The organism is Variovorax sp. J22G73, from assembly GCF_030317035.1.
Taxonomy (GTDB): domain Bacteria; phylum Pseudomonadota; class Gammaproteobacteria; order Burkholderiales; family Burkholderiaceae_C; genus Variovorax.
The window spans coordinates 166,943-222,727 of the sequence record NZ_JASZYK010000004.1 but is presented as its reverse complement, the minus strand read 5'-3'; the positions used below and the strand labels follow the sequence as shown (position 1 = coordinate 222,727).

55 protein-coding genes and 1 pseudogene (2 of these 56 only partly in view) are annotated in these 55,785 nt (G+C 65.8%); 40 read left to right on the top strand and 16 right to left on the bottom strand.

Features of this window, described 5'->3' with window-relative positions; all coding sequences use genetic code 11:
• From QTI51_RS17465 to QTI51_RS17430, 8 genes are all read right to left on the bottom strand, one after another.
• Positions 1-319, bottom strand: the 5' portion of a protein-coding gene (locus tag QTI51_RS17465; protein ID WP_286516072.1) for a hypothetical protein. It extends 26 nt beyond the left edge of the window; only the first 319 of its 345 coding nucleotides appear in the window; it begins with the start codon at positions 317-319; its stop codon lies off the left edge, out of view.
• Positions 316-486, bottom strand: coding sequence for a hypothetical protein (locus QTI51_RS17460; protein WP_286516073.1), 171 nt, complete (start codon positions 484-486; stop codon positions 316-318). The genes QTI51_RS17465 and QTI51_RS17460 overlap by 4 nt, the downstream gene beginning before the upstream one ends.
• Complete coding sequence (locus tag QTI51_RS17455; RefSeq protein WP_286516074.1) at positions 483-644, bottom strand: hypothetical protein; 162 nt, start codon at positions 642-644, stop codon at positions 483-485. The genes QTI51_RS17460 and QTI51_RS17455 overlap by 4 nt, the downstream gene beginning before the upstream one ends.
• 281 nt (positions 645-925) lie before the next feature.
• Positions 926-1,180 (bottom strand): hypothetical protein, encoded by a 255-nt coding sequence (locus tag QTI51_RS17450; RefSeq protein WP_286516075.1) that lies wholly within the window; start codon positions 1,178-1,180, stop codon positions 926-928.
• Positions 1,177-1,629 carry a zinc-binding metallopeptidase family protein gene (locus tag QTI51_RS17445; protein WP_286516076.1) on the bottom strand — a complete coding sequence of 151 codons (453 nt, stop codon included), beginning with the start codon at positions 1,627-1,629 and terminating at the stop codon, positions 1,177-1,179. Before QTI51_RS17445 ends, QTI51_RS17450 begins: the two co-directional genes overlap by 4 nt.
• Positions 1,626-1,976: a hypothetical protein gene (locus QTI51_RS17440; RefSeq protein ID WP_286516077.1), complete on the bottom strand. Its 351-nt coding sequence runs from the start codon at positions 1,974-1,976 to the stop codon at positions 1,626-1,628. The genes QTI51_RS17445 and QTI51_RS17440 overlap by 4 nt, the downstream gene beginning before the upstream one ends.
• A gap of 4 nt (positions 1,977-1,980) precedes the next feature.
• Positions 1,981-2,235 carry a hypothetical protein gene (locus QTI51_RS17435; RefSeq protein WP_286516078.1) on the bottom strand — a complete coding sequence of 85 codons (255 nt, stop codon included), beginning with the start codon at positions 2,233-2,235 and terminating at the stop codon, positions 1,981-1,983.
• Positions 2,236-2,350: 115 nt separating this feature from the next.
• Positions 2,351-3,070, bottom strand: a complete 720-nt coding sequence (locus tag QTI51_RS17430; RefSeq protein WP_286516079.1) for a LexA family protein — start codon at positions 3,068-3,070, stop codon at positions 2,351-2,353.
• Between QTI51_RS17430 and QTI51_RS17425 the strand changes: the two genes are divergently transcribed.
• Positions 3,069-3,308, top strand: a complete 240-nt coding sequence (locus QTI51_RS17425) for a YdaS family helix-turn-helix protein (RefSeq protein ID WP_286516080.1) — start codon at positions 3,069-3,071, stop codon at positions 3,306-3,308. The two genes, QTI51_RS17430 and QTI51_RS17425, sit on opposite strands and share 2 nt — an antisense overlap.
• A 23-nt stretch (positions 3,309-3,331) precedes the next feature.
• Here the strand turns inward: QTI51_RS17425 and QTI51_RS17420 are convergent, their stop codons facing one another.
• Positions 3,332-3,625 carry a hypothetical protein gene (locus QTI51_RS17420; RefSeq protein ID WP_286516081.1) on the bottom strand — a complete coding sequence of 98 codons (294 nt, stop codon included), beginning with the start codon at positions 3,623-3,625 and terminating at the stop codon, positions 3,332-3,334.
• A 52-nt stretch (positions 3,626-3,677) separates the two neighbouring features.
• Between QTI51_RS17420 and QTI51_RS17415 the strand changes: the two genes are divergently transcribed.
• The 30 genes and pseudogenes from QTI51_RS17415 (at position 3,678) to QTI51_RS17265 (ending at position 34,724) form a co-directional block, all read left to right on the top strand.
• Positions 3,678-4,154: a phage regulatory CII family protein gene (locus QTI51_RS17415; protein ID WP_286516082.1), complete on the top strand. Its 477-nt coding sequence runs from the start codon at positions 3,678-3,680 to the stop codon at positions 4,152-4,154.
• The gene (locus QTI51_RS17410; protein ID WP_286516083.1) at positions 4,151-4,444 is read left to right on the top strand and encodes a MarR family transcriptional regulator; all 294 of its coding nucleotides are present in this window, start codon (positions 4,151-4,153) and stop codon (positions 4,442-4,444) included. Before QTI51_RS17415 ends, QTI51_RS17410 begins: the two co-directional genes overlap by 4 nt.
• Complete coding sequence (locus QTI51_RS17405) at positions 4,441-5,391, top strand: helix-turn-helix domain-containing protein (RefSeq protein ID WP_286516084.1); 951 nt, start codon at positions 4,441-4,443, stop codon at positions 5,389-5,391. The genes QTI51_RS17410 and QTI51_RS17405 overlap by 4 nt, the downstream gene beginning before the upstream one ends.
• Positions 5,382-6,167 (top strand): hypothetical protein, encoded by a 786-nt coding sequence (locus QTI51_RS17400; protein ID WP_286516085.1) that lies wholly within the window; start codon positions 5,382-5,384, stop codon positions 6,165-6,167. Before QTI51_RS17405 ends, QTI51_RS17400 begins: the two co-directional genes overlap by 10 nt.
• 178 nt (positions 6,168-6,345) lie before the next feature.
• Complete coding sequence (locus tag QTI51_RS17395; protein ID WP_286516086.1) at positions 6,346-6,858, top strand: hypothetical protein; 513 nt, start codon at positions 6,346-6,348, stop codon at positions 6,856-6,858.
• Positions 6,855-8,993 carry a phage terminase large subunit family protein gene (locus QTI51_RS17390; RefSeq protein WP_286516087.1) on the top strand — a complete coding sequence of 713 codons (2,139 nt, stop codon included), beginning with the start codon at positions 6,855-6,857 and terminating at the stop codon, positions 8,991-8,993. Before QTI51_RS17395 ends, QTI51_RS17390 begins: the two co-directional genes overlap by 4 nt.
• Positions 8,993-9,289 (top strand): annotated as a pseudogene (locus QTI51_RS17385) (Mor transcription activator family protein); the annotation flags it as partial. The gene QTI51_RS17390 and the pseudogene QTI51_RS17385, both read left to right, overlap by 1 nt.
• A gap of 168 nt (positions 9,290-9,457) precedes the next feature.
• Positions 9,458-10,684, top strand: a complete 1,227-nt coding sequence (locus QTI51_RS17380; protein WP_286516089.1) for a DUF262 domain-containing protein — start codon at positions 9,458-9,460, stop codon at positions 10,682-10,684.
• The gene (locus tag QTI51_RS17375; protein ID WP_286516090.1) at positions 10,671-11,717 is read left to right on the top strand and encodes a HEPN domain-containing protein; all 1,047 of its coding nucleotides are present in this window, start codon (positions 10,671-10,673) and stop codon (positions 11,715-11,717) included. Before QTI51_RS17380 ends, QTI51_RS17375 begins: the two co-directional genes overlap by 14 nt.
• Positions 11,718-11,827: 110 nt before the next feature.
• On the top strand, positions 11,828-12,373 hold the full coding sequence (locus QTI51_RS17370) for a hypothetical protein (protein WP_286516091.1): 546 nt from the start codon (positions 11,828-11,830) through the stop codon (positions 12,371-12,373).
• Complete coding sequence (locus QTI51_RS17365) at positions 12,370-13,914, top strand: phage portal protein (RefSeq protein WP_286516092.1); 1,545 nt, start codon at positions 12,370-12,372, stop codon at positions 13,912-13,914. Before QTI51_RS17370 ends, QTI51_RS17365 begins: the two co-directional genes overlap by 4 nt.
• A gap of 50 nt (positions 13,915-13,964) precedes the next feature.
• The gene (locus QTI51_RS17360; protein ID WP_286516093.1) at positions 13,965-15,830 is read left to right on the top strand and encodes a phage major capsid protein; all 1,866 of its coding nucleotides are present in this window, start codon (positions 13,965-13,967) and stop codon (positions 15,828-15,830) included.
• 4 nt (positions 15,831-15,834) lie between these two features.
• Positions 15,835-16,119, top strand: a complete 285-nt coding sequence (locus QTI51_RS17355; protein WP_286516095.1) for a head-tail joining protein — start codon at positions 15,835-15,837, stop codon at positions 16,117-16,119.
• A gap of 1 nt (position 16,120) precedes the next feature.
• On the top strand, positions 16,121-16,528 hold the full coding sequence (locus QTI51_RS17350; RefSeq protein ID WP_286516097.1) for a hypothetical protein: 408 nt from the start codon (positions 16,121-16,123) through the stop codon (positions 16,526-16,528).
• Between the two features lie 20 nt (positions 16,529-16,548).
• Complete coding sequence (locus tag QTI51_RS17345; protein ID WP_286516099.1) at positions 16,549-17,337, top strand: phage tail tube protein; 789 nt, start codon at positions 16,549-16,551, stop codon at positions 17,335-17,337.
• A 114-nt stretch (positions 17,338-17,451) separates the two neighbouring features.
• The gene (locus QTI51_RS17340; RefSeq protein ID WP_286516101.1) at positions 17,452-20,169 is read left to right on the top strand and encodes a phage tail tape measure protein; all 2,718 of its coding nucleotides are present in this window, start codon (positions 17,452-17,454) and stop codon (positions 20,167-20,169) included.
• A 2-nt stretch (positions 20,170-20,171) separates the two neighbouring features.
• Positions 20,172-20,567 (top strand): hypothetical protein, encoded by a 396-nt coding sequence (locus tag QTI51_RS17335; RefSeq protein ID WP_286516102.1) that lies wholly within the window; start codon positions 20,172-20,174, stop codon positions 20,565-20,567.
• Between the two features lie 3 nt (positions 20,568-20,570).
• Positions 20,571-24,152, top strand: coding sequence for a hypothetical protein (locus QTI51_RS17330; RefSeq protein ID WP_286516103.1), 3,582 nt, complete (start codon positions 20,571-20,573; stop codon positions 24,150-24,152).
• Positions 24,153-24,172: 20 nt separating this feature from the next.
• A complete protein-coding gene (locus QTI51_RS17325) occupies positions 24,173-25,381 on the top strand; it encodes a hypothetical protein (RefSeq protein WP_286516104.1) in 1,209 nt (402 codons plus the stop codon).
• Positions 25,382-25,384: 3 nt separating this feature from the next.
• Positions 25,385-27,595 (top strand): laminin G domain-containing protein, encoded by a 2,211-nt coding sequence (locus QTI51_RS17320; RefSeq protein ID WP_286516105.1) that lies wholly within the window; start codon positions 25,385-25,387, stop codon positions 27,593-27,595.
• Positions 27,592-27,996 carry a hypothetical protein gene (locus QTI51_RS17315; protein WP_286516106.1) on the top strand — a complete coding sequence of 135 codons (405 nt, stop codon included), beginning with the start codon at positions 27,592-27,594 and terminating at the stop codon, positions 27,994-27,996. Before QTI51_RS17320 ends, QTI51_RS17315 begins: the two co-directional genes overlap by 4 nt.
• On the top strand, positions 27,986-29,881 hold the full coding sequence (locus tag QTI51_RS17310) for a hypothetical protein (protein WP_286516107.1): 1,896 nt from the start codon (positions 27,986-27,988) through the stop codon (positions 29,879-29,881). The genes QTI51_RS17315 and QTI51_RS17310 overlap by 11 nt, the downstream gene beginning before the upstream one ends.
• Positions 29,882-29,883: 2 nt before the next feature.
• Positions 29,884-30,111 (top strand): hypothetical protein, encoded by a 228-nt coding sequence (locus tag QTI51_RS17305; RefSeq protein WP_286516108.1) that lies wholly within the window; start codon positions 29,884-29,886, stop codon positions 30,109-30,111.
• A 20-nt stretch (positions 30,112-30,131) separates the two neighbouring features.
• On the top strand, positions 30,132-30,500 hold the full coding sequence (locus QTI51_RS17300; protein ID WP_286516109.1) for a hypothetical protein: 369 nt from the start codon (positions 30,132-30,134) through the stop codon (positions 30,498-30,500).
• On the top strand, positions 30,490-30,879 hold the full coding sequence (locus QTI51_RS17295) for a hypothetical protein (RefSeq protein ID WP_286516110.1): 390 nt from the start codon (positions 30,490-30,492) through the stop codon (positions 30,877-30,879). The genes QTI51_RS17300 and QTI51_RS17295 overlap by 11 nt, the downstream gene beginning before the upstream one ends.
• Positions 30,876-31,460 carry a glycoside hydrolase family 19 protein gene (locus QTI51_RS17290; protein ID WP_286516111.1) on the top strand — a complete coding sequence of 195 codons (585 nt, stop codon included), beginning with the start codon at positions 30,876-30,878 and terminating at the stop codon, positions 31,458-31,460. The genes QTI51_RS17295 and QTI51_RS17290 overlap by 4 nt, the downstream gene beginning before the upstream one ends.
• Positions 31,457-31,810, top strand: coding sequence for a hypothetical protein (locus tag QTI51_RS17285; RefSeq protein ID WP_286516112.1), 354 nt, complete (start codon positions 31,457-31,459; stop codon positions 31,808-31,810). The genes QTI51_RS17290 and QTI51_RS17285 overlap by 4 nt, the downstream gene beginning before the upstream one ends.
• 332 nt (positions 31,811-32,142) lie before the next feature.
• Positions 32,143-33,378, top strand: coding sequence for an isoprenylcysteine carboxylmethyltransferase family protein (locus QTI51_RS17275; protein WP_286547626.1), 1,236 nt, complete (start codon positions 32,143-32,145; stop codon positions 33,376-33,378).
• A gap of 45 nt (positions 33,379-33,423) precedes the next feature.
• Complete coding sequence (locus tag QTI51_RS17270; protein WP_286516115.1) at positions 33,424-34,005, top strand: helix-turn-helix transcriptional regulator; 582 nt, start codon at positions 33,424-33,426, stop codon at positions 34,003-34,005.
• A 209-nt stretch (positions 34,006-34,214) separates the two neighbouring features.
• On the top strand, positions 34,215-34,724 hold the full coding sequence (locus tag QTI51_RS17265; protein WP_286516117.1) for a pilin: 510 nt from the start codon (positions 34,215-34,217) through the stop codon (positions 34,722-34,724).
• Between the two features lie 385 nt (positions 34,725-35,109).
• On the opposite strand, the gene QTI51_RS17260 is transcribed toward QTI51_RS17265, so the two are convergent.
• The 3 genes from QTI51_RS17260 to QTI51_RS17250 form a co-directional block, all read right to left on the bottom strand.
• Positions 35,110-41,268: an ESPR-type extended signal peptide-containing protein gene (locus tag QTI51_RS17260; protein ID WP_116909273.1), complete on the bottom strand. Its 6,159-nt coding sequence runs from the start codon at positions 41,266-41,268 to the stop codon at positions 35,110-35,112.
• A 213-nt stretch (positions 41,269-41,481) separates the two neighbouring features.
• Complete coding sequence (locus QTI51_RS17255; RefSeq protein WP_116909629.1) at positions 41,482-42,132, bottom strand: response regulator; 651 nt, start codon at positions 42,130-42,132, stop codon at positions 41,482-41,484.
• Between the two features lie 41 nt (positions 42,133-42,173).
• The gene (locus QTI51_RS17250; protein WP_207786679.1) at positions 42,174-43,445 is read right to left on the bottom strand and encodes an EAL domain-containing protein; all 1,272 of its coding nucleotides are present in this window, start codon (positions 43,443-43,445) and stop codon (positions 42,174-42,176) included.
• A 477-nt stretch (positions 43,446-43,922) separates the two neighbouring features.
• Between QTI51_RS17250 and QTI51_RS17245 the strand changes: the two genes are divergently transcribed.
• Together QTI51_RS17245 and QTI51_RS17240 are read left to right on the top strand one after the other, a co-directional pair.
• Positions 43,923-44,753: a winged helix-turn-helix domain-containing protein gene (locus tag QTI51_RS17245; RefSeq protein WP_207786678.1), complete on the top strand. Its 831-nt coding sequence runs from the start codon at positions 43,923-43,925 to the stop codon at positions 44,751-44,753.
• A gap of 108 nt (positions 44,754-44,861) precedes the next feature.
• Positions 44,862-45,236 carry a FlxA-like family protein gene (locus tag QTI51_RS17240; RefSeq protein ID WP_116909270.1) on the top strand — a complete coding sequence of 125 codons (375 nt, stop codon included), beginning with the start codon at positions 44,862-44,864 and terminating at the stop codon, positions 45,234-45,236.
• Between the two features lie 30 nt (positions 45,237-45,266).
• Here QTI51_RS17240 and QTI51_RS17235 read toward each other — a convergent pair whose 3' ends face one another.
• Positions 45,267-45,809, bottom strand: coding sequence for a MarR family winged helix-turn-helix transcriptional regulator (locus QTI51_RS17235; RefSeq protein WP_116909269.1), 543 nt, complete (start codon positions 45,807-45,809; stop codon positions 45,267-45,269).
• A gap of 199 nt (positions 45,810-46,008) precedes the next feature.
• Here QTI51_RS17235 and QTI51_RS17230 point away from each other — a divergent pair, with 199 nt between their 5' ends.
• Positions 46,009-47,010 carry a tripartite tricarboxylate transporter substrate-binding protein gene (locus QTI51_RS17230; RefSeq protein WP_116909268.1) on the top strand — a complete coding sequence of 334 codons (1,002 nt, stop codon included), beginning with the start codon at positions 46,009-46,011 and terminating at the stop codon, positions 47,008-47,010.
• Positions 47,011-47,050: 40 nt separating this feature from the next.
• Here QTI51_RS17230 and QTI51_RS17225 read toward each other — a convergent pair whose 3' ends face one another.
• Entirely contained in the window at positions 47,051-48,217 is a 1,167-nt protein-coding gene (locus tag QTI51_RS17225) for a mandelate racemase/muconate lactonizing enzyme family protein (RefSeq protein WP_116909267.1), read from the bottom strand.
• A 129-nt stretch (positions 48,218-48,346) separates the two neighbouring features.
• Here QTI51_RS17225 and QTI51_RS17220 point away from each other — a divergent pair, with 129 nt between their 5' ends.
• Positions 48,347-49,339, top strand: coding sequence for a LysR family transcriptional regulator (locus QTI51_RS17220; RefSeq protein WP_286516119.1), 993 nt, complete (start codon positions 48,347-48,349; stop codon positions 49,337-49,339).
• Positions 49,340-49,361: 22 nt separating this feature from the next.
• Here the strand turns inward: QTI51_RS17220 and QTI51_RS17215 are convergent, their stop codons facing one another.
• Both QTI51_RS17215 and QTI51_RS17210 read right to left on the bottom strand, forming a co-directional pair.
• Positions 49,362-50,033: an RraA family protein gene (locus QTI51_RS17215; protein ID WP_116909265.1), complete on the bottom strand. Its 672-nt coding sequence runs from the start codon at positions 50,031-50,033 to the stop codon at positions 49,362-49,364.
• 54 nt (positions 50,034-50,087) lie between these two features.
• Entirely contained in the window at positions 50,088-51,296 is a 1,209-nt protein-coding gene (locus QTI51_RS17210) for an aspartate transaminase (protein ID WP_116909264.1), read from the bottom strand.
• A 169-nt stretch (positions 51,297-51,465) separates the two neighbouring features.
• Between QTI51_RS17210 and nac the strand changes: the two genes are divergently transcribed.
• The 5 genes from nac to QTI51_RS17185 all read left to right on the top strand — a co-directional run.
• Positions 51,466-52,404 carry a nitrogen assimilation transcriptional regulator NAC gene (gene nac / locus QTI51_RS17205; RefSeq protein ID WP_165840315.1) on the top strand — a complete coding sequence of 313 codons (939 nt, stop codon included), beginning with the start codon at positions 51,466-51,468 and terminating at the stop codon, positions 52,402-52,404.
• A 134-nt stretch (positions 52,405-52,538) separates the two neighbouring features.
• Positions 52,539-52,982: an acetyl-CoA carboxylase biotin carboxyl carrier protein gene (locus QTI51_RS17200; RefSeq protein WP_116909628.1), complete on the top strand. Its 444-nt coding sequence runs from the start codon at positions 52,539-52,541 to the stop codon at positions 52,980-52,982.
• A gap of 13 nt (positions 52,983-52,995) precedes the next feature.
• On the top strand, positions 52,996-54,348 hold the full coding sequence (gene accC, locus QTI51_RS17195; RefSeq protein WP_116909262.1) for an acetyl-CoA carboxylase biotin carboxylase subunit: 1,353 nt from the start codon (positions 52,996-52,998) through the stop codon (positions 54,346-54,348).
• Positions 54,345-55,016: a 5-oxoprolinase subunit PxpB gene (gene pxpB, locus QTI51_RS17190; protein WP_116909261.1), complete on the top strand. Its 672-nt coding sequence runs from the start codon at positions 54,345-54,347 to the stop codon at positions 55,014-55,016. Before accC ends, pxpB begins: the two co-directional genes overlap by 4 nt.
• Positions 55,013-55,785 carry the 5' portion of a 5-oxoprolinase subunit C family protein gene (locus QTI51_RS17185; RefSeq protein WP_116909260.1) on the top strand. The gene runs 238 nt beyond the window's last position, so only the first 773 of its 1,011 coding nucleotides appear in the window; the start codon lies at positions 55,013-55,015; the stop codon falls past the right edge of the window. Before pxpB ends, QTI51_RS17185 begins: the two co-directional genes overlap by 4 nt.

Below are 55,785 nucleotides of genomic sequence, written 5' to 3'. Positions count from 1 at the left end.
GGGCGCGTGCGGGCAGCAACTCGCACGAGGTGATGGCGGCGTGGATTTCGGGGGCGTGAGCGCCTGGCATCGAGCGCGGGTTCGTGAGCACCAGGCGCAGGGCGTCGCCAGCCTTCAGGCCGCGGTGCTGGGCGCGCCACGCCTCGGCCTCGGGGCCGATCCAGCGCACGACGTAGACCTCGACCGCACGGGGGCCTTGGTTGTCGACGACGCGCATCTTCAGGACGAAGGCGCCAGCGTCGTTCCTGTGCTCGCTGATGGCGGGCCGCGTGGGGTGGTCCTTGCCCACGAAGAAGAGGCCCATGGTGGTCGTCGTCATTGCTGCGGACCCCGCTGCATCTCGGCGCGGATGCGCTTGAAGGTCTTGCGGATGTCCGTGGCGACGGCCGGCGTGTATTGAAAGCGGCCATCGGCGAGGCCGCCGACCGGGCCGGTATGCTGCGGCTGCTTCGGCCGACGCGGGCGTGGGGAGGTAATCACGATCATGGAACGCTCCAGCCGTAGACGCACATCGCGGCGAGCACGATGGGCAGGACGATGAAGACCGCCACTGCGGCGGCGGTCGCGAGGACGCGCGGGGACGGCGCGACAGGCGATGTCCTCATGAGGCCAACGCCGGTTTCTTGGAACGAGGTCGAGCGCATGGCCGGCCTTTCAGAAGGGGCAGGCCGCGACGGCGCGGCCCGGGGTGGTCAAGACGATTTCGAGCGCGATGTCGAGCACTTCCTCTTCTGAAGCGCCGTATCGGCTCGCGAGCAGCGCCGCGCTCATTGGGTTGTGCTCGCACAGTGGCGAGCCCGGGCGGTGCTCGTAGTGGTAGCCGCCGCACCTGCAAAGCCGGTGGCCGGTCGCGCGCAGGTGCTGAGTGAACAGCCCATAGTCACGACGGCGCGTGCGGCATTCAGGGCAGCGGAATAGCAAAGCATCACTCCCCGCACTGCGCCGAGTTGAACGACGCTTCGATGCTCGCGATGGCGTCGCGCAGCGGTTGCGTGACGCACGAGCCGCAGCCTGCGCGCTCGTAGTTCGTGATCGCAAGCCCGAGCTGCGCGCGCGCTCTTGCGAGCGCCAGCGTCCCGCATGTCTCGGCGAGGTTGCCGGATACGAGCAGGGCGCTTCTCGTGAGCGCTTGATGGCTCTCGGTGAGCTTGGTCGTGCTGTCGGCCTTTGCGGTGCTCATGCTGGGGCGACCTCCGCGCTCGGCGCCGCTGCAGGTGCTTCGGCCTTCTTCACGTCGATTTCCAGCACCAGCGAGCGGCCGAGCTTCAGGGTCACCATCGCCTCGCCGCGGCCCCAGTCGCGGCGCTCGACTTCACGGAAGCCGAGCGCGACCAATGCGTCATGCAGCGCGTTGTCGCGTGTGAGCGCGCAGGGATGCATGCGCAGCGTCTTGCCGCCGTTGTACGTCGTGAAGTCGCGGTGAGCGAAGGAGATGCCGCGGGCGGCGAGGGCGGGCACGAGCTCGTCGAGCATCGCCAGCTTAGCGCTGATGGCCTTGATTTCCGCGAGCCTGCAGTGGTAGTCGTAGCCGGCTTTGGCGAGGGCCAGTTCCTGCAGCGTGCGAGGCTCACGCCCTTCAATCTTGAGGTGCGATTGCCACTCTTTAATGAGGCGGGGGCGCGTCGTCATGCAGCGCTCCCGGCAGACAGGTTGAGGGCGTCGATTTCGCTGTTGAGCTTGCGTGCTTGCTCGGCGAATCCGGCTGCAGCCGGGTGCGCCGGCACGTCCTCGTTGTAAGGCGCAACGGTCGCGTCCACGAGGCCCGGCAAGCTGATGCTGCCGAGCTTCAGTGCCTTGTTGGCGAGCGGCACGCCCATGGCCTGCCAGTTCGCCACGCCGGCGGCGCTGCAGCGGTAGAACGCCTGGCGGCGGCCCCGGATGGTGCGGACCCAGATGTCTACGCGCGCCGAGCTGGTGGCCGCATGGCGCGTGGCGGCGCGGCTGTCGGAAGCGTGATTGATTTGTGCGCGTGCCACGGCATCAGCCCTCGATGCGGGTGGCTTCGATCACCGGGCAGCCGGTGACCTTCTGCGCGAGGTCGAGCGCCTGCTCGGCATTTGCGGCGCAGAACTGCACGGACGGCGCCGCGCCCGTGTCCGAGGGGTTCAGGTGGCCGAGGGCGTCGCGCGGCGTGTAGCTGCAGCGGTAGCGGCGGTGACCGTCAGCCTTTGCGGCGGGCGCGAGAGCGGGGCGGTGTGCCGCTCGCGAGGGTTGTTTGCGTGCAGTGAGGTCCATGTCCATCTCCGAGTTGGGATGGATGGATTCTCACGAATGTGATTTAACGTGTCAACACGAACGTGACAAATTATCCTTTTCGTGATTTTTGGGCGCGTGGGAGGTCATGTGTCGATCAGCCGTCTTCCCATTTGCCGATCACGGTGCCGAGCGCCCGGAAGGGCTGGCGAATCGGCTCATGCGCGGGGTTCAAAGGCTGCAACCATTGGCGGCCATCTTCGTTTTTGTAGACCTTGAACGTCACTTCGTTTTCGCCTTCAAGCTTCGCGACGATGCGGTCGCCGTTCATCGGGGAGCGCTTTTCGGGGTCAACAAAGATCAGACACCCCTCGGGGTAGGTCCGCGTGTTGCCGTGTGGCGCGGTCATGCTGTCGCCTTTCACTCGCAGCACATAGGTGCTGCTGCTGTGCGGCGTGGGGCACCCGAGCCAAGTCTCGGCCTCGCCTGGCAGGAATGGATCGTTTGCATCATCCCAATTGCCCGCACGTACCCAAGAGATCAGCGGCACGAGGCCGCGAATGTCGGGGCCGGACTCAACGTTTACGTCGTTGTCCCATATGCCTCGCCCAGTTTCGAGCCAAGTGCTCGAAGCCCGCAGCGCGCGCGCAATCGCATTCAGCTCGCGCGGCTTGTCGCGCAGGCCGGATTCGAGGTTGCCGATGGTGCTAGTGGACACGCCGGCCGCCACTGCGAGCTGTTGCTGCGTCAGTCCGCGCTGTTGCCGGGAGTATTTGATTCGTTCGCCAATGGTATTCACGTTTGTGATTGGAGCTCGATCTTGCGTCACGTTGGTGTGAGTTGCATAATCACGAATGTGACAAAAGGAATCGAGCATGGAACCTTTGCCTGAGGGAATCATTGCGTTGAATGAAGCCGTGGATATTGCCGGCGGAGAACGACGCCTAGCGGAGCGCGTGGGCGCGTCGCACAACGGGCCGTATATGTGGCGCCAGCGCAAAAAGGTGCCGGCGGACTACTGCCCTGGCATCGAGCGGGAGACCGGCGTGCGGTGCGAGCGCCTGCGGCGAGATGTCCCGTGGGGTGTCCTGCGTGGAACGGATGCGCATGGCTAATCGCCCGCGTGCATTCGCGCGCCCTACGAAAGCCATCCGCTCGCCGGCCGTAGCACGTCTACGGCGGGCGAAAGCACGCGCTCGCACAGTCGTTCCAGCGCGGCGCGTTGACGCAACGCCTGCAGCCCTTGGGCGCCTGCGCTTGCCGTCATCACCTCCATCCACGCCGCCACGTTCTCGCGGCTCAAGTTTGGTTCGACCTCCAGCAGTTGCACGAGCTGCTGCAGGAATTGCTCGATGGCGTCGATGCGCTCCGCCAGCGTCGGAGCAGGACTCGCTTTCGCGAGGCATTGGCTTGTTTTTTCTGAGGTCTGCATGAGAACGAATATCTCAATTGATGAAGCGCACGGCTATGGCGTCGATGAGCCCGTGCCCGACAAGCTGCGCGGCCACGATGCCGCTGCGGCGGCCTACGACACGGCGCACGGGTACGAAGGCGGCATTGCGGCCCTCGCCAAGCGGATGGGCCACAACCCCAACACGTTGACCCACAAGGTGAACCTGCAGAACACCACGCACCACCTGACGCTGCGCGACGCCATCGAGATGCAGTGGCAGAGCCGCAATTTCGCCATCCTCCATGCGATGGCCGGCGAGCTAGGCCATACCTGCGGCCGCGCGACTCCGGTTTACTCCGAAGGCGACCCGCTCGATACGCTCGTGCGCATGCAGGTGGCCTATGCCGACTTCGTGCAGGCGATGGGCGAGGCGTTGCTGCGACGCGAGGGCGGCGTGACGCGCAACCAGATGCGCAAGGCCGAGCACATGGCCGCCGAGGTCAATGCGCATGTGGGCCATTGCCTGGGCGTGCTGCGCGGCCTGATGCGGGAGGAACCGAAGCCATGAGCGTGAAGCTGTTGACGATGGTGTTCGACCGCTACCCGGGTGGCCCCGGTGAGCGCTTGTTGGCGCTCGCGATGGCTCACTACGCGCGCGACGACGGGTCGCAGATTCGGTCGTCCGTCGCTGCCCTGTGCAGGAAGACGGGTCAGAGCCGCAGCACCGTGCAGCGCCAGCTCGCGCGGATGCTCGCGGCGGGATGGCTGGTGCGCGTGGAGAGCGGGGCAGGGCGCGGCGGCTTCACGGCCTACCACATCAGTTCAGCGTGGATCGCAGGGGGCCGAGCGGGCGCATGAGCATCAAGCTGATGACGATGGTGTTCGACCGCTACCCCGAGGGTGGCAGCGAGATGCTGCTCGCCCTGGCGATGGTCGATCACGCACGCGACGACGGCACCAGCATATGGCCATCGGTCGATGAGCTGGCGCGCAAGACGCGGCAAAGCCGCCGCACGGTGCAGCGCCAGATTGCCAAGATGGTGGCTTCCGGCTGGCTTGAGCAGGTGCGTGCGGCAACGGGCAGGCGCGGCCTCACCAACGAGTACCGCGTGTCTGCGGCGTGGGTGGCGGGCGAAACGCTCCCCGCAACCACGGGTGTCAATTTGACACCCGACGAAAACGCGACCGAAACCGGCACGGGTGACAGATTGACACCCCTCAAAACACCCGAAGTTATCCACACGGGTGACAGATTGACACCCGATGAAGTGGGGTCGAGGGGTGTCACCCGTGACGCGAGGGGTGTCACCGGTGACGCGAGGGGTGACACAGCTATGACACCCGAATCTTCAAGAACCATCAATAACCATACCCCCCTACCCCCCGGCGGGGGGGCGACGGGGTTCGACGAGCTTTTCTCGATCTACCCGAATCAGGACAACCGGTCGAAGGCAGAACGCCGATACAGCCGGCTTGCGCCAACCGCCGCGCAGCGGCGAACCATGCGCGCGGCCATCGAGGCCCAAAGGCTTAGCAAGAGGTGGACGAAGGACGATGGCGAGTTCGTGCCCGAGTTCGCGACCTGGCTGCGCAATGAGCGTTGGCGCGACGTGGCTCGTGCACCTGGCGCGACGGCCGGCGCATGGCACGAGACGCGCAGCGGCATCGACGCGATGGCGCGTGCACTGGGCCTCGCGGCGTGGGACGAAGGGGCGTTCTCGATGGGCCGCGGCGAGAGCTACCTCGCCTTCACCGCACGGGTGCGGCAGGCCGTCGATGGGGCAGGGAGCACCGTATGCGCGTGACTGTGGGATTCGAGGGTAGCGGTCTTGCCAGCGTGCAGGCGCAGCTCGCCAAGCTGTCGGGCCAGCAGGCCAAGCAAGCCTATGCCGATGGCCTGAACGATGCTGGCTTTCGTGCGCGGCGCGAGTGGCAACGCGAGATGCGCGAGCAGTTCGACCGGCCCACGCCCTACATCCTCAAGAGCGTGTACGTGCGCAAGGCCACGCCCGAGCGGCTGAGCGTGGAGATTGAGCCGACCTACTTCGGTGGCAAGGGCGTGGACCCGCAAAAGATTCTGCAGGCCCAAGAGTTCGGCGGCCCGAGGCGCGACAAGCGCAGCGAGGCAGCACTGCGCCGCATTGGCATCCTGCCTGCTGGCTATCAGACGGCCATTCCCGCCGCTCCCTACCCGGGCAGCGATGACGGGCGGGGCAATGTGCGCGGTGGCTTCCTCGTGCGCCTGCTGTCGTACTTCCAAGCCATGGGCGAGCAGGGCTACCGGGCCAACATGACGGACAAGCGCAAGGCCCGTCTGCACAAGGGCACCAAGGATCGCGAGGGCGTGCGCTTCTTCGTTGCATACGGTCGCCTTCGCAGTGGCCCGACACAGCACCTCGCGCCTGGCATTTGGGCTGCGACGGGCACACAAGGCGGTGTTGTGCGGCCTGTGCTCATGTTCGTTCGTGCTGGTGTCTATGACGCGCGCATCAGCCGCGAGCGCGTGGCCGAGCGTGCAGACCTGCAGGCCTACATCGAGCGTCGCATTCGATACCGCATCCGCAAGGCGGTGGGCGAATGACGCGCGCGCTCGACCTGTCTCCTGCCCGGGCGCCGCGGCCCGCTCAACGCACCCCGATGGTGCGGTCTCAAAAATTCGTGGGTCCTTCCGCCGAAGCAGTGGTTACGGGTAATTCGAACCCCGAACTTGGACTGTTCGGCGGCACTGCTAAGGGGGTTAAGTGAAGGCTGTTGAAGCAATGAGGCAGGCGATTTCGCAGGCCGAGTTTGGCGCATGGGTTGGCGTCAGCGAAGCGCGCGTGAGCCAGCTCATGGCCGAGGGCGTGCTGACGCGCGGCGAGTCCGGCCACGAGTGGCTGATTGCCTACTGCGAGCGCATGCGCGACATGGCGGCCGGGCGTGCGTCGTCGGAGCTGGGCGGCCTCGACCTTGTGCAAGAGCGCGCGGCGCTGGCGCGCGAGCAGCGCCTCGGCATCGCGATAAAGAACGCCGTCGCCCGCGGCGAGTACGCGCCCATCTCGCTCTTGGCCGAGGTGCTGGCGACCGCGAGCCAGTCCGTGTCGGAGCGCTTCGAGCAACTGCCCGGCCTGTTGCGCAAGGTGTGCCCAGAGCTGCCGGACACGGCACGCGACAAGCTCATGTCTGCCATCGCCGATGCGCGCAACCAGTGGGTGCGCGCGACGGCTCGGCTCGTGTCAGAAGCGGTCTCGCCGCCCGAAGACGACGAGCCGGAAGAGGGCGAGTCAGCATGAGCCTGGCCCCGAGCGAAACGCAGCGCGCCGTCATCGCTGCGACCTTGACCGGCCTCGGGCCGCTGAAGATGGAACGCCCCCAGCCGCTGAGCGCCTGGGCCGAAGACAATTTCTACCTGTCGCCCGAGGCAAGCCACACACAGGGCGAATGGAAGGCCTACCCGTTCCAGAAGGGCTGGATGGATGCCTTCAGCAATGACGACATCGAAGAGGTGACGGTGCGCAAGGCGAAGCGTGTCGGCTACACGAAGACGCTGCTCGCATTCATCGCCTACAACGCGGCGCACCGCCGGCGTAAGCAAGCGCTGTGGATGCCGACCGACGACGACCGCGACAGCTTCGTGAAGTCCGAAATCGAGCCCATGCTGCGCGACGTGACCGCGCTCAAGGCCGTGACGGTGCCGGGCAAGGAAGACACCATGAAGCTGAAGAGCTTCTTCGGGTCGGTCCTACACCTGCTCGGCGGCAAGGCAGCACGAGCCTATCGCCGCATCACGGTGGCCGTCGCGATCCTCGACGAAGCCTCTGCCTTCGATGCCAAGATTGAGAAGTCCTCGGACCCGATCACGCTCGCGCGCGGACGCCTCGAAGGCGCGCCGTTCCCGAAGCTGGTCGCAGGCAGCACCGTGCGTATCAAGGACTTCGACCACATCGAGTACCGCGAGAAGAACGCCGACGTGCGCATGCGATACAACGTGGTGTGCCCGCATTGCGATGCCGAGCACCCGCTGCTGTGGGGTGGGAAGAAGGTGCGCCACGGCTTCAAGTGGGACGGCTACGACCATGACACCGTGCGCCACGTCTGCCCGCATTGCCATGAGTCGATCACGCAAGCCGACTACCTGCGCATCTGGGACACGGGCGCAATGTGGGTCAGCGAGTGCGGCCGGTATCGCTATGACCATGACCTGCACGTTTGGACCGATGCGCAGGGCGTCGTCATCCGCGCGCCGCGGCATGTGGCCTTCGTCGAGATGTGGAGCGGCTACAGCCCCCAGCGCGCATGGTCAGACATCGTGCGCGAGTTCCTCGAAGCCACGACGAAGGCGAAGGCCGGTGATACCGCACCGCTCGAAGGCTTCATCAACGAAACGTTGGCGCAGTATTGGGAGGCCGTCGTCGAGCGCGCCGATGAGCATGCACTCTCCCGTCGCGCCGAGGTCTATCGCCGCTTCACGGTGCCGTATGGCGGCCTCGTTCTGGTCACTGGCGTGGACGTGCAGGACAACCGCTTCGAGGTCGTGACCTGGGCCGTTGGCCGCGGCGAGGAAATGTGGTGCATCGATTACAGCGTCATCTATGCCAACCCGGCCGATGAGCGCGATTGGGCGCACCTCGATGCCTACCGCCAAACGATCTTTCAGCACGCCAGCGGGCAGGCGATGAAGATTGAAGCCATGGCCGTGGACACCGGCGGCCACTTCACGCACCAGGCCTACAACTACTGCCGCCAGCGCGAACGCGAGCGCGTGTTCGCCGTGCGTGGCGACCCGCAGCCCAGCAAGATGGTGAAGAGCAAGGCCACCGTGCAGGACGTGAACTGGGGCGGCAAGATCATCAAGAAGGGCGTGCGCCTGTGGTACGTCGGCACCGACACGGCAAAGGATTTGATGTATGGCCGCCTGTGTGTCGAGAAGCCGGGCGCCGGCTACGTGCACTTCAGCAAGGACTTGCCGCACGAGTTCTACACGCAGTTGACGGCCGAGGCGCGTGTGCCGCAGCGCATCGCCGGTGGCGAGGCCTATCGCTGGATCAAGGCGCCTGGCGCGCGCAATGAAGTGTTGGACTGCACCGTCTATGCCGTCTTCTGCACGCACATGCTCGGCCTGCACCTCTACACCGGGAAGATGTGGCAGCGCTTGGAGTCCATTGTGCAGCCGCCGAATGGGGATCTGTTTCGCGTGGAACAAACCGAAGAGGTTTCACCGGCCGATGTTCCACGCGAAACGCAATCGGTCGAGCAGTCCTTCGTGCAGGCAGACGCCGAGCCGGGCGCAGCGCCGACGAGCGCACCGCCACCGCCCACCGCATCGCGAACACCGGAGACAGCACCAGTCGCGCCCACAAAGCCGGCTCCGCCGCGCCGAACCGTTCAACATCCCTCCCGTCAATCCTTTCGCGCTAGATCATGGTGAACATCACGAACCAAAATGACATCGTTCTCGACATCCTCGGCCGAGTGCAGGAGGCACTCGCCGCCGCAAAAGGTGAACTGACGCCCGATCTTGTGAAGGGGGTAGAGGCCGACATCCGGGCGGACTGGGGTGGTGATCGCGTGTTCATCGCGAAGCGCCGCGGGGAGGGGCATGGCAATCGGAACAGCCGTATCTTTAGAGACTACCTGGCCGGTGAGCGCGTGAAGCTGCTGTCACGGCGCTATGAGCTTTCTGAGCGGCAGGTATTGCGCATCATCAAAGCGCCTGTCAAATGAGCATCTGCCCTAGGTGCAAGTCTTCGGCTAGAAGCGCTTGTGTGCGTCTTCCAGCAACAGCTACTATTAGTAAGGACCGGAACTTCGGGCCATACAGGCGCATTTCCTCCGCGAAACGTGACGCGTTTCGTCAGCACGCATCTGGCAAAACATTACAGGAAAGCAAAAATGAGTAACCCCTATATCTTGCCTGCAGAGCACGATTTTTGGATAAAAACCCCGCGTCGTCGGCTCTTGCTTTCGTCTGATGAAGAAATCGAAGCGAAGTACGACGCCAAAGCAGAGCGCATCGTCACAGAAACAAATCGAGAAAAGCTGGTCAATTTTTACGAATCCTTGAAGCGGCCAAACTACATGGATCCGCGGCCGTTCTATCAGCGGCGGCAACGCTGGACCGCTGATCGGCAGTCGCAGTTAATTGAATCATTCCTGATTAATATTCCTATTCCGCCACTCTTTGTCTACGAATCACGGCCTAACGTCTATGAAGTAATGGATGGGCAACAGCGAATTACTGCAATTAGAGCGTTCTACGATAGCCGACTTACCTTGGAGGGGCTGGAGCGCTGGCCTGAGTTAAACGGGCGAACATATGCTACCTTGCCCGACAGAATACGAGCAGGCATTGATCGCCGGTCTATTTCTTGGGTCACCGTGCTGAGCGAGTCGTCGGAAAACGAGGAGGATGCTTTTTCAATAAAGCAGCTAGTGTTCGAGCGCCTCAATACGGGAGGTGTGAAGCTTAGTGCTCAAGAAATTCGAAACGCATTATTTGCTGGCGACTTCAATGATGCATTGATCAAGATGTCGCGGTTGGATTCGCACCGAAGCGTCTGGGGCTTGCCGAAATATTCGGAAATTGAAGAACGCCAAGTGCCAATTAATCTGGCCGATAGCGGGTTCTACTTGGAAATGGAAGATGTTGAGGTCATTCTGCGATTTTTTGCGCTGCGCCATGCAGAGCATTATTCCCGTGGAATGCGAGAGTTTTTGGATTTTTACATGCAAAAAGCTCGCTCGTTGTCTTCGCATGAGATAGAAGAATTGGAGCGGCTGTACGAAGCGGTTGTAGAACTTGCAGCTGAAATCTATGGTGACTTGGCCTTCAAGCCATACGTTCAGGATAAGTCCTCAGGCAAGTGGAACTGGGGTACACGCAAGCAGAAGGCATACGCCGATGCAGTCCTCGTAGCATTGTCGGAACAGCTCGGAAATGGTTCGGAACTGATTGTTCAGAGGGACAATTTGCTCAAACTGACGAAGCAATACTTTCAAGAGGACGGGGAAGGAGTTTTGGTGGGTCGCGGCAATACTAAGAAGGATGTCTTGGCTCGCATCGACCGGCTGCGTGAGATTTTCAAAAAAGTCTTGGCCGCCTCTGATGCTGACCTCTAAATTAAAAATTGCACTAACGCAGCTGGAAAGCATTCGTCATATTGTCGAAAATGGGCGCCGTGCACGCGAACATATTACGCCGTATGGTCTTGAGTCCTATGGCCCGAGTTTTGAAAAGATTGACATTACATACGGTCGAACGTTCGACTATTGCGCAACCATTACACGCGCGTATGCAACTTTTGAACGTTTTGTTTTGGAAGCCTTTGAGCAGCTTATAGAATGGTGCTTTCAAAATGATCGAATAAAATTCTTCGAGAATAAAAAATTCCAGGAAACCTATGAGATCGGCGTTGCTGAAATATTAAGAAGGCACGGCGAAGCTCGATTTGCCGGTGTCGATAAGGCAGATCTTGCTCACTCGTTGGCGGCTCTTCATGGCGGAGCAGCCCCGAAGAAATTTCTGGTGAGCCCGTTTTTTGCGACGCTGCCAAATCTCAATATCTCGCATATCGATGGCCTTCTGACCAACTTGGGTTTTGCCGATACGCTTTCCGCTTGGATAGCCGACAATCAGGAATTTGCGGAATTCTTGGAGGGCGAAGGCATCAATGTGGGAGACGCGCTCAAGGATTTGGTCGAGCGAAGAAATGAGGCTGCCCATGGCAACGAATTGCCGTCTAATATATGGGGGGCGAATGAGCTGAATGTGCGGTTGGAGCTGCTGATTCGAGTTTGCAAAAAGTTTTATGAGTTTGTCGTTTATTTAATTATTAAGCGAGCAGACTTTGCAGCTGAGTCGGCTGGGCTGGGCGTGGTCACCGCGTTGTGGAAAACGGCGGGCGCCTTTGAGTTAAAAACGAATTCAAAAGCGGTGTCTCGTGACACTCCGGTGGTTCTTTTTAAATCCGGGGCACTTTTCATTGATGAAATTAGTGCGATTCAGATAGAAGGTGCGGGATGCGGGGTCTATTTCGGTCCCAATGCATCCAAGTTGGGACTGACCTTGAAGTCTGGGGATCTTCCCAAAAAGAGAATGGTTGTCTTGGGTTCCTCCGTTGTTCCTGGACTTGACCGCCTGCTAGAGATCTAACGCGCGTATTCACTCGCTCGCAACGATGCCGCACGAAGTGACATCACTCGCCTTGTTGATGTCAGCTTCCCCGTTCGATAGTCCGGTCAACACTGACCAAAGGTCCGACCGTGACTATCGACGCCTCCAACACCGAACCCATTTCCATCATCCCTGGCGACACCGTCAAATGGGCACGAAGTCTCACGAGCTACCCGGCTTCTGCCGGATGGGCGTTGAGCTACGAACTGCTCAACGCGATGCATCGCTACGAGATTCCCGCTACCGCTGACGGCGATGCCTTCCGCGTCGTTGTGTCGGCGCAGACCTCGCAGAGCTTCGCGCCTGGCTCCTATGACTGGCGAGCGCGCGTCACGAACGCCGACGAGGTCTACACAGTCGCTAGCGGGCGAATGACCGTGGCACCGTCCTTCGCTGCCGCTGGTGATGTCCGCTCGCATGCCCTCCGCACGCTCGACGCCATCGAGGCGGTGCTCGAAGGTCGGGCCACCAGCGCCACCGCCGAATACGAAATCAACGGCCGTCGCTTGAAGTACATCCCGCTCAACGAGCTGCATGCGATGCGCTCGAAGTACCAACGGGAGGTTGCGGCGGAAGAGGGCAAGAGCGGGCCACGGGGCGTGTCCGGTCGCATCGCGGTGAGGTTCGGCGCATGAAGGCCCCGGCATTCCTCCGCAACCTGTTCCGCGGCAAGGTCGTTGGCAAGAAGCAGGTGCGCCGCTTTCAGGCCGCGCGCGTTGACCGCCTTACCGCCGACTGGATCGCCACCTATTCGAGCATCAACGAAGAGCTGCGCAGCGACCTCGACAGGCTTCGCGCACGGGCACGCGAACTGCGCAACAACAACGACTATGCGCGCAAGTTCTGCGGCATGGTCGAAACCAACATGGTCGGGCCTGCTGGCTTCGTGATGCAGGCGCGCGTCGAGAACGCGCCGAACAAGGCCGACAAGCTCGCGAACGATGCCATTGAGGCGGCGTTCGTGCGCTGGCAGGCCGTGTGCGATGTGACGGGGCGGCAGTCCCTGCGCGATATGTGCGAGACGCTCGTCGGTGGGCTTCCGTGCGATGGCGAGTTTCTGGTGCGGCTCGTGCGCGGTGCCGACGCGCGCAACGAATTCAACTTCGCGCTGCAGCTCATCGACGTGGATCGCATCGACACGACATTCAACGGCGTTGAGCATTCGACGGGTAACACCGTCATCATGGGCATCGAGGTGGACGCCTACCGCCGCACCGTCGCGGTTCATATTTTCGAGGCGCATCCCAACGACGGCATGCGCACCTCTCGGCAGCGCGTGCGACTGCCGGCCGAAGACATCATCCACGGGTTCAAGGTCGAGCGTGCCGAGCAGGTGCGCGGCATCCCGTGGATGGCGCCGGGCATGCTGAGCCTGCACCACCTGGGCGGCTTCATGTTGGCCGCGGTGCTCGCCGCCGAGCATGGCGCGAATCACTTCGGCTTCTTCACGCAGAACCAAGATGCCGCACCTGGCACGCTGCCCATCGGTCAGCAAGACGATGACGGAGATGCCATCACCACTAGTCAGCCCGGCGTCTATGACACGCTGCCGCCCGGCTACGACTTCAAACCGCACGAGAGCAAATACCCGAATGAGGTCTTCGGGCCTTTCGTGAAGACGGCGCTACAGCGCGTTGCGAGCGGGTGGCGGGTGTCCTATCACGCGCTCGCGAACGACCTCGAGGGCGTCAACTTCTCCAGCATCCGAAGCGGCACGCTCGACGAGCGTGACCGGTGGTCATCCGATCAGCAGTGGTTCATCGACATCCTGCTCAAGCGCGTGCGCGCCGAGTGGATGGTGATGTCCTTGCTGTCGAACGCCATCACGATGCCCAACGGCAGTCCGTTGCCCGCGGCGAAGGTGGCGAAGTTTGCGCCGCACGACTGGCTCGGCCGTCGTTGGGAGTGGGTGGACCCGCTGAAGGACATGAACGCGCGCATTGCCGGCGTGGGTGCTGGGCTGGTTGCGCCTCAAGACCTGAGCGCACAGATGGGCCGTGACTTTTACGACACCATGGTCAAGATCAAGGAAGCGCAAGACCTCGCGAAGCAGCTCGGCATCGTGCTGCCTGCCTATGCATTGAAGGTGGCAGCGCCTGCGCCGAAGCCGGCCCCGAAGGGCCGCCCCGCAGATGCAGAAGAGGAAGAGGGCGAAGAGGAAGAAGTCGCAGCCTAGTGACATTCTTTGCCTTATGAATGTCAGTGCCGCGCCGTTGCAATAGCGGCATGACTTCAAGTCTTCCTCAAGCTCTTCGCGAGCATCTGCCCACCGGTCAACTCAAGCGCGCTTTCGTTGTGGAGCGTGCCTCCATCGACGAGGAGGCGCGCACCGTGAAGCTCGCCTTCGCGAGCGAAACGCCTGTCAATCGCGGCTGGTTCATCGAGGTGTTGGACCTCAGTCGCAAGTCAATGCGCACCGGCCGCCTCACCGCCGGCGCGAACCTTCTTTGTGACCATGACACACGAGATGTTGTCGCGGTCGTCGAGTCTGTGGAAATCGGTTCGGACAAGGTAGCCCGTGCCGTGGTGCGCTTCGGTCGAAGCGTGCGCGCAGAGGAAGTCTTCCGCGACGTGATCGACGGCATTCGCGTCAACGTTTCGGTGGGCTACATCGTCCACGAAGCAATTCTTGAAGGCACGAAGGATGGGTATGACACCTACCGCGTGACCGACTGGGAGCCCTTCGAGTTGTCTCTGGTCAGCGTGCCAGCGGACGCGACTGTCGGTGTCGGCCGCAGTCTCCCCGCCGAGCTGCCGGCCGTTCCTTCCCTTCCTTCCATTTCCCCATCTTCTACGGAGAACCGCGCCATGACGACGCCTGCAACCACGCCCGCCGCTACCCCGGCACCCACCATCGAAACTCCTGCGCTGCGCAACCACGCCAGCGAAATCAGCAAGATCGCCGCCGCCATGCCCGGCGGTGCCGAGCTGGCGATGCGTTCCATCCAAGCCGGCCACACGGTCGAGCAGTTCCAGGCCGAGGCGATTCGCTCGCTTTCGTCCAAGCCCGTGCCCACGGCCGACATCGGTCTGACGCCGAAGGAAACCCGCCGGTTCAGCATCGTGCGTGCACTCAACGCGCTCGCCAGCCCGGGCGACACGGTGGCTCGCAGCGCTGCCGCCTTCGAATTCGAGTGCTCGGCGGCGACCTCGCAGAAGCTCGGCAAGGCAGCGCGCGGCATCATGATTCCGTTCGAAGTTCAAAAGCGCGACCTCGTGGTGGGCACGCCCTCGGCCGGCGGCAACCTCGTTGGCACCGACCTGATGGCCGGCGACTTCATCACCATCCTGCGCGATGCGATGGTGCTGAATCAGCTTGGCGTGCGCTTTCTCTCGGGGCTGGTGGGCAACATCGCTATCCCGAAGCAAACGGGCTCCGGCAGCGCTTATTGGGTGGCTGAAGGTCAGGCGCCCGCCGAAAGCAGCGCGGCCATCGGTCAAGTGGCGATGTCGCCGAAGACGGTCGGCGCGTTCACCGACATCAGCCGCAAGCTGCTGCTGCAGTCGAGCATCGATGTCGAGAGCTTCGTCTCGGCCGACCTGGCGATGGTGCTCGGGCTGGCGATCCAGCGCGCGGCCATCGCCGGCGGTGGCAACGCCAACGAGCCCAGCGGCATCCTCGCGAAGATCGCGGCCAGCGTGATCGGCGGTGCGAACGGTGGCGCGCCGACCTGGGACAGCGTGGTGGACCTCGAAACCGCGGTGTCGGTCGCAAACGCCGATGTTGGCACCTTGGCCTATCTAACGAATGCGAAGGTGCGCGGCAAGCTGAAGAAGACCTTCGTCGACGGCCCTGGCACGGGCGAGCGCGTGTGGCAGAAGGGCAGCGAGCCGCTCAACGGCTACCGCGCCGCGGTTACTAATGCCGTGCCGAGCAACATCGCCAAGGGCACCGGCACGAACTTGTCGGCCCTCATCTTCGGCAACTTCGCGGACCTCGTGATCGGCATGTGGGGTGGCCTCGACCTGATGGTCAATCCGTTCCTGTTCAGCGAAACGGGTTCGGTTCGCGTCACCGCGCTGCAGGACGTGGATGTCGGTGTACGCAACGACGAGAGCTTCTCGACGATGGAAGACGTGGCTACCGCGTAAGCCCATGTTCGCCGAAGACCTCTCCGTTTTCTTCAGCGACTTCGCGGTGAGCGCCTCGTTCACCGTCGAAGGCGTGCAGAAGACCGCGCGCGTCCTCTTCGATAACCCGTATGCGGCGCCGTTCGGCGTGCAGGTCGATGCAGATGCACCGGTGTGCCAAGGCGCTAGCGCGGACCTCGCCGGCCTTCAGCGTGATGACGCAATCACCGTAGACGGGCGAGCGTTCGAAGTGGTGCGCGCCGAGGCGGACGGCACCGGCGTGACCAACCTTGTTCTTCGGAGCGCCTGAAATGTTCCTGCTCGAAATCAACCTCTGCGAGCGCTTGCGCGAGTCCTTGCCCGCTTGGGAAGTCATGGGCTGGTCCACGGGCAAGGGCAACCGCGATGCCGCGGCGCTGGTGTCCGTCATGTTCGCCGCCGGCGCGCTGGCGGATGTGAAGGAAGGCGCTGTAGCGCTTGCACCTGGCTGGAGCGTGCTGCTGTCGGTCAAGCGCGGGCCGGCTGCGGCGGCATTGCTCGACGACGCAATTCCAAAGGTCATCGAGCAGCTTCACAACTGGGCGCCCGGCGAGGCGGGCGGGCGCAAGTGGGGCGCGCTGAAGCTCGCGCGTTTCGCGCCGCCGGACTTCGCAGACGGCGGCCTCATCGGCATCGAACTGCTTTTCTCCACGACTGGCCGCTACTTCGGCCAAGAGTGAAACCAATCAACGGAGCCACCATGGCAAACATCTTCGAAAAGAGTCAATACGTCATCCCGCGCGGCCGGGTCTTCTTCGACCTCTACGACGCGGCCGACCAGCTCACGGGCGAGCGCCACCTCGGCAACTGCCCGACCGTCACGCTGAGCATCTCGACCGAGAAGGCGCCGCACTACAGCGCCGAGAGCGGCCCCGGCGTGAAGGACGCGAACCGCGTCGTGCGCATCGACCGCACCGGCAAGATCACTTGCGACAACATGAGCGCCGACAACCGGGCGATGTTCATTTCCGGCGAAAAGTCCACGGTCTCGCAGGCTACCGGCGCCGTGGCTGCGGAAGAAATCACCGTGATTCCCGGGCTCTTCTATCAGCTCGGCCGCACCGATGCCAGCCCGGCGGGCGCGCGCAAGGTCACGGCGGTGGTGGTGACGCCCGAAGCCGGCGGCGAGCCCTACGAGCTGGGCGAGGACTACACCGTGGACGCGGCGCTCGGTCGCCTGCAAATCCTCGCCGGCGGCGGCATCCCGGCCGGTAAGGTGAAGGTCGCCTATTCGAAGCCGGCCACCACCTGGCTGCGGATCAAGTCCGGAGACAAGGCCGAACTGCGCGGCGCACTGCGCGTGCTCTCGAACATCGCCGAGGGCGAGCAGAGCGACACCTATTGCCCGCTCGTGACGCTGGCGCCGACCGGTGACATGGCGCTCGTCACCAGCGATGACGGCTATGTGCAGATGGAATTCGACATCGAGGTGCTCACGCCCCCGAGCGGTGTCGCGATCTTCGTGGACGGCCGTCCTGTGGAGGCCTAAGCCTTCACCTCGCCGCCGCTCGCGCTGAGCGGCGGCGACGCCTGGCGCTTCGCACGAGGCGCCAAACGTCGCCGCACTGGCTTCCCCCTTCACCACTCCCCCAAAGGTTCCTCGTTGGCCTTCAAGCCTATTCAGATCGTCGTCAATGCCAAGGACGATGCGTCCAAGGTGTTCGACCGCCTGCAGCAGCGGGTCGTCGCGTTCGCGGTGCTGGTCGCCGGCTATTTCGGCATTCAGGTCTTTGCGGGCTGGATCAAGGGCGGCGCCGACTTCGAGCAGGCCATGAGCCGCGTGCAGGCCGCGACGGGCGCCAGCGCGGCCGAGATGCGCTTGCTACGCAAGGCGGCGCAGGAAGCCGCGGCGGATGTGCGCTACGGCTTCACGGAGCTGCAGGCTGCCGGCGCGCTGGAAAACCTGGCGAAAGCCGGCCTGAGCGTCACCGATGCCATCAAGACACTGCCCGCCGCGATGCAGCTCGCGCGTGCCGGCGACATCGAGCTGGGCACCTCGGCCGAGTACCTCACGAAAATCGTCAACGGTCTGGGCCTGGCCTTCACCGACTCGGGCCGTGTGGCCGACGTGCTCGCCAAGGGCGCCAACGCGACGAACACCAGCGTCACCGGCCTGGCGCAAGCGCTGAGCTACGCCGCGCCTTTGGCGAACACCCTCGGGCTGAGCCTCGAAACCACCGTTGCCATCATCGGCAAGTTCGCGGATGCGGGTATCGATGCGAGCCGCGCCGGCACGGCGTTGAACAGCATCCTCGCGCAGTTCTCCGACCCGGCCAGCAAATTCCGCACTGAGCTGGCGGCAGCTGGCATCACGACTGGCAACTTCGAGAAGATGCTGCACGAGCTGGCCGCCGCAGGCCCGGCCGGGCAGCGCGCGATTGCGGCGGTGGGGCAGGAAGCCGGCCCGGCGTTGCGCGCGCTGCTGAATCAGGGCGTGGACAAGCTCGACGAGCTGAAGAAGGCATTGCAGGGCGCTGGCGGCAGTGCGGCCGAGACTGCCGCCGTCATGCAGGCGAATCTCAACGGCGCGCTGAATGGCCTGCGTACGGCATGGGACTCGACCGTCAACGCGCTCACGACGCCCGTCCTGCCGGTGCTGAGAGAAGGCGTCGAGCAGTTGGGCGGAGCGCTGCGCACCGCGGTGTCCGATGGCACTGTGGGGCGGTTCGGCACCGCGCTCGCGACCGCATTCCAGAACGGCATCAAGTGGGTGCAGGCCTTCGTCGCCAGCGTCGATGTGCCGGCCCTCGTCGCGAAAGCGCAGAGCCTGGCCGACCGTGTGGGCGCATTGCTCGACAGCTTCGGCCAGAAGGCGCAGAGCACCGGCAACATCGTTCAAACGGTCTGGGGTGTCGCGAGCGCCGGCGCGAACACGCTGATTGCGGTTGTCTTCCGTGTAGGCGAGGCCTTTGCCGGCGTCACGCGCGACATCCTGACCGGCGTCGGCGTAATGCTGGAAGGGCTCTCGAAGATCAGCTTCGGCGGCGTGTCGGCGGCGTTCAAGCAGGCCGCGGCCGAGGTGCGCGAATCGGCCGCCGGCATGGAAGGTGTGACCGACGCTTTCGGCGAGAAGTCAGCCGAAGCCTTCGAGCGCGCCACCAAGGGCGCCGAGGAAGCGCGCGCCGGCTGGGCGGGCCTGACGGGCGCCGCCGAGAGCACCACCGCTGCGACGACCAGCAGCGCGGCGGCGTTCGCGAACATGGCCGCCGAGATGAAGGCCGCCGGCGACAGCGCGCAGGAAGCCGGCCAGAAGGCCGCCAGTGCGGCTGAAGAGCAGAAGGTGAAGGCAGAGGAGGCCCGGGCCACGGCGGAGCGCCTGCGGGCCGAATATGCGAAGGCCATCGACACGGGCAATCTTCAGCTTGCTGTGCAGAAGCTCGAAGAGTTGAAGAAGGCCAACAACGCCGCGGCCGATGCCGCCGTCAACAACAAGAAAGCGCAGGCCGACGCCGCCGCAGAGATTGCCGCCGCCTTCCAGCGCGCCGGGGTACAGACGAAGGTCGAGCTGGAGACCGTCGCCAAGGTGGCGCTGCGCGACTACGAGCTGATTCGCGACAGCGGGCAGGCGACGGCCATCGGCCTGGGCGAAGCGTGGAAGCGCGCCGCGGAAGCATCCATTGCCGCGGCAAACGGTGTTGCGCCTGGCTGGGTGCAGGCCGAGGCCGCCATGCGCGGCTTCGAGGTCGTGCTCGACAGCGCCGGTCGCTCCACGCTGAAGCTCAAGGACGCGCAGACGAGTGCCACGCAGGCCGCCAACGGCCTGGCCGGCGCGCTGCGCGATGTCACCAGCGCACGGGAAAAGGACATCGAGGCACGCGAGAAGGCGAACGCCTTGAAAGAGCGCGAAATCGCCCTCGAAAACAAGCGCCTCGGCCGCGACGCGAGCGGCTTCTCGACCGACAAGAACGGAAAGACCGTCGTCGCCGGGAGCGACCTCGGCACCATGACCGGCATCGCCGCATTCTTGAAGAACGCCGGCGTGAAGGACGACGAGACGGCGCGCCGCATCGCGCGCGAGTTCGCGGACGAGAAGGGCAACGTCCAGTTCTTCAACAACCCGGGCCAGAAGAAGTACGGCGGCGACACCCTGAGCTATGCGCTGCTGAAGGCGGCGGAGAAGGTGACCTTCTTCGGCGATGGGTCCACGCCCACCGCCATTCCCAAGCCCGAATCCACTCGCACCCTGAATCTGCGCCTGCAGCTCGACGGCCGGGATTACGGGACCGTCAACACCGACACCGCCGGGGCGAACGCCATCGAGGGCTTTCTCGCGCAGCTTGGCGCCGCACGCGGCTCCTCTTCCGCACGTCCGGGCAACTGAACATGGCAGCACCGAAGTTTCACGCCCTGGGGGCCCTGCAGATTCCGCGCGGGATGGTTTGGTCCGACGAGTTCGGATGGAACCCCGTCGAGAAGAGTCTCGAGTATTCCGTGACGGGCGCGGCCCTCATCGATGCCGGCGTGCGCCTGGCAGGCCGCCCGATCACCCTGCAGGGCGAGGCCGATGCGGGGTGGATCGCCCGCGGCGGCCTCGTCGCCCTGCAGGCGCTCAACGCCGCCGACCCGATAGGCGAGCACGCCCTTGTGCTGGCCGATGGCCGCAGCTTCACCGTGCAGTTCGCGCCGGGCCTGGCCGTCGAAGGCAAGCCGCTCGCGCGCCCGGAGCTGCCCGCCGAGAACTACCCCTATATCGCCACCGTGCGCCTCATCACTGTTTGACCAATGACCATTCTCGAATCCGATATCAAGCTGGTGACCACGCAGGTCATGGATGACGTGCCCAACGGCGGCGGCGCGCCCACGTCGAACGTGATCGTGGACGGCAAAAGCAATGCCATCTGCAAAGACATCTCGGAAGTGGACCGCGCGCAGGGGGATGTCAGCATGATGAAGGTTGCGGCCACCATCCAGACCCTGAACACCGATACGGCGCTCGGCGGCACCGTCTGCATCGTGCGCCCGCCTGTTGACCCGAACGTCAGCGCTGCGCTGTTCTACACGGGCGACTTCTTCGACCGCCGCGCCGACATTCAGGCGCGCGTCGAGGCGTACACGACGCCCGGCGAAGAGTTCGGCGGCTTCCTGCTGTCCAACCATGTGCAGGGACAGAAGTCGCTGCAGATCTTCCAGCGCCCCGGCGCGACGCCGCCCAACGCAAACGCGACCCTGCAGATCAGCGGCGGCGGCAAGTCCGAGGCGGTGCGCATCGCGCGCGTCACGGTCGAGCAGCGCACCTACAGCTACAGCGTGAGCAATACCTTCGTGGACTACCAAGCGCAGGTGTGCGTCTGCGAAATCCTCGACGGCCTGAAAAACGATTACACCGGCACCGCTGCGAATCGCATCTTCGAGCGCACCGCGACCTCGGCCGTCATCAATCGCATGCTCGTGGCCGACGCCTCGCGTTTCTACGGTGTTGCCAAGCTCGTGCTGAACGCCGCCCTGGGCGACTTGTCCGTGAAGGTGGATCGCATCGATACGCAGCTCGTGCCGGCGGCCACCACGGAAGTGCCGATCGTGGACACCAGCGCGGCCGGGTCTTCCGTCGCGCTGGTGGCTTCCGGTGGCGGCAATGTGTCGTTGACCACGGCGGCCCCGTTCGGCCCGAGCGTCTCGCTCACGCTCGGCAATCCCGTGTTCCCCGGCACCCTCTCGATTGCCACGGCCGCGGGAACCATCACCGACGACGCCGGCAGGCTCAAGCTCGGCGCGGCGAACATCGGCACCATCTCCAACATCGGCGGCACGCTGACGTTTGCAAGCGACGCGCCGCAGATCGGCGGCACCAAGGCGATCACGTTCAAGCCGGCCGGCGCACCGATCCAGCTCGCGGACTCGGCATCGATTGCGGTCGCCGCCGAGAACCGTCGCAGCAGCTACCCGCTCACCATCCTTCCGCCGCCGGCACCTGGCACGCTGCGGGTCGCTTTCCGCTCGGGCGGCAACTGGTACGAGCTGGCCGACGATGGCGCCGGCCGCCTGCGCGGCGCAGATTCGAGCGCAGGCTCGGGGACCGTGGACTATGCCTCGGGCACGGCCTTGCCCACCGTGGGCGCGCTGCCGGACGTGGGCAGCGAGGTGCTGTTTTTCTGGGGCGCAAAGTCGAACTACCGGGACCGCAGCGGCACGCTGGCCTCGGCGATGTCCATCATGCTGGCGCTCGACAACCTGGCCGCGCAGGCGGGCAGTGTGTCGGTGGACTGGAACGACGGCACGGCCCGGCACGCCGCGGACAACGGCAGCGGCGCGCTGGCCGGAGACGCGACCGGGGCGGTGGGCTACGCGAGCAGCACCCTCGAAGTTCGGCCGAACACTCTTCCGGCTTCGTCGGTGGCCTTCACGGTCAACTACAGCCACGGCACCGCCGAGAACAAGGCATTCGCGGCGCCTGCGCGCGAGGTGGACGGCAGCGTCACGCTCAACCTCGGCAAGACCAACATCGCAGCGCGCTCGGTGTCGCTCTCGTGGAACCTCGTACTGATGTCCACCGGCGGCGTGCCGGCGAACCAGTGGGTGCCGCAGAACTTCGCCTCCACCAAGACCGTGACCGACAACGGCGCCGGCAAGCTGGTCGATGGTGTCGGCGTCGAGTTCGGCACGATCAACCTCGCGACGGGTGTCGCCAAGTTGTATCCCGAAGCGGTCGTGACCGTGCCCGTGCCGCAGTGGGCCGTGAGCGAGCTGGGCCTGCTCGGCACCGTGCTCTCGCCAAACCTGCCGGGCGCCTTCCGCAACACGCTCACGGGCTACGCCTATGTGCCCTTGAACGCCACGCTGCCCGCGGACGCCTCGGCGCTCGTGACGGCCGATTTTCGTGTGGCCGGCGCCGGCACGGCGAAGAGCCAGACGTTCAACGCGCCGAAGCTCTCAATCAAGCTGCTGCCCAACGCGAGCGAGGCCGGCGTGCCTGGCAGCGTGAATTTCACCGTGGGCGGCAAGACCTACTTTGACCGGGCAGGTGCGCTCTATACCGACCTCGATCCGGCCACGGGCGCGGCCACATTGGCCGGCACCTACGACTACGCCACCAACACGGCCGCGCTGACCACCTGGCCCGCTTCCGGCGCGGGTCCGGTCGTCGTCAACAGCCTGTTGACCGCATTGAACGGCCAGCCGGTGGAATACGTGGTGTTTCGCACACCGGTGGCGCCCATCAGCCCCGGCACGCTGCAGCTGCTCGCAACGAAGCTCAACGGCGGCACGATCAACGTCACGGCCTCGCTCGCAGGCGTCATCAGCGGCACCAACGTTCACGGCACGGTAGATGCGTCTACCGGGCTGGTCAAGGTGCGCTTCGGCGACTGGGTGACGGCTGCCGGCAACGAAGGCGAAATCTGGTACGACGCGGACGCGGTGGGGACGGACGGCAAGATTTGGAAGCCGGTCCCTGTCTTCGCCAGCACCATCCGATACAACACCGTCGCCACCACGACGCTGCCCGTTGATGCCGCCATGCTTGGCCTCGACCCGGTGCGTCTGCCTTCGGATGGCCGTGTGCCGATCTTCCGCAAGGGCGGGCTCGTGGTCATCGGCAACACCAAGCGCCTTCCGCCGGCGGTGGTGTCCAACGGGATGACGCTCGACGCAGGCCGCGTGCGGCTCTCGCGCATGCGGATCATCGACGCCAACGGCCTCGCCGTGTCGGCTGGCTACATGCGCAACCTCGATGCGGGCACGGTCACGTTCTCCGACGTGTCGAGCTACGCGCAGCCGGTCGTCTACGAGCACACCATCGAGGACCTGCTGACCGTCACCGATGTGCAGATCGACGGGCGAATTTCCTTCTGGAGTCGAATCACGCACGACTACCCGGCGAATGAAAGCTATGTGAGCAGCGCCTTGCGCATGGGCGACGTGAAAGCCGGTGTGTCGCTCTTCTTCGACCAGCAGTCGTGGACAGGCGTTTGGTCGGACAGCCTCATCGGCAACGCCGCAGACCCTACGTTCAACGACATCGACTTTCCCATTGCGGTGACCAACAAAGGCGCCGTGACGGAGCGTTGGCGCATCCAGATCAACAACGGCGGCACCACCTACAACCTCATTGGCGAGCACGTCGGGCAGATCGTGACCGCGCAGAGCATGGCGGCCGACTGCTCGCCCATCGGCCCCTCGGGCGCACCCTACATGACGATTCCCGCCGCCGGCTTTGGCTCGGGCTGGGCCGCGGGGCACGTCATCCGCTTCAACACCGTTGCGGCGACCTTTCCCTTCGTTGTCATTCGCACCGTGCAGATGGGCGCGGAGAGCGTGCTCGATGACAGCTTCGAACTTCTGGTCCGCATCGGCGTGGACCGCCCGTAAAGAAAAGCGAGAACGAACCCATGGCTTCCCCGGTAGACACAAGCGTCAAGAATTTCAACAGCACGATGGTGAATGCGCCCGTGCTCAACGGCGTGGCGGGCGCTGCTGTCGCATGGCTCGACGCTCTGCTCGATACGGGCTTTGACCTCAAGAGCCTGACCTCTCTCGTCGCCGCGGCGGGCGTGATGACCGCGACGTTCAACGGCACCCACTCGTCGCAGATCGACAGCGTGGTGTTGGTGGCTGGCGTTACGGGCGGGCCTGCCGGTTTTGCTGGCGCCAATGGAGAGCAGAAGGTGGTGAACCGCCCGACCTCCACGACGGCGACGTGGGCGACCTCGCTGCCTGACGGCACCTACACCGGCACCATCACGATGAAGATGGCGTCGCTTGGCTGGTCGACCGTCTTCTCCGCAGCCAACAGGCGGGTGTACCGCTCCAACGATGTGACCGGCACCCGCCTGTACCTGCGCGTTGAAGATTCGGGCACGACCACGTGCCGCGTGCGCATGTACGAGACCATGTCCGACATCGACACCGGCACCAACCCCGCGCCGACGGACACCCAGCAGTCGGGCGGCGGCCACTGGGTCAAGAGCAACAACGCGAACGCCACCGCGGTAACCTGGGCTTTCGCGGGCGACAGCCGCTTGTTCATGCACAACGTGCTCGCCGGGACCTCGTCGGCGCAGTCGATTCAGACGGGCGCCATTCGTGGCTTCGGCGACATGACGCCTTTCCGACCGGCCGGCGACCCTTACCTTTGCATCCTGGGTTATGCCTCCGGCGTGGCGGATGGGACCGGTGACCTGGCGGCCGGTTGGGCAACCAATTGCGTCGTGCCGCGAGACTTCACCGGGGTGGGATCGCCGACCTACGTGCAGCCCTACGCGCTCACCGGCGGCACCAACTATTCCGGCTTCACGACTGGCCTTCTGGGGTCGTTTCCAAATCCCATCGACGGGGCGCTGTACGTCTCTCCGAAGGTCATCAAGCAGGTGACCAGTGGATACCCCCGCGGCGATATGCCGGGGCTGTACCACCTGCCGCAGTCGGGCGTCTACGACACCTTCAAAAACCTTGACCGCATTCCTGCGATTCAGAACTCGGCGGGCAAGACGCTGCAGTTCTGGTCTGTGGCTGGCGGCACATCAACGCCCTACGTTAGTGCATCGACCTCGGCGAACACCGGTGGCGCCGCCATCGACCTTACCGGGCCGTGGCGCTAAGACATGGCAGCACATCGCTATTGGAGAGCCGACCTGCTGCGCACAGCGGGCAGGTTCGCGCTTCAGCTCTCGGAATTCCATCTGCTCGCCAGCGGCGTGCGCGTGGACACGGCCGCGGTCCTGACCGCAACCGCAGCGCCCACCACGGGCAGCTTGGCGGCGCTATCTGACGACGACACCGGCACGTCGGTTGAATGGGCGTACCCGCTCCACATGGGCCTGAGCCTGCAGTGGGACTTTGGCGGCTCGGCGGTGGAAGTCGATGACATCCGCCTCGGCGCGGTGAACGTCGCGGCCAGCTTTTTGCGCAACGCCCGAATTCAGTACTCGGACGATGGCGCGACGTGGGCCGACTACTACATGTTCGAGCTCATCTCGTGGCCGGGCGCTCGCACGAAAACTTCAAGCTCGGTCAAGGCGATGGCGGTGGGCGCCACCGCAACGCTGCAGCAGCTCTATGCGGAGTTCGAAGGGGTCAACGGCCAAACGACCTTCACTGACAGCAGCGTCAACGGCGTCACGTTGACGGGGGTCGGTGGCCCCGCGTTGAGCAACGCCGTCGCGCCACCCAGTGGAACGACGAGCCTGCTGCTCAACGGCACCTCGCAGTACGTGGCGCTCACGCCGTTGTCCAAGATTTTCAGCAACCACCCCGGCGCGACGACGTGGGAGTTTCAGTTCCGCACCTCGTCGAGCGCACGCCAGACGCTGTTTTCGTGGGTCAGCAATTCCAGCTACACGATGCAGATCTACATCGAGGCCGGCACCGGGTTGCTGCAATTTGCGCTGTCATCGGCAAGCACCACCGGCGTGCCGGTGAACGACGGCGCCTGGCACAAGCTCGCCATCGTCAACTCGACGCTGACGAATCCCTCGGTGGTGACGATCTTCCTCGACGGGAAGTTGGTCGCCCGGTTCGCTGCTTCGTCCGGCTTCACGGTCGGAGTGGCGAATGTTTCGGCGTGGATCGGTGCGCATCGAACGTCGAGCGTTGCAACGGCTGTGGACTACTTCAATGGCAATATCAAGAACGTCATCATTTCGCAAAGCCTGACGGCCCCGCGCTACTCCGGAAGCTACGTGCCGTTCAACGGCCTGGGGGTGGGGCCCGCCACGGTCAACACCGACAGCTTCGCCCGCGTGACCACTGCGCGGCCTCTCGTACAGGCCACCGGCGCAGTGCAACCGGCGACGCCCGTGGTGCGCCGCTCCTTCACTCCGCTGCGGTATCTCAGGGCGCGCAAGGACTACTACACCACGTCTTTCGCAGGCCTGCTCATCGGCCGAGTGGCTGGGACGACGAAGAAGCACGGCATGTCGGACACACCCGTCTCGCGCAAGGTTCGGCTCGTGCGTGAGCGGGACGGCCTGCAGATCGCGGAGATGTGGAGCGAGGCCGCGACGGGCGCCTATTCGTTCGATTGGATCGACGAGAGCGAGGCCTACACCGTCTATTCGTTGGACTACTTGAACGACTTCCGCGCCGTGATCGCGGACAACCTGAAGTTGGCGAATGGTGGTGTGACCCTGCTCGAGGAGGTCAAGACGCAGGCGCCGAGCGTCTTCGTGCGAAGCACTTGGTTCGGCATCTACGCCTCGGCGGGGGCCACGAACATGATTTTTCCTGCAGTCATCGCAGAGAACGATTTGCTGATGGTGGTGATGCAGACGGGCACGCCGAATCCGACTGTGTCGGCCCGGTGGACGCTTCGAGGCGTGCAGCCCTACACGGCAACCGGTGGCACCACGCGGTACGTCCATGTCTACACGACGACGGGCCGTGCAGTGGACGCGGGGCAGGCCGAGACGGTGTCTTTCTCGGTGGCAGACCGAAGCGAATACGTAACGATTGCAATCAGCCAGACAAACGGAAAGCAGCCTGCCGTCACGGCCTTCAACGGCACGGCGATCAACACCACCGCGAATCAGGCCATCGCGGTGCCGGACATCACGACCGGCAACGGCGAGCGGATCGGCATCGCGATTGCCGCAAGCGCCAACGCCAATGCCACGCCGGCGCCGACGAGCTGGTCAATATCGAACGGGCCGTGGACACCTCGCACGGCGACTTCGCTCGATCAACTGCGCATGGCTGTATGGACGAAGCCATTGATCGATGCGGTCTTGAGCATGGCCGGGACCGTGACGGTCGATCAGGGCGCGGGTGCGACGAATGGCCTCGCCGCTGTTTCGGTGATCGTGAGCCCCGTATGAACATCGTAGCGATCAACGCGATGTTGCTCGGCCTGGTGGGCTTCATGGGCTCGGGCGCGAAGTTCAAGGTCTTCGCCGGCGCCAAGCCCGTCGAGGGCGGCGCAGAGACAACGCTGCTCGCCGCGGCGGTGCTCGCCTATCCGGTGGGCCCGATCAGCTCGGGGGTGCTGGTGCTGCAGCAGGCCAATCCGGCCGGCGACCTGGCTTCGGGGTCTGGTGTCGCTGCGTGGGGGCGGCTCGAAGCGGCGGACGGCACATGGATTGCGGACTTCACGGTCAGCGGACCATCGGGCGCAGGCCAAGTCAAGATCACGATGGTGAACCCGCCGGCCGGCGACCCGGAAGGGAAGATTTACCAAGGCGGCGAATTCTTCCTTGGGATGGTGACCCTTGGCGAATAACGACCTCGTTTTTCGCAAGCCGCCGCTCGGCCTCCGGCCGGTTGAGCTCACGTTCGGCGAGCCCGACGAGGTTGCCAGCGGTGCGGTCTATGCGGTCGGGCGCATCCCGCTGCCCGTGTTCATGGTCGCGGGCGCGGTGTTCGCCGATATGCCGCCGATGGGCACCGCGGCCGGCGTCATCGCGCTGCCGGCGTTCATGGTGCGCGGCGCCGTGCGCTACGACAGTGCGACCGAACGGCCCCTCGTCGGGAAGGTGGTCAGCGCCTGGCAGGTGGCGGCGGCCGTCGAGGTCGGCACGACGGCGCGACATCAAAACGCGATGAAGGCGCAAGCCGGCCGCATAGCGCGTTGGCAGCGCGCCGTGCGTGCCGCCGGCGTCACCACCGCAGCGTGGCAGGAAGGGGGCCGGGCGCGCAATGCTGTCGCCGCGCGCCACCAGGCCGCCGATGCGCGGCATGCAGACACGCGCCTTCGCTACCAAGAGGCAACGCGTGCGCGCGAGGGCGTTGAGGTGCGCTGGCAGGCTGCGCTCGCAGTGGACCCGGCAGCGCTGGGTGTGCGCTACCAAGAGGCCGAGCGGCTGCGGCGTGCGGCGGACACGCGTTGGCAGCAGGCCCGTCCCATCGATCGCTCGCACGTCGAGCGATTCGGCGCCGCGCGGCTGGTGGAGCGCGCATGGCTGGCGCGCTGGCAAGCCGCGATGCTGCCGCCGCTTGGGCGCTCGGACGTGGCGCCGCCTGCAGAAGACCCGTGCTACCTCCCATCGGCAGAGCTGCGCTTCCGCGAGCGGCAGCGCTTCAGCAGCACCCTGATTTTCATTTGTGAGCGATATCGCCCGCCGCCCGGCACAGGCGAAACCGTCATCGTGCCCATTCTGGAGACCTACACCGTGCAGAACAGCATCACCCTCGTACGCTTGGACAGCGGCGAGGAAATTGAGGCCTTAGCCTTCTCCATGAGCCTCGATGCCGACTCGTGGACCTGGCGTTGGAATGCCACGTTGCCGGGCTCGGCGTGGCCGGTCATCCGTCGCGGCATTCACGTCGCGCCGGTGGACATCCTCGCGACCGTCAACGGCGTGCCGTACCGGCTGAGCGCGACCGACTGCAACCGTGACCGGCGCTTTGCGCACACGCAGGTTCAGGTGCAGGGCCGCGGCCGTGGTGCGCTGCTGGATGCGCCGTATGCGCCCACGCTCAACCATGCGTCTGCATCGGCGCGCAGCGTTGCGCAGCTCCTCGACCTGGCGCTCACATACAACGGCGTGAGCATCGGTTGGGGAATCGACTTCGGCCTGACCGACTGGGCCGTGCCTGGCGGGACATGGGCCTATCAAGGGAGCTACATCGGCGCGGTGCTCGACATCGCCAGCGCGGCCGGCGCCATCGTGCAGCCGCATGCGACCGACGCCACGCTTCGCGTGCTCCCGCGCTACCCGGCCGCGCCGTGGTACTGGGACACGCTCTCGCCCGACTACGTGCTGCCTGCTGCAGCGGTTTCGGTGGAAGGCATCCAGCCGCTGACGAAGCCGGATTACACGCGGGTGTTCGTCGCGGGCATGAATGCCGCCGGCGTCGTGGGGCAAGTCACGCGCAGCGGCACCGCCGGCGACAACGTCGCGCCCATGGTGACGCATGCGCTCATCACACACAGCGATGCGGTCGCGCAGCGCGGCACTACGGTGCTCTCCGATACCGGCGCACAGGCGAGCGTCAATCTGCGCCTGCAGGTGCGGCCAGAAACCGGCGTGATCCTGCCGGGCGCGCTCGTGCGCTACGAGGACGGCGCCGAGACGCACCTCGGGCTCGTGCGCGCCACGTCGGTGGATTGGCAGCGGCCCGTGTTGCGCCAGTCGATCACCCTTGAAACGCATGTGGAGGCATGAGCATGGCCTCGACCAATTTCTACGCCGCGTTCATCGCGATGCTGCCGAGCTACCCGCTGCAGATCGCAACGATTACCGCCATCGATGGTGAGGTGGCGCAGCTCGCGCTGCCGGGCGGCGGGGTGCTCACGGCCCGCGGCACTGGCGCGGTGGGCGATCAGGTCTTTGTGCGCGATGGCGTGATCGAAGGCCAAGCGCCCTCGATGCCCTTCGTGCAAGTCGAAATCTAACGAGAGAGAAGAGGCACTTCATGGACATGGGCGATCTCGCCGGCAACCCCATCGCGCAGCTCGCGGCGCTGGTGTTGTCGATTGCTGGCGGTTACAGGGTTTGGCGCGCGCAGCAGCCGACCGAAGCGAAGGAGCGCGCGGACAGCGACGGGCAGATTGCCGCGCTCGCCACGTGGCAGGCGCTGCTCGAAGGCGAGCGCGCAGCGCGCGTGAAGGCCGAAGAGCGGGCCGACAAGTTCGCTGCCGAGCGCAATGAGGCGCTGCAGCAGGTCTGGGAGATGCGCGGCCAGCTCAAGGCTATGAACGACACCCTCACTGCGCAGACCACAGAGCTGGGCCTGCTGCGCGACCAACTTCGCCAACTGAAGGAGCAGATTCATGCGCAGTAAATCGCCCATCGATTCCGACGGCGCTTCGCTCGAAGAGCAGCCGCGCATGCGCGTGCCACACCAGTGGCGCCGCCTTTTCGAAACCGTGGGCGTCGTCGGAAGCCTGTTCCTCGGCGGCTTCGGCTCGGGCTACTTCTGGGCCACGCGCAATGCCGAGGTGCAGATGACGCGCCAGCGCGATGACCACCTGGCGGAAATCGACCGGCTTCGCGAAGCCTTTGGCGACCGCCTGACTTCCCTTGCCGGCCGCGTAAACCAAGCGGCCGGCACCGCGGCCAGCGCTGCGCAGACGGCGGGTGAAGCCGCGAGCACTGCGCAGAGCGCCGCACAGACCGCCAACCAAGCCGCAAGGACCGCAAAGGAGTTCAAGAAACCATGATCGACACCCAGACCCTCATCAACTGCACCGGCGCCACGCGCGCCAACGCCGAGCGCTACGTGCTGCACCTGGCGGACGGCATGAACCGCTTTCGCATCCACTCCGATAACGCGGTGGCCGCGTTCCTCGGCCAGCTCGTGATCGAGTCCGACACCTTGGACAAGGTCGAGGAAGGGCTCTACTACACGACGGCCGCGCGCTTGCGCGAAGTCTTCCCGAGCCTGTTTGTGCAGGGCGGCTATCGTGCCGAGGACTACCTGCGCAACCCGCGCGCGCTGAGCGCGCTTCGCTACAAGGGCTTCCACGGCCGGGGCCTGATTCAGCTGACCTGGGAAGACGCCTACGTGGCCGCGGGAAAAGCCATGGGTGTGAACTACCGCGACAAGCCAGAACTGCTGCTGCAGCCCCTGCATGCGGCGCTGTCGGCGTGCTGGGTGTTCGCCCAGTTCAAAGACTGCCTGCCGGCGGCCGAGCGCGGCGATGTCTACGACATCACGGGTCGCATCAACGGCAAGGCGCGGCTGAAGCTGGTTGAGCGCAAGGCAGCCACGGCGCGCGCGTACAAGGTGCTGAGCAAATGAGCTTGATGCAAGTCCTGTTGGTGTCGCTCGGGCTGAGCGTGGCGGGCAATGCCGCGCTCGGTTGGGCATGGGTAGGCGTGCGAGAAAAGGCGGCCATTACGATCCTGCAGCGCGACGACGCGCGGGCCGTGGCCTCGGCCTGCAGCGATGCGACCGACGAGCTTCGCGAACTGGCCGACAAGCGCGGCGCCGAGGCGAAGAAAGCGCAGGCCATCGCGCGCGATGCCGCGACCGCGCGGCAGAAAACCGCTCAAACGGTCTTGAGCACGCCGGCGGCGGTGCCCGGGGATGCCTGCGCGAGCGCGCAGGTGCGCGTCGATGCGTGGCTGAGGGGGAGGGCGCAGCCATGAAGCGTTGCGCGCTCCTGGCGGGCGTCCTGGCCCTTGGCGGGCTGCTTGCGGCATGTGGGGTTGCTCCCGTGCGCGAGGTGAAGGTGCCGGTCCCGGTGGAATGCCGCGTTGACACGCCAGCGCGGCCGGCGATGCCGACCGAAGCGCTTGCACCTGGCGTAGACCTCGACCGCTTCAGCGCATCGGCGCTGGCCGAGATTGAACTTCGGGAGGGCTATGAAAGCGAGCTACGGGCTGCGCTGGGCCAGTGTGTGGGAACCCTAGGACGCTAATTTAGGTGCCGCGGTGTTTCAAGTTGCGTAAAATTTCAAGATTTTTACAGTCAATAAAGTATGGATGCGTCTGCAATCCTTCCAAAATCGTCAGTCCCAGCAATTACCGGCATCCTTGGGTGCGTCGGATTGGGGCTGGGATTTTCTCTCGTGTCAGCGTTGAAATTAAGTCCTGGCGTCGGGTTGGCTATTTTGCTGGGTTCAACTGCCGCCCCAATGTGGGCCGCCGAGTTGCGACGGAATTCCGCAAGTCGATTCCGTGATCTTTACTTGATTCCAAGTCGCAATGAAATTCGACTTAAGTTTGAAAATTTTATGGCGGCAGCCATCATTTGGCTTTCAATCTTATGTGCAATGCAAGCGACAGCGGCACAGTTTATAAGCGGATTCTTTGAGGTTCTGATTTCATGGTTTTATGCGATGCCAATTTTTTTCGTCGCTTATTTTTTCAGTAAGACAGACGTTGGGCGAGAATCGATTGGAGAACTGTTCCGATTTTTGTCGAGGCGGCCTGGCTCCACAGTGCCGTGGTTAGCAATCAGAGTTCATGTAATTAAGGCATTCTTCCTTCCACTGATGGCTCATGCAGCTTACACGTGGCTGGTACGAGCTGATAACGCCGAGGCCAGAGGAGCGGAGCCAACTTGGTTTGTAACGTGGTTTGCAGTGCTCTATCTGATTGATACGATATTCGGCACACTTGGATACATGACAACTTCCAAGGCGGTAGGTGCGAATGTTCGTTCAACAGAAACTACATTGTTAGGCTGGGTCTCGGCCCTCATGTGCTACGCGCCGTTTCACAAGATAGTCGCTGCCGCAGGTCTAACCGCGTATCAGTCGAAGTATGAATGGCATGATTGGCTTACACATGGAGGGCTAGTTTTTAATGTTTGGGCGGTCGCGATTTTATTTTTCTCGACTATTTATGCATGGGCGACGATTGTATTTGGATTGAGGTTTAGCAATCTGACAAATCGAGGCGTCATAACTAGTGGCCCATTTAGATACTTTAAGCATCCAGCGTATCTGTCAAAGAATATTTCGTGGTGGTTGATCTCGGTCCCGTTTATTCCTGCTTTGGGAGTTAAGCAGGCCATTTTCCATTGCTTGGCGTTGATTTTCGTCAATGCGATTTATTTTACTCGAGCAAAAACTGAGGAGCGGCATATGATGCGAGACCCCGTTTACAGGGAATACTCAAGATGGATCGATGAAAACGGTTGTTTTGCCCGCGCGGCGCAAGCTTTAAATCCGTTTTATCGCGTGCCGAAAAAACCAGTTCGAGAGTCTTGAGTGCTGTTGGTGCCTCTATTGAATCTCACGCTGTATCCCTGAAATATGACAACCTCACGCATTCCGAATCTTCGCAAGCTTCGAACTGAACGACTGCTAACTCAAGCTCAGCTTGGCGCCGCAATCGGGATTTCTCCCCGAACTCTAATCCGTTGGGAGGCTGGTGATGGCGAGCCTGCGGCGTCGGATCTGTTGGCACTCGCTAGATTTTTTTCAATAAGCATTGACCAGCTTGTTGCTGACTTAATGCCTGCCGAGGCCGCAAGGTCCTCGCTGCGAGTCTCCGAACTTTCAGGGCCACAGCTTGACTACTGGGTTGCGAAAGTTCAAGGCATGCCAGTTGAGTTAACTGATGCGGGTCCCGTGCTTTATGAGCCCGGTTACGGGCAGCGAAAGGTTCCGGCATACAGCTTCGATCTTTCACTTGCCAACTCGCTCATGCAGATTAAGGGCATGCAGCTTCACACGCTGAAAGCCGGATCCTCGTTTGACGGTGTCAAGAAGCAGGTTGACGGATGGGTGGCCCGATGCATCGAAGAGCCTATCGCTTGCTGGGGAACGACCATTCCCGAAGCTGCCACCCGCGCTTATCTTTGTTCCGCCGTCGGAACTGAGCTTGTCAGCTGATGCGTTGCTTCAAACTGACAATTTTGTTACTGACTGACGTAAATTGTCTCTCGACTGCCGTCTTTCGTCGTCACGTCCAGGTGTTTTTGCGACAAAGTGCACACTTTTTTACAGTTGGCTGCGTTGCGTGAGGGTGGCACGCGACCTGCGGTTAGGGATGCGCTCCGGGGGCCTCCCTCGGTGACTCAAACCCTAACCGAGGAATTTCCATGAACCGTCGCACTCTCGCCCGCCGCGCTCAAGCTGGCTTCACGCTTATCGAATTGATGATCGTCGTCGCGATCATTGGCATCTTGGCAGCTGTGGCTCTGCCGGCTTACCAAGACTACATCGCAAAGTCGCAAGTCGCTGCTGGCTTGGCCGAAATCACCCCCGGCAAGGTTAATGTCGAAGCCAAGCTGGGTGAAGACGCAACGAAGGCCGCTACGACTTCAGCTGTGGATATCGGGCTGCAAGCAGGCCCGACCCAGCGTTGCACTTACACGGTGAACGTGGCAGCCACTGGCGCCGCCACGATTTCTTGTGCCCTGATTGGCAATGCTCAAGTTCAAGGCAAGGCCGTTACGTGGACCCGTACCACTGACAACGCTACGACTGGCGTGGCCGGCACGTGGACGTGCGACAGCACCGCCGCTCCGAAGCTCTCGCCTGCTAACTGCCAGCCCGCGGCTGGTGGCACGACCGGTACGACCGGCACCACGGGCACGACCGGCTCTTAAGCACCCGCTTGCCTTACGCGGCCGCCTCCGGGCGGCTTTTTCGTTTGTGGCTCGACGCTTCGGTACGAAGAGTACGGCCAAGGCTCTACACGCGGGGCCACCCCGCCGCATGAAATGGGCAGGTGTAACGCCTCGTTTACGATTGCTTTATCATCAGGTTCAGCCCAACAACTGGCGACTAGCGATCATGCTTCTATGGCATCGGTCGTGGTATCTGATGACTAAGTTGTTGTCGCAATAACGTTTTCTGCTCTTACACTCTCCGCCAGATTTGATCTTTGGCAGTTTTTGGAAGTCCCGCGCAGTACCTGCGTCGGGACTTTTTCATTGGGCGGTTACCCGCCGCGCATCAGTCCTCCGGCTGCGTCGATCTCCGAGCGCCCCGTCAATCCCACACACCCGAGATACCTGCACGCACGCCAGCAGTTCCGGCCGACGTCGCCGTGACGCCGCCCGTCACGCTCCAACGGCCGTTCTCCGCCGTCTTGCGCAGCGACGCACCGACCGCCGTCTGGCCCTGGTAGTGGCCCAGGCCGGCCGCATACGTGACCTTGCCGGCCACGTAAGGTGCGCTCTCGAGCGCCATCGCCGCCGCAGTGCCCGCATAGGACTTTTTCGCCACATCGCGCAACGCGTTGCCGAGCTGGTTCGCGCGCGCGTCGGTGTAATTCATCGACGCCGCCGTGGCGCTGTTGAGCTGGTTTACGTTGACCGCGTCGTTGCCCTGCGCGCCCGGCGCCACGTTCGAAATGCGCGTGCCATCTGGTGCTTGGCCGTTGCCCATCGTGATCTGCCCGTAGTCGGTCGTGCCGTCGGGCGAGGTGTCGTACTGCACGGCTCCTGCCTTGACTGCGTTGGCTGAAGCCTTCAGTTGCGCCACGTTGGCCGCATCGCTGTCGGCCGTGCCCGCGGCCACGCCGGTGATCTGGCGGAACTGCCCGTTGCCTGCATCGCCCACCGACACCGCGCCTTGCGTGCCGGTGGTCGCTCGCACTGCTGCAGCTTGCTGCGCGCTCGCGCCGGCCGGGATGTGACCGGCCACGCCCGCAGCGGCAGACGCCACAGAGCCCGAGCCCAGTGCAACCCCGCCCGTCTGCTGCACCACCGCCTTGAAGCCGATGGCCGTGCCGCTGGCCGATGCGGCCTGCGCGCCCGAACCCACGGCCACGGACGAAGTGCCACCGGCTACCGCCTGCGGCCCCACCGCCACGGCGTCGGTGCCGCTCGCGTTGGCATCGGGCAGGGCGGAGTTGGCGCGGAAGTACTTGATGCCGCCCCCGCCGTTGATCGCGTGGTTGACCGTGCTCAGGTTGTCGTTCACCGAACCCAGTGCGCCGCCGACGTTGTCATAGGTGTTGCCCTGCACGTTGTAGCTCGGTGCCTTGCCTTCGTTCAGGTTCGCGCCGCCGCCCAGTGCGCGCGACACCGCTGTGTTCGCGGCGGCGAGCTGCGCGCCGTTGATGGCGTCGGCCGACCTGTCGTTGACAGCGCCCTGCGCCATGTTGCCGAGCCGGGTGCCGCCCGTCCTGCCGCCGTCGGTGGAGGCTGGCCCGCCCAGCGTCGCCGCGCGCTTGTCGGCACCGTCGTACTGGAGCGCGTTGCCCGCCGCGGCCGACACCTGCCTCAACTGGCCGAGATTGACGGCATCGCCATCGCTCGTGCCGGCGGCCACGTTGGTCACGCGCTGCGCCGCGCCAGGGTTGGCGGCGTTTCCGTCCCTGCCCACCAGCACCAGCTCGTCGGCGTTGCCTGTGCGCTGCAGCGGGCCGGACTTGCCGTCGTTGATGCTCGCGTTCAGGCTCCTGAGGTCGTTGCCGAGGTTGGCGACGTTCTGGTTGGTTGCATGCAGCTGGCCGCCGTTGACCGCGTCCCTGGAGCCATCGGCCAGGTTGCTGTCGGCGACGTTGCCCAGCCTCACCGGAGCGGTCAGCGGCGCCGCGCCGTCGGCGCTCGCTCCGCCCAGCGTGATGTGGGTCTTTGCCTGCGTGCCGTCCGCGTTCTTGTCGTACTGCAGCGCGTTGTCCGCCTTGGTGCCTGCAGCGGCCACGGTTGCGTTGAGTGCATGCAGCTGGCTGCCGTTGACCGCATCGGTCGAGGTGGCCGACAGGGTGCCCGCCTTCACGTTGGTCAGTTGCTGCGCGGCGCCCGGCGCGGCGCCCGTGCCACCTGGCGCCACCAATGCGAGCTGGTCGTCGTTGCCCGTTTGCCGCACCGGACCGACCGCACCGTTGGAAACCGCGCGGCCGAGGTTGTCCAGCGCGCCCTGCACCGTCGTGGCGGTGCCGCCGCCGACCGTGACGAAGGTCGGCGGGGTGTACACGCCATTGGCATAGGTGCCGCCCAGCACGTTGCCGATGCCTGTCCCCAGTGCGTTCAGCTGGCCGCCGTTGACCGCGTCCTTCGATCCCGCGACCACGTTGCCGTCGGCCACGTTCGCCAACCGCACAGCGTCCGTTGCAGGTCTGCCGTCTGCGTTGTTGCCACCCAGCGTGACGCGGGTCTTGTCGAGGGTGCCATCGGCCCTCTTGTCGTACTTCACCGCCTCGTCCGAAAGCTGGTCGAGCTGACCGCGGTTGACCGCGTCGTCGGGCGCGGTGCCGTTGCCGACGTGGGTGATCGTCGAGCCGCCGGCATCGATGCCGGCCGTGGTCACGCTGGGGCCGCCTTGCACGGTCAAGCCGTTGCTGCCCAGCGTGGCGCTGCTGAAGCCGGGCGTGCCTGGCGTGCCGGTGCTCGCAGTCACCGATTCGAACGTCGGCGTCTTCGACACGTCCACCTTGACCTGGCTGCCGGCACGCGACACCGTGGTGTTGCTGCCGTCGACGAAGTCGACCGCACCGCCCGGTGTGAGGTTCAGGGCGTCTACACCGTTGACGCTCAGGCGCCACCCTTTGCCGGCCGTCGCTCGCACTGCATCGAGCTGCCCGCCGTTGACCGCGTCCCTCGAGCCGACAGCCACGTTGCCGTCGGCCACATTGCCCAGCCTCACCGGCGTGGTGGCGCCCGCGCCGCCCAGCGTCACGCCGATCCGGCCCTGTGTGCCGTCCGCGTTCCTGTCGTACTGCACCGCGCTGCCGGCGAGTGCGTCGAGCTGGCCCACGTTGGCGGCATCGGTCGGTGCCTTGCCGGCCGCGACATTGCCCAGCGTTTGCGCAGTGCCGGGCGCAGCGGTGGTCGCACCCGGCGCGAGCAGCGTGAGCTGGTCGGTCTTGCCCGGAACAGCCTGCACCAGGCCGGTCGTGCCCGCGGCAATGCTGTCGCCCAGCGTGGTGACGTTCTGGTTGGTGGTGTTCAACTGGGCGCCGTTGACGGCGTCCGTCGAGCTGGCGCTCAGCGCGCCCTGCGCGACGTTGGACAGCCTGGTGCCGCCGGTTCTGCCGCCGTCCGTGGAGGCCGGGCCGCCGAGCGTCGCGGCGCGCCGGTCGGCGCCGTCGTATTGCACCGAATTGCCGGCCTGGGCCTGCGCGAGCTTCACCTGCCCTACGTTGGCCGCATCGGTGTCGTCCGTGCCAGCGACCACACGGGTGATCTTCCTGCTGCCTGCGTCGATTCCGGCGGTGGTCACGCTCGGGCCCGCCTTGCTGTCGGTGCCGGAGGCGGTCGTCAGGCCGTTGGCGCCCAGCGTGGTGCTGCTGAAGCCGGCCGTGCCCGGCGTGCCCGTGGTTGCAGTCACCGCATCGAAGGTCGGCGTCTTCGACACATCCACCCTGATCTGATTGCCGATGCGCGAGACGGCGGTGTTGTTGCCGTCGACGAAATCGACTCCGCCGCCAGGCGCGATGTTCATCGGATTCACGCCGTTCGCACTCAGGTTCCATCCCTTGCTCGCCGTCGCGTTCACCGCGTCCAGCTGGCTGAGGTTGACGGCATCGGTGGGCGCCGTGCCGGCGGCCACGTTGACGATCTGGCGCTCGGCGTCGGCGCTGCCGACCGACACCGTGTCGGCGCGGTCCGCGATGCTGCCCTGGCCCAGCGCGACGGCGCCTTCCTGCGTGGCGCTGGCGCGGCTGCCCAGCGCCGAAGCACCCGCTGCACTGGCGTTGGCGCCGTAGCCATAGGCGACCGTGTCATCGGCCGTGGCCGACGCCTGCATGCCCACGGCCACGCCCCGGTTGCCTTTCATCGTGGCGCCATAGCCGATCGCCACGCCGGCATGGTCACCGCCGCTGCCGCTGGTCGCGTTGGACTGCACGCCGATGGCGATGTCTCCCGGGGACCCCGTCACAGCCCCCACTTCCGAGCCGCCGGATCGCGCCTTGACGAACTTCGTCGCAGTGTCCAGCTGCGACTTGTTGATCGCGTCGGTCAACGCCGTGCCGGCAGCGACGTTGGCGATCTGGCGCTCCGCACCGGCGCTGCCGACCGACACCGTGTTGGCGCGGTCCGCGACGCTGCCCTGACCCAAGGCGACCGCGCCGGCCTGCGTGGCATTGGCGCGGCTGCCGAGCGCCAACGCGCCCTTTGCGCTGGCATTGGCCTCGTAGCCGTAAGCGACCGCATCGTCGCCCGTGGCCGACGACTGCATGCCCACGGCGACGCCCCGGTTGCCCCTCATCGTCGCGCCATAGCCGATGGCCACGCCGGCATGGTCGAGGTTGCTGCCGCTGGTCGCGTTCGCCTGCACGCCGATGGCGACGTCTCCCAGCGTTGCCGCAACGGCGGCCAGCTCCGTGCCGCCGGATCTCACCTTGACGAACTTGGTCGCGTCGTCCAACTGCCTCTTGTTGATCGCGTCGTCGTCCCTTGTGGCCGCGCCCACGTTGGCGATCTGCTTGCTCGCCGCGTCGATGCCGGTGGCAAGAACGCTGGGTCCGGCCCTGCCGTCCGCGCCGATGGTCGTCAGGCCGTTGCCGCCCAGCGTGGCGCTGCCGCTGCCGGGCGCGCCCGGTCTTGCAGTCACGGAGTCGAAGGTCGGCGCCTTCGACATATCGACCTTGATCTGGTTGCCGGTGCGCGAGGCGGTGGTATTGCTGCCGTTGATGAAGTCCACCGCACTGCCCGGCGCGATGTTCAGCGCGGCCGCCCCGTTCGCGCCCAGGTTCCAGCCTTTGCTGGCGGCCGCGCGCACCGTATCGAGCTGCCCGCCGTTGACCGCATCGGTCGAACCCGCGGCCACATTGCCCGCGGCCACGTTGCCCAGCCGCACCGGCGTGGTGACGCCTGCACCGCCCAACGTCACGCCGGCCTTGTTCAGCGTGCCGTCCGTGTTCCTGTCGTACTGCACGCCGCCCGCGGACGCCGCCTGCAGTTGGCTGACGTTGACCGCGTCCGTTGCGGCACTGCCGGCGGCCACGTTGGTGATGCGCCGCTCGTTGCCGGCCGACCCCACCGACACCTCGCCGACCGGCGTCGAGCCCGCAATGACCGCGCCCTTGAACGGCGTGTGCGCCACGCCCGACTGCAACGCCGTCAGCGTGCCCGACGTCTTGCTCGACGAGCCCAGCGCCACGCTGTCGGGGTACAGCGCAATCGCCTTGTTGCCCAGCGCAATGGCCCCGGCCCCGGATGCCTGGGCACCCGTGCCCACAGCGATGGCATTCGACGCGGAAGCCGTGGCCCCGTCGCCCTGGGCGATGCCGAAGGCGCCGCTGGTGGTGGCTCCCCGGCCGAGCGCGATGCCGGAGGTGGCCGTGGACGCGACGTTGGACTGGCCGCCGATGGCAATCGCATCGGCGCCGGCGGCGGACGCACCGCTCAAGGTGTTGCTGCCAAGCGCCGTCGCCCCGGCCCCTGCCGCCAGCGTCGTGCGGCCCACGGCCAAGGCGAACTCGCCCGCTGCCTGGGCGCCGGAGCCGATGGCCGCGCTCCGGTCGCCGGTGGACGATGCCGATGAGCCGATGGCAATTCCGTTCGACGCATTGACGCCCGTGACCGCGGTGGGGCCGAGCGCAACGGAAGAGCCGGCGAACGCCTGGGCGCTCATGCCGATGGCCACTGCGTTTTTCGCGTTGACCCCAGCGATGGCGCCGGGGCCGAATGCGATGGAAGCGTTGCCGAGCGCCTGGGCCGTCCAGCCCAGGGCCGAGGCGAAATTGTTCGTGGCCAGGGCCGTCATGCCGATGGCCACGCTGCTGAACGCGGCCGTTGCCCCGTCGCCCTGGGCGATGCCGAACTTGTCGCTGACTGTCGCCCCGCGGCCGATGGCAATAGCGGAAATGGCCGTGGACGCGGCGTTCGATTGTTCGCCGATGGCGATGGCATCGGCGGCGGTGGCTGATGCACCCGCTGCAATAGTGCCGCGGGCCGTGGCGCCCGTGCCACCGCCGATGGCGATGCTTGCCGCGCCGGTGGCAACGCCGCCGCTGCCCACGGGAGTGAACTGAGCGAATGCAGAAGGCAATGCGCCGGCCATGCCAAGAACGGCCAGGGAGATCGCGCCGGCGAGTCGATCGCCATGGCCGCGCGTTCGCTCGAAGGACGCTGGCAAAGAACCGGTGGCCGAATTTCCGAGCTTGCTGCGCTTGCCGCGGCCCTTGGTCGTTTCAGAGGCGGCAACCCAGGCGCCGAGCGATTCGTTCCAGATGGTTTTGTAGGACTTGTTCATTGGTGGACGGGTCAGCGCCTTGAAGCAAAGGCGGGGAAGGGTGAAAGACGCAGGCGCGATGGAGACGCCGGATGCGCGAAGAAAACTGGCCAAACCCCACGGCCGGTTTGGACTCTAGGTTTCGCTCTTTCACTTCCCTATAGGACCAGTCTCAATAACTGTTCCCGATCGTCAGCGGGCCACCACGGCCGCTGCATCGACCATGGCGGCCGATCACCCCAGCTTGCTCATGATCTTGAAAAGCCCGTTGTTCGAGGTGACGCCGAGCTTGCGAAACGCCGTGGCCTTTTGCGAGCTGATGGTCTTGACGCTGCGGTTGAACTTGCTGGCGATTTCCGTGATGCTCATGCCCGTCAGGTAGCAGCGAATGACCTCTTGCTCGCGCACGGACAGCCATGCCTGCCGCAGCACGTCCGCGCCTGCCGCGCCATGGTTGTTTCCGCCCGATGTGGTCGCATCGACCACTTGGTAGGCCATGTCGGCGCTCAGGTAAACAGCGCCTGCCGCGACGGCCAGGATGGCTTTCACAAGGTCGGCCATGTCCTCGCCCTTGCCGATGAAGCCGCGCGCCCCGACGCGCAGTGCGAGCGACACCGTGGCGGCTTCGTGATGCGCGGAGAGCACGAGGATGCGGCAGTGCGGAAACCGGGCCTGCAATGCCCGGATCAGCGAGACGCCGTCCATCTCGTCCTGGTCGAGGGAGAAGTCGAGCAGCAGCACGTCCGCCGGCGCCTGGGTCATGCCTCGAATCAGCTCGCGGCTGCTGCCGTAGGCGCCCACCACCTCGATGGCGGGTTCGGCGCCCAGGTGACTGACCAGTCCGTGCCGCACGACCGCATGGTCGTCCAGCAATGCGATGCGCACGCGACGGGGCGCCTTGGCGTCAGCGGCCGACAACGGGCTGCTCACAGGGTCGCGCGGCTGACGTCGAGCCCGCGCAGCACTGCCGCGTTGCCCAGGAAATCGCTGCTCTCCATGGGCCGCGCCAGCGCATAACCCTGGCCGACGCGGCAGCCGAGCTCGCACAGCAGCGCGATGGTCGATTCGTCCTCGATGCCTTCGATGACCAGCCGCAGGTTGAACAGCCGCGCCAGGGTGACGGTGCCCGCGATGATCTCGCGCGACGCTGGCGTCAGCGCCACGGCACGCACCAACGTACCGTCGATCTTCATCTCGTCGAAGGGCATCTGCGACAGCAGCGCCAGCGTGGCAGAGCCGGCCCCGAAGTCGTCGAGCGAGACCTGGATGCCGCGGGCGCGCAGTGCGGTCAGCGATGCGGAGAGGGTGAGCTCGTCGACCGAGGTGAACTCTTCGGTCAGCTCGATCTTCAGGCGCTGGGCCGGCAGCCCGGCGCGCTTCATCTTGCCGGCCAGCCGTTCAGCGAGACCGGGCGTGCAGATGGTCTTGGCGGAGGCGTTCACGGCCAGCGGAATCTCGATGCCGGCCTTGTCGAGCGCGAGCAAGGTCTCGATGGCGCGCTTTTCGATGTAGCTGAACAGCAGCAGGTCGAGCCCGAGGCGATTGACCATCGGGATGAGCACCGCGGGCGGTACCTCGCCGTAGCGGGCGTGCTGCCAGCGGATGAGCACCTCGGCGCCCACCACCGCGCGGCTCGCCAGGTCGTACTGGGGCTGGAACACCACGCGCAGGCCTTCGCCCGAGGTCAGCGCGGCGATGACGTCGTCTTCCGCGGGCGAGTGGTCGGGTTCGCTGCGCCGCACGGGGGCAGGGGGCCGCACGGCGTCGAGCAGCCGCTCCAGGCCGGCCTGCAGGGCGCCGATGCCGCTTTCACGAACGATCTGCACCTGGATGCCCGCCGTTCGCGCAAGCCGCGCATGGGAGGCCAGGGCTGTCATCGACACGCCGTTCAGCATGTCGCGCCACTCTTGCGCAGCGCCGTTCGCGGGCTCGGCCGGAGCGCCGTCACCGGTCCAGAGAACGTGCGGCACGAGCTTCAGGCGACCGCTGGCGTTCAGCGCCTTGAGCGCGCTCGGCAGCATGAGGCCGTCGCTGTAGTCCGAGTGAATCTCCGCGACGACCATGTCCGTTTCGTCTTCGAGAACCGCCGAGGTGGCCGCGCCCAGGGTCGCCGCATGCGCTTGCCGGGCCACGCCCAGGCGCGCCAGCTCCGCGGCGGTCCGGCGTGCGAAGTGCCCTTCACGGGCCAGGACGACCACTCGGAACTTCTGGAATTGGTGGGTCGCTTTGACCTTGTTTGGCGTCAATTTTTCTCTCGGTGATGGACGTGCGCGGCGGACTGTATCGGCGCTCTAGGACGACAGGAATCGGAACAGGACTAAAAGCGCCAGCGCATAAACGGCGGCCCTCGAGAACGCCCAATGGGTCACGCATTGCCTGTCCATAGGACATGGACTGGCCGAGAGATACGGAAAGGAGATTTAGTCCAAATCCTATTTTCCCGTGCATCAAGTGTTGCTAACTTTCACCGGGCGCACTGAATCGAACGATTCGATGCGAATCATGTTCGATTTGTCGGTGGAATTATTTTCCTTTGATTTCAAAAAAATGAAGGTCATGCAATGCGTACAAGGTTTTTCAACGTTGCTGCAATTCAGGAAGAGGCCAACGAAGTTTCAGGTCTCGCGGTAGCGGCCGCGGGGCTCGATTACCGGAACTCCCACGAGGTCGTTTCGGTGGCGCTGGTCAACTGCGGGTTTCTCGAGCAGACCTCGGTGCTGTCGGAACTGGCCCATGCCAAGTTCGACGTGGTCAAGTTCAGCAGCCCCGGCGAATTCATGACCGGCTTCTGGCGGCACAAAAAGTTTTCGATGCTGGTCATCGCGGCCAGCAACGACGAAGATTTCGACCTGATATCGAAATTCATCGAAGTGGCGAACGCCCCCGCGCTGCTATTGATAGAGGGCGGCAACTGGACCAAGCTGCTGCCGCTTCAAGCCAACCCGCCGCACATCGACGTGCTGCTTCTCCCGTCGATCAATGGCCCGGAATTGATCTGGCGCATCAAGAAGCTGCTGCGCGGCGCCACGCGCGAAACCCATTTCGAGGCCGGCGAGTTTTCGTGGGGCGACTACCGCTTCGTGAATGGCGCGAGAACCGTCGTTTTTGTCCGCGGCCATGAAATCCAGCTGCAGCGGCGCCAATTCATATTTGCGCTTCTTCTTTTCTCCAACATCGGCCACGTGGTCACGCGCGGCAAGCTGTCGGAGTTCTTCGGCGTGCAGCCCAAGGAGAACTCCCGGGCGCTCGACGTGTGCGCGGTGCACGTGCGCAAGAAGCTGGGGCTCAGCGCCGAAAACGGGCTGGTGCTACGCGCGGTGTATGGGCTCGGCTACCAGCTCATTCCGGTGTCGAGCGCTGAACGGGCCTCTCGCAAGCTCGTCGACGACGCGACCGAATTCCAGCACGTTGCCGACAGCGCCGTGCCTGCCTTCGCTTCGCGCGACGGACGGCTGAGCACTTCGCGCGAGCCCGAAGCGTGGGCTTCGCAGGCACGCATGAGCTGAGAGCCCGCGGCGCTGTCGGGCTGCAAGGCTGTTGAAGACAAGCGCAGCCCTTCATTTTTCCGCGCCGCTGCCGATAGTTCTCTATCTACACAACGACAGAGGACTCACATGCTGACCGCCATCGGTGCTTCGAGCACATCCGCTTCCGGCAGCGGCACCGCCGCCGAAGTCGCGAAGATCCAGCGCCAGATCGTCGCCACGCAAAAGCAGATCACCGCCACGCAGAAGACCCTGATCGAAACGCCCGAAGGCGATGCACGCAAGGCCGTGCAGCAGCAACTGCAGTCGCTCAACACCCAGCTCGCCATGCTGCAGGCGCAGTTGAAGGCGATCCAGGCGGCGGCCATGCAGAAAAGCGCGGAGCAGCAGATCGACGCCATGAAGAACGAAGCGGGCGCGAGCAGCAACAACAACCACAGCAGCGCGTTCCGCACCAACGCCGGCGGCGTGCCCATCGGCGGCACGCTCAACGTCGAAGCCTGACAAGGAAAGACGAACCGGCCGGCCTCGGCTTCAGCTGCGCTCCGGCCACCGGTGCCGGGTGCCGCCCGAGCGCCGGTCGGCCTTTTCCGCGATGGCGCCCTGCGCCACCAGTTCGCCGCCGCGCTGCTCCAGGTGCTGCAGGCATTGCAGAAAGATGTCGAGGTGCGCAGGCGCAATGCCCTCGAGCAGGCCGGTGTTCAAGCCCGCGATGCGCGGGAACAGCTGGCCGAACAGCTGCTGGCCCGACGCGCTCAGCCGCACATGCACTTCGCGCCGGTCTTCCGAATCCTGGCGGCGTTCCACCAGCTTTTTCTCGACCAGGCTGCGCAGCCCGCGCGACGTGCGCACGCGGTCCAGGTGCAGGTGAATGGCCAGCATGGAGGACGTCATCTCGCCTTCCTGCGCGAGCGTGGCGATCATTCCCCACTCGCGGCGCGTGATGCCGAAACCACCCTCGACCAGTCGCGTCGCCATGCCGCTGCCCGCGCGCATGGCGCGCGACAGCCGGTACAGCAGCAGGTCGTCCAGGGAGCGCGGCGCGCGCAGCGCGGCTGCGTCGGGAAAGGCTTGCATACGGATGGATTAAGAGGAAGGCGGGAGTGTGGTCCGCTCGCCTCGGCGGGCAGGTGATGGATTAGATCAACTGTTTGCGCGTACGTATAAACCGTAACAAATTTGCACGAACAGCAACAGGTCGTGGCGTTCGATTCTCGCCGTGAAGGTCGTGCGCACCCGTCCCGGACCACAAGCCACCCTTCGCAGGAGACTCCCCATGCCCGCATTCTTTTCCAGGCGCCAGCTCATGGCAGGGGCCGCCGCCCTGGCCGCTTGCATCCCCGCGATGCACACCATGGCCCATGCGCAATCCACCGCGCAAGCTCCCGCGCTGGACGGCCCCGTGTCGCTGGTCGTCGGCTACGCGCCCGGCGGCAGCACCGACCGCATCGCGCGGCTGATCGCCGAGCGGCTCACGCCGAAGCTGGGCGTGAAGGTGTCGGTGGAAAACCGCCCCGGCGAAGGCGGCCGGCTCGCCGCCAAGGAAGTGAAGCGCACGCCCGCGGGGCAGAACGTGCTGATGCTCGGCAACCCCGCCGTGATGGTGGTCGCGCCGCTGGTGTTCAAGGACGCGGGCTACGACCCCGACAAAGACTTCGTGCCCGTCTCGCAGGTCAGCAGCTACGACTTCGCGCTGGCCGTGGGCAACAAGCTGCAGCTCGACCGCGCGATGTTCCTGGTCGGGCGGCTCTGGGCGCACCCGGAAGAGGCCGTGTTCGGCGTGCCGGCCACCGGCAGCCTGCCTCACTTCTTCGGGCTGATGGTGGGCGACGCGCTGAGCGTGCAGCCGCAGATCAAGGGCTACGGCGGCTCGGCGCCGCTGTCGGCCGACCTCATCGGCGGCAACCTGCCGATTGCCATCGACACGCTCGACTCGCTCTACGCGCAGCACGTGGCTGGCAAGGTGCGCATCCTGGCCGTGTCGGGCAAGAAGCGCGCGGGCTTCGCGCCCCACATCCCGACCTTCCGCGAAGCCGGCATGAAGATCGACGCCGACGGCTGGAACACCTTCTTCGCGCCCAGCACCATGGCGCCTGCCAAGGTGCAGCTGCTGGCCGGCGCCATCCACGACGTGATGAAGGACCCGAGCCTGCAGAAGGCGGCCGACGCGCTCTACATCACGCCCGTGGTCAGCACCGCGGCCGAGACCGCGCAGATGCTCAAGGCCTACCGCCAGCAGTGGGAGCCGGTGGTGCGCCGCTCGGGCTTCCAGCCCTGACGCTGCTCCACGCGAACGGGCCGCGCCACTTCAGGCGACTTCAGGCGGCCAGCGCCCGCATCTCGGCGATGAGGTCGGCCTTGCCCTCGAAGCCGATGCCCGGCAGCGGCGGCAGCGTGACGTAGCCGTTGTCCACCTTCACGCCGTCGGGGAAGCCGCCGTAGGGCTGGAACAGGTCGGGGTAGCTCTCGTTGCCGCCGAGCCCGAGGCCGGCCGCGATGGCCAGCGACATCTGGTGGCCGCCGTGCGGAATGCAGCGCGAGGGCGACCAGCCGTGTTCCTTCAACATCTCCAGCGTGCGCAGGTACTCCACCAGGCCGTAGCTCAGCGCGCAGTCGAACTGCAGCCAGTCGCGGTCGGGCCGCATGCCGCCGTGGCGAATGAGGTTGCGCGCGTCCTGCATCGAGAACAGGTTCTCGCCCGTGGCCATCGGGCCGGCATACACCTCGCCGAGCTTGGCCTGCAACGCGTAGTCGAGCGGGTCGCCGGCCTCTTCGTACCAGAACAGCGGGTACTGCGACAGCGCGCGGCCGTAGTCGACGGCCGTCTGCAGGTCGAAGCGGCCGTTGGCGTCCACCGCCAGCTGCTGGCCGGGGCCGAGGATCTTCAGCACCGACTCGATGCGCGCGCAGTCTTCGGCCAGCGTGGCGCCGCCGATCTTCATCTTCACCACCGAATAGCCGCGCTCCAGGTAGCTGGTCATCTCGCGCTGCAGGCCTTCCACGCCCTTGCCGGGGTAGTAGTAGCCACCGGCCGCGTACACGAACACGCGCGGGTTCGGCGTGCCGTTGCCGTAGCGCTCGGCCAGCAGCTGGTACAGGGGCTTGCCCGCGATCTTGGCCGTGGCGTCCCACACGGCCATGTCGATGGTGCCCACGGCCACCGAGCGCTCGCCGTGGCCGCCGGGCTTCTCGTTGATCATCATGCGGGCCCAGATCTTGTGCGGGTCGAGGTTGTCGCCGGTCTCGTCGAGCAGCGACGCGGGCTCGGCCTCGAGCAGGCGCGGCAGGAAGCGCTCGCGAATCAGCCCGCCCTGGCCGTAGCGCCCGTTGGAGTTGAAGCCGTAGCCGATCACGGGCTTGCCGTCGCGCACCACGTCGGTGACCACGGCCACCAGGCTCAGCGTCATCTTCGAGAAGTCGATGTAGGCGTTGCGGATGTCCGACTTGATGGGGCGGGTCGATTCGAGGATGTTGACGATCTTCATGGTCTTTGCGATGGGTGGGTGGCAGGGGCGCTCGCCATAATTCCGAGGCGTGCCGCATCTTCGGACGGCGGGGCCGCCGCGGTCCAATACTCGAATCGCATACAACTATTCAAAGCAAAGGCGCTGCGCATGGGCCCCGGCAACCGACCCCTCGACCTCGACTGGCTGGAAGACTTTCTCGCGCTGGCCGAGGCCGGCAACTTCTCGCGCGCCGCCAAGGCCCGCGCCATTGCGCAGCCCGCGTTCAGCCGCCACATCCGTTCGCTGGAAGAGTGGGTGGGCGTCGACCTGTTCGACCGCAGCGCGCACCCGACCACGCTCACCGCCGCGGGCCAGCGCTTTAGGCCGCTGCTGGAAGACGTGCTCGCGGGCCTGCAGCACGCCCGCACCCAGGCCCGCGCCGCGCACGACCTGGACGCGGCCAGCCTGAGCTTCGCGGCCACGCACGTGCTGTCCCTGACCTTCTTTCCGCGCTGGCTCGCGGGCGTGGAAGCGCGCCTGAGCATGGGCCCGATCCAGACCATTTCAGACAGCTCGTACGCCTGCGAAGACCTCATGCTGCAGCGCCGCGTGCAGTTCGTGCTGTGCCACGGCCACGCGGGCGCGCCCGGGCGGCTCGACGAGGCGCAATACCCGGTGCGGCGCCTGAGCGAAGACGTGCTGGTGCCGGTGTCTTCGGCCGACGCCAGCGGTGGGCCGCTGCATGCGCTGGGCACGCAGAAGCCGCCCGCCGTGCTGGCCTACAGCGAGGCCTCGGGCCTGGGCCGGATCATGCGGGCGATGCAGGACGGCCAGTTCGGCAAGCACTTCGCCGCCTCGCTGCCGGTGGTCTTCACCGCCCACCATGCGGCGCTGCTGCGCACCATGGCGCTCGAAGGCCGCGGGCTGGCGTGGCTGCCGATGAGCCTGGTGGCGGACGACCTGCGCAGCGGTGCGCTGGTGGATGCCGGCAAGGATGGAAAGGGCGTAGTGGGAAAGGGCGCAGAGGCAAAGGGCGCAGAGGGCGGCTGGCGCGTGCCCATCGACATCCGCCTGTACCGCCAGCAGGCGCAGATGGCGCCCGTGGCCGAGGCGCTGTGGGCGCTGCTCGACGACGGCGGCGCGGGTCCCGCGAAAGGCTGACGTCCTCGCGGGCTTCGGTGCGTCAGTTCGCGCAGCGCGCCTCCAGCGCATCCAGGAACGAACGGTCCCAGCGGCCTTCCTTCATCGCCTGGATCGTGCGTGCTTCGGTCTCCAGGTGCGCGCGCGCCTTCTCTATCAGCCAGCCGGCGTCGCCGGCCGCGAAAGCCATCAGACCGTCCTGGTCGCCCACCACGATGTCGCCCGGGTTCACCACCATGCCGCCGACCGACACCGGCACGTTGATCTCGCCGGGGCCGTCCTTGTACGGGCCACGGTGGTTCACGCCACGCGCGTACACCGGGTAGTCGCGCTCGCGGATCTCCGCCACGTCGCGGATGGCGCCGTCGAGCACCACGCCCACGGTGCCGATGGTGGCGGCATAGAACGACAGGATGCCGCCGATGACCGCGTTGGTCACGTCGCCGCCCGCGTCGATCACCAGCACGTCGCCCGGCCGACAGAACTCGAAGGCCCGCATCATCGTGAAGTTGTCGCCGCCGCGCGTCTTCACCGTCACGGCCGTGCCCGCCATCGTCCGGGTGCCGGGCCGGTGGTAGGGCTGCAGGCCCACGCTGCCGATGTTGCGGTGCATGTTGTCGCTGAGCGCGGCCACCGGAATGTCGTGCAGCGCCGCGATGAGTTCGGGCGCCGCTTGCGGGGCCGAAGGGTTCTTCAAGATGGCCTTGTAGGGCATGGCGTTGTCCTTGTGTTCTCGTGAATCTCTGGGGTCTGGCGAAGGGTGCGCGTCTCAGCGCAGCGCGGCCACGGCGCGCGCGATGCGCTTGCAGCCTTCTTCCAGCGTCTCGATCGACGTGGCGATCGACAGCCGGAAGTAGGGCGACAGCCCGTAGGCGGTGCCCGCGACCACGGCCACGCCTTCGCTTTCCAGCAGGTACATCACCACGTCGCCGTCGGTCTCCAGGCGCTTGCCCCCGGGCGTGGTCTTGCCGATGAGGCCGCCGCAGTTGATGTACAGGTAGAAGGCCCCCGGCGGCGTGGCGCAGCTCAGTCCGGGCACCTCGTTGACGAGCGCCAGCGTGCGGTCGCGCCGCTGCTTGTAGACCGCCACGCTCTCGGCCACGAAGCCCTGGTCGCCGTTCAGCGCCGCGGCCGCCGCGGCCTGGCTCACCGAGCAGCAGTTGCCGGTGGACTGAGACAGCAGCGTGTCCAGCGCCTTGACCAGGTCCGCCGGACCGGCCGCGTAGCCGATGCGCCAGCCCGTCATCGCGTAGGTCTTGGACACGCCGTTCACCACCAGCGTGCGCTCGCGCAGCGCGGGCGCCACCGCCAGGATGTGCGGCGTGGCCTCGCCGTCGAAGCGGATGTGCTCGTAGATGTCGTCGGTCATCACCATGACGTGCGGGTGGCGCGCCAGCACCTCGGCCAGCGCGCGGTACTCGGCGGCGGTGTAGCTCGCGCCGGTCGGGTTGCTCGGCGAGTTCACCAGCAGCCAGCGCGTGCGCGGGGTGATGGCGGCCTCGAGTTGCGCGGGCGTCAGCTTGAAGCCGTTGGCCTCGGGGCAGGCCACGGTCACGGGCGTGCCCTCGCAGGCCAGCACCATGTCGGGATACGACACCCAGTACGGCGCCGGAACGATCACCTCGTCGCCCGGCTCCAGCGTGATCGCGAAGGCGTTGTAGATCGCGCTCTTCGCGCCGCTGGTGGCGATGATCTCGTTCATCGCGTAGCGCAGGCCGTTCTCGCGCTCCAGCTTCGCCACGATGGCCTCGCGCAGTTCCACCGTGCCGGCCATCAGCGTGTAGCGCGTGGCGCCGCGCTCGATGGCGGCGGCCGCGGCCTGGCGGATGTGGGGCGGGGTGTCGAAGTCGGGCTCGCCGACCACGAGGTTCACGATCGACTTGCCCTGCCTGCGCAGTTCGTTGGCGCGGTCGGCGGCCGAGGTGCTGGGCGAGGGCTTGATGCGCCGCACGCGGGCGGCAATGCGGGAGGTGGTCACGCGGCTTCCTGGGTTGGGGATGGCATGAGCCGAACGGTACGCACATCGATCACCCGAGGCCAAGACGAGATTGCACTGGTCGTATAGGCGCAGCTTATGACTCATGGTGCGCCCCGATACCCGCCGCGAAGGTGCGGTGCTAGGCTTGGGTTTTGCTTGGGGACAAGGCGTGAACCTGCGACGCCTCAAATATTTCGTGAAGATCGTGGACATCGGCAGCCTCACGCAGGCGGCCGAAGTCCTTTTCATCGCCCAGCCCGCGCTGAGCCAGCAACTGGCCACGCTGGAAGGCGAGGTGCGCCAGCAGCTGCTCGTGCGCACCAAGCGCGGCGTGACGCCCACCGAAGCCGGCAAGGTGCTGTACCGCCATGCGCAGATCATCCTGCGCCAGTGCGAGCAGGCGCGTGTCGACATGGAGGCCGCGGGCGAGGGGCTCTCGGGCCAGGTGTCGGTGGGGCTCGCGCCCGGCACGGCCGCCTCGGCACTGTCGTTGCCGCTGCTGCGCACCGTGCGCGCGCGGCACCCGGGCATCCTGCTGTACCTGAACGAGAACTACGGCACCACGCTCAGCGAACTCATCATGAACGGCCGCATGGACCTGGCCGTGCTGTACGGGGACAAGGCCATCCACGGCCTCACCTTCGTGCCGCTGCTGAAGGAGCCGCTGTTCCTGGTCGGCCCGGCCGCCATGCCGGCGCCTTCGCAGCCGGTGAAGCTGGCCGACCTGCGCGACATCGAGCTCTTTCTGCCGCGCCCGTACAACGTGGTGCGCAAGCTGGTGGACGCGGCTTTCGTGCGCGCCGGCATGGTGCCGCGCGTGGTGGCGGAGATCGAGTCGGCCTTCACGCTCACCGCGGCCATTGCCGACGGGCTGGGCGCCACCATCCTGCCGGCGTCGATGGCGCGCGAGGTGGTCGCGAGCTGCGGGGCCTGGCAGTTTCCCATCGTCGACCCCGTCATCGAGGCGCCGCTGGCGCTGTGCCAGTCCGACCACCTGCCGCTGTCGGAGCCCGCGCAGGCGGTGAAGGACATCCTGCTCGAACTGGTGGTCGACCTGGCGGGCACCGTGGCCTCGACGCCCGAACCGGAACTGTCGGCGCTGTCATAGCTGTGTCGTCGCTGTCATAAGCCGCCCTTATCCCGGCACAGCCATTCCGTCTTGGGCTTTGCGGCCCCGGCCCGTTACCTTTCATGCATGCCGTCACGCGTTCGCGGAACGCGTCGGCCACCACAGCCCCGGGCATGAAGCAGGAACAGATCAAGACGCTCATCGACGCTTTGGCCGCATCGGACCTGGCGGAACTGGAGTTCAGTGAAAACGGCAGCACGCTGCGGCTGGTGAAGCGCGCGGCGTCGGGCGCGCTGCCCCGTGCAGCGGCAGCTGCTTCACGACCCGACGCACGCAAGGCGCCGCGAAGGGCGCCGGAAGATGTGGCAGCCCCCGCGGCCTCGAACACGCAATGCCTGGCCCCGCTGCACGGCGTGGTGCACCTGCAGCCCGCACCCGGCGAACCGCCGTTCGTGCAGCCGGGCCGGGCGGTCGAGGCTGGCGAGTTGCTGTGCGTGATCGAGGCCATGAAGATGTTCAACGAGGTGCGCGCCGAGCGCGCCGCCACCGTGCAACAGGTGCTCGCGCAGTCGGGCCAGGAAGTGGAAGCGGGCCAGCCCCTGTTCCGCTTCGCCTGAGGAGGCACGCGCCATGTTCGACACCGTGCTCATTGCCAACCGCGGCGAGATCGCCCTGCGCATCCAGCGCGCCTGCCGGGGCCTGGGCCTGCGCACGGTGGTCGTGCATTCCGAGGCCGACCGCGACGCGATGTATGTCGCGCAGGCCGACCAGGCGCTGTGCATCGGCCCGGCGGCGCCGGCGCTGAGCTACCTGAACCAGTCCGCCATCCTGTTCGCCGCCGAGGTGAGCGGCGCGCAGGCCGTTCACCCCGGCTACGGCTTCCTCTCGGAAAACGCGGGCTTCGCCGCGCGCGTCGAGGAGGCCGGCCTGGTCTTCGTCGGGCCGAGCGCCGCGTGCATCCGCACCATGGGCGACAAGGTCTCTGCCAAGCGCGCGATGCGCAAGGCCGGCGTGCCCTGCGTGCCCGGCCCCGACGAGCCGCTGCCCGACGACCCGGCCGCCGTGCTGGCGCTGGCGCGCGACATCGGCTACCCGGTCATCGTGAAGGCCGCGGGCGGCGGCGGCGGGCGCGGCATGCGTGTGGTGCACGAGGAGGCCGCGCTGCTGCACGCCATGGCGCTCACGCGCGAGGAAGCGCGCCAGGCCTTCGGCAACCCCGAGGTCTACATCGAGAAGTTCCTGCTGCACCCGCGCCACGTGGAGATCCAGGTGCTGGCGGACAGCCACGGCCATGCCGTGTGGCTCGGCAGCCGCGACTGCTCGCTGCAACGGCGCCACCAGAAAGTGATCGAGGAGGCGCCCGCGCCTGGCATCGACGAGGCGCTGCTGGCCGAGGTGGGCGAGCGCTGCGCGGCCGCGTGCCGGCAGATCGGCTACTGCGGCGTGGGCACCTTCGAGTTCCTGTACGAGCGCGGCGCCTTCTATTTCATCGAGATGAACACCCGCCTGCAGGTCGAGCACCCGGTGACCGAGATGACCACCGGCATCGACATCGTGCAGCAGCAGTTGCGCATGGCGCGCGGCGAGCGCCTGCGGCTGGCGCAGGCCGACGTGCGCTGCCAGGGCCACGCCATCGAGTGCCGCATCAACGCCGAGAACCCCGACACCTTCGCGCCCGCGCCGGGCCGCATCACCGGCTGGCAGGTGCCAGGCGGCTTCGGCGTGCGCGTCGATTCGCATGCCGGTGCCGGCTACCGCGTGCCGCCGTACTACGACTCGATGATCGCCAAGCTCATCGTGCACGGCGACAGCCGCGCCGACGCGCTGGAGCGCATGCGACTGGCGCTGGCCGAGACGCGCGTGGAGGGCATCGACACCAACGTGGCGCTGCACCGCGCGCTGCTGCGCGACGCGGGTTTTGCGGATGGCGGCGTCGACATCCACCACCTCGAACGCTGGCTGCAGCAAAGGAGCGCGGCGTGAGCGCAAAGACATCCACGACGTCACCGTCGACCAGCCTGCTGGGCACCACCGCGCTGCTGTTCGAGGCGCCCGGCGACATGGACCTGCCTTCGCAGCAGCGCATCTGGGCGCTGGCGCACGAGGCCGAGCGCTGGCCCGAGGTGCGCGAGGCCGTGCCTGGCATGAACAACCTGATGCTCACCTTCACCCGCCCGCCGCGCCAGCTCGACGCGCTGCGCACGCGCCTGTGCGAGGCCTGGGCCGCCGCCACCGCCTTGCAGCGCGAAGGCCGCGTGGTCGAGTTGCCCGTGGTCTACGGCGGCGAGGGCGGCCCGCACATGGCCGACGTGGTGGCCCACACCGGCCTGAGCGTGGAGGCCATCGTCGAGTTGCACAGCGCGCCGCTGTACCCGGTGTACGCGCTGGGCAGCCACCCCGGCTACTGCTACCTGGGCGGCATGGACGCGCGCATCGCCACCCCGCGGCGCAAGGTGCCGGTGCTCAGCATCCCGGGCGGCGCCGTGTCCATCGGCGGCGCGCAGACCGGCGTGTCGGCCTCGGCCGGCCCCAGCGGCTGGAACACCATCGGCAGCACGTCGATGGTGTTCTTCGACCCCGCGCAAGACCCGCCCGCGATGCTGCAGCCGGGCGACATGATCCGATTTCGCGTGGAGGGCATCGTCCGATGATCGAAGTACTCTCGTCGGCGGCGCTCGCCACCGTGCAGGACCTGGGCCGCACCGGCAGCCTGCGCTGGGGCGTGGGCACCTCGGGCGCCATGGACAACCTGGCCCTGGCCGCGGGCAACCTGCTGCTGGGCAACGCGTTGGACCTGGCCGCCATCGAAGTGCCGGTGTTCCCGTTCAAGGTGCGCTTCGACGAAGACTGCGCCTTCGCGCTCACCGGCGCCGACTGCGCGGCCCGCCTCGACGACCAGCCGCTCATGCCCTGGTGGGTGCACCAGGCGCGCGCCGGACAGGTGCTCGTGCTGGGCCTGCCGCAGGGCGGCGCCCAGCGCGGCAGCCGCGCCATGCTGTGCGTGGCCGGCGGCATCGACGTGCCCGAGGTGCTGGGCTCGCGCAGCACCCAGTTGCGCGGCGCCTTCGGTGGCCATGAAGGCCGTGCGCTGCGCCGCGGTGATGTCTTGCGTGCCGTGGGTGGAGCGGGTGCGGCAGGTGCATTAGGTGCCACGCAACCCGGCCGCACGGGCTTCGGCCTGGTTCCCCCCGCGCTCGCGTTGCCGCTGCAGCGCGACGGCGTGCCCGCGGTGCGCGTGCTCCCCGCGGCCGAATACCTGTCGTTCGAGCCACGGTCGCGCGACGCCTTCTGGTCCGCCGACTGGAAGATCACCCCCCAGAGCGACCGCTACGGCTACCGCCTCGAGGGCGAGGCCCTGCGCCCCATCGCGCCCATGGAACTGCGCTCGCACGGCATCGTGCCCGGCGTCATCCAGGTGCC

Excerpts from the sequence above, each read along its gene's own strand:
- QTI51_RS17460 (WP_286516073.1), bottom strand. The coding sequence starts at position 486 with ATGATCGTGATTACCTCCCCACGCCCGCGTCGGCCGAAGCAGCCGCAG.
- QTI51_RS17455 (WP_286516074.1), bottom strand. The coding sequence starts at position 644 with ATGCGCTCGACCTCGTTCCAAGAAACCGGCGTTGGCCTCATGAGGACA.
- QTI51_RS17450 (WP_286516075.1), bottom strand. The coding sequence starts at position 1,180 with ATGAGCACCGCAAAGGCCGACAGCACGACCAAGCTCACCGAGAGCCAT.
- QTI51_RS17445 (WP_286516076.1), bottom strand. The coding sequence starts at position 1,629 with ATGACGACGCGCCCCCGCCTCATTAAAGAGTGGCAATCGCACCTCAAG.
- QTI51_RS17435 (WP_286516078.1), bottom strand. The coding sequence starts at position 2,235 with ATGGACCTCACTGCACGCAAACAACCCTCGCGAGCGGCACACCGCCCC.
- QTI51_RS17425 (WP_286516080.1), top strand. The coding sequence starts at position 3,069 with ATGGAACCTTTGCCTGAGGGAATCATTGCGTTGAATGAAGCCGTGGAT.
- QTI51_RS17430 (WP_286516079.1), bottom strand. The coding sequence starts at position 3,070 with ATGCTCGATTCCTTTTGTCACATTCGTGATTATGCAACTCACACCAAC.
- QTI51_RS17420 (WP_286516081.1), bottom strand. The coding sequence starts at position 3,625 with ATGCAGACCTCAGAAAAAACAAGCCAATGCCTCGCGAAAGCGAGTCCT.
- QTI51_RS17410 (WP_286516083.1), top strand. The coding sequence starts at position 4,151 with ATGAGCGTGAAGCTGTTGACGATGGTGTTCGACCGCTACCCGGGTGGC.
- QTI51_RS17405 (WP_286516084.1), top strand. The coding sequence starts at position 4,441 with ATGAGCATCAAGCTGATGACGATGGTGTTCGACCGCTACCCCGAGGGT.
- QTI51_RS17400 (WP_286516085.1), top strand. The coding sequence starts at position 5,382 with ATGCGCGTGACTGTGGGATTCGAGGGTAGCGGTCTTGCCAGCGTGCAG.
- QTI51_RS17395 (WP_286516086.1), top strand. The coding sequence starts at position 6,346 with ATGAGGCAGGCGATTTCGCAGGCCGAGTTTGGCGCATGGGTTGGCGTC.
- QTI51_RS17390 (WP_286516087.1), top strand. The coding sequence starts at position 6,855 with ATGAGCCTGGCCCCGAGCGAAACGCAGCGCGCCGTCATCGCTGCGACC.
- QTI51_RS17380 (WP_286516089.1), top strand. The coding sequence starts at position 9,458 with ATGAGTAACCCCTATATCTTGCCTGCAGAGCACGATTTTTGGATAAAA.
- QTI51_RS17375 (WP_286516090.1), top strand. The coding sequence starts at position 10,671 with ATGCTGACCTCTAAATTAAAAATTGCACTAACGCAGCTGGAAAGCATT.
- QTI51_RS17365 (WP_286516092.1), top strand. The coding sequence starts at position 12,370 with ATGAAGGCCCCGGCATTCCTCCGCAACCTGTTCCGCGGCAAGGTCGTT.
- QTI51_RS17360 (WP_286516093.1), top strand. The coding sequence starts at position 13,965 with ATGACTTCAAGTCTTCCTCAAGCTCTTCGCGAGCATCTGCCCACCGGT.
- QTI51_RS17355 (WP_286516095.1), top strand. The coding sequence starts at position 15,835 with ATGTTCGCCGAAGACCTCTCCGTTTTCTTCAGCGACTTCGCGGTGAGC.
- QTI51_RS17350 (WP_286516097.1), top strand. The coding sequence starts at position 16,121 with ATGTTCCTGCTCGAAATCAACCTCTGCGAGCGCTTGCGCGAGTCCTTG.
- QTI51_RS17345 (WP_286516099.1), top strand. The coding sequence starts at position 16,549 with ATGGCAAACATCTTCGAAAAGAGTCAATACGTCATCCCGCGCGGCCGG.
- QTI51_RS17335 (WP_286516102.1), top strand. The coding sequence starts at position 20,172 with ATGGCAGCACCGAAGTTTCACGCCCTGGGGGCCCTGCAGATTCCGCGC.
- QTI51_RS17330 (WP_286516103.1), top strand. The coding sequence starts at position 20,571 with ATGACCATTCTCGAATCCGATATCAAGCTGGTGACCACGCAGGTCATG.
- QTI51_RS17325 (WP_286516104.1), top strand. The coding sequence starts at position 24,173 with ATGGCTTCCCCGGTAGACACAAGCGTCAAGAATTTCAACAGCACGATG.
- QTI51_RS17320 (WP_286516105.1), top strand. The coding sequence starts at position 25,385 with ATGGCAGCACATCGCTATTGGAGAGCCGACCTGCTGCGCACAGCGGGC.
- QTI51_RS17315 (WP_286516106.1), top strand. The coding sequence starts at position 27,592 with ATGAACATCGTAGCGATCAACGCGATGTTGCTCGGCCTGGTGGGCTTC.
- QTI51_RS17305 (WP_286516108.1), top strand. The coding sequence starts at position 29,884 with ATGGCCTCGACCAATTTCTACGCCGCGTTCATCGCGATGCTGCCGAGC.
- QTI51_RS17300 (WP_286516109.1), top strand. The coding sequence starts at position 30,132 with ATGGACATGGGCGATCTCGCCGGCAACCCCATCGCGCAGCTCGCGGCG.
- QTI51_RS17295 (WP_286516110.1), top strand. The coding sequence starts at position 30,490 with ATGCGCAGTAAATCGCCCATCGATTCCGACGGCGCTTCGCTCGAAGAG.
- QTI51_RS17290 (WP_286516111.1), top strand. The coding sequence starts at position 30,876 with ATGATCGACACCCAGACCCTCATCAACTGCACCGGCGCCACGCGCGCC.
- QTI51_RS17285 (WP_286516112.1), top strand. The coding sequence starts at position 31,457 with ATGAGCTTGATGCAAGTCCTGTTGGTGTCGCTCGGGCTGAGCGTGGCG.
- QTI51_RS17275 (WP_286547626.1), top strand. The coding sequence starts at position 32,143 with ATGGATGCGTCTGCAATCCTTCCAAAATCGTCAGTCCCAGCAATTACC.
- QTI51_RS17270 (WP_286516115.1), top strand. The coding sequence starts at position 33,424 with ATGACAACCTCACGCATTCCGAATCTTCGCAAGCTTCGAACTGAACGA.
- QTI51_RS17265 (WP_286516117.1), top strand. The coding sequence starts at position 34,215 with ATGAACCGTCGCACTCTCGCCCGCCGCGCTCAAGCTGGCTTCACGCTT.
- QTI51_RS17260 (WP_116909273.1), bottom strand. The coding sequence starts at position 41,268 with ATGAACAAGTCCTACAAAACCATCTGGAACGAATCGCTCGGCGCCTGG.
- QTI51_RS17240 (WP_116909270.1), top strand. The coding sequence starts at position 44,862 with ATGCTGACCGCCATCGGTGCTTCGAGCACATCCGCTTCCGGCAGCGGC.
- QTI51_RS17235 (WP_116909269.1), bottom strand. The coding sequence starts at position 45,809 with ATGCAAGCCTTTCCCGACGCAGCCGCGCTGCGCGCGCCGCGCTCCCTG.
- QTI51_RS17230 (WP_116909268.1), top strand. The coding sequence starts at position 46,009 with ATGCCCGCATTCTTTTCCAGGCGCCAGCTCATGGCAGGGGCCGCCGCC.
- QTI51_RS17225 (WP_116909267.1), bottom strand. The coding sequence starts at position 48,217 with ATGAAGATCGTCAACATCCTCGAATCGACCCGCCCCATCAAGTCGGAC.
- QTI51_RS17220 (WP_286516119.1), top strand. The coding sequence starts at position 48,347 with ATGGGCCCCGGCAACCGACCCCTCGACCTCGACTGGCTGGAAGACTTT.
- QTI51_RS17215 (WP_116909265.1), bottom strand. The coding sequence starts at position 50,033 with ATGCCCTACAAGGCCATCTTGAAGAACCCTTCGGCCCCGCAAGCGGCG.
- QTI51_RS17200 (WP_116909628.1), top strand. The coding sequence starts at position 52,539 with ATGAAGCAGGAACAGATCAAGACGCTCATCGACGCTTTGGCCGCATCG.
- accC (WP_116909262.1), top strand. The coding sequence starts at position 52,996 with ATGTTCGACACCGTGCTCATTGCCAACCGCGGCGAGATCGCCCTGCGC.